Here is a 57,671-nt window from a genome sequence, read left to right on the forward strand (position 1 = left end):
GTGCCGACTGGCACTTGCCAGGCGATTTTCTGGGTATTCATGTCGATGGCCGTCAGCGTCCCGAAAGGCGGTGCCTGGCACGGAATGCCTGCCACCGACAGGAATCGGTTCTTGTTCACGGCATAAGGCGTGCCCTTGAGCGGTACTGCGCCCATCCCGGTGTTCAGTGCTTCACCGCCGGAAGAAGCCTTGGCGTCTTTTTGTTGCGGCACCATCTGAACCCACAAGCCCAGACGCATATCGTTGACGAAGATAAAGCCGTGTACCGGGTCAGTCGACAGGCTGCCCCAGTTCATGCCACCCAGTGACCCCGGGAAGCTCAGCGACACGTCAGTGCCTGGCGCGGTGTACAGGCCTTCGTAACGCATTTTCTTGAACGAGATACGGCACAGCATCTGGTCGAAGGGGGTGGCACCCCACATGTCAGATTCAGTCAGTGTCTGCGCGCCAATCTGCGGCATGCCCACGGACTTAGGTTGAGTCAGCGAGTAGGGCTCATCAGGGATGTTCGACGGCTTGACCGCAACTTCTTCGACTTTGGTCAGCGGCTGACCCGTGTGACGATCCAGCACAAAAATCTGACCGGCCTTGGTACCGATCACCAGGGCAGGCACCTTGCTGCCATCTGGTTTGGCAAAGTCGATCAAGCTTGGCTGCATCGGCAGATCGAAGTCCCACAGGTCATTGTGGACGGTCTGGTATACCCATTTTTCTTCACCGGTGGTCGCGTTAAGCGCCAATACGGATGCGCCGTACTTGTGATTCAGAGCGGTACGTTCCACGCCGTAGATGTCGGTGGACGAACTGCCCATCGGCAAAAACACGGTGTTCATCAGCGGGTCGTAGGACATCGGTGCCCAGCTGTTAGGCGTGCTGCGAACGTAGGTCTTGCCGTCGGCCGGGGCGTGTTTGTCTTCTGGATTGCCCGGATCAAAAGCCCAGCGCATGGCGCCCGTGATCACGTCGAAACCGCGGATAACGCCGCCTGGCATGTCGGTTTGCACGTTATCGGCAACACGGCCGCCCACCACCACTGTGGTGCCAGCCATCAACGGCGCTGACGACAGCTGGTAGTAGGAGTCAGGCACATTGCCCAGCCCGTTTTTGAGATCAACCTGGCCATTGGTGCCGAAGTCCGGGCAGAACTGGCCGGTATCCGCGTCCACAGCAATCAGGCGTGCATCGATGGTATTGGTCAACAGCCGACGCTGGCACGCAGCACCGGGGGCAACGCTGACGGCCGCTGCCGGAGTGCTGCCATCGGTAGGCTGGGTGACGGCGCCAGTGGCGTCAAAATAGGCCAGGCCACGGCAACGCTGCCAGACGGCTGCCTGTGCATTGATGTTGTTTTTCCACAGCTCTTTACCCGTGTCGGCGTCCAGGGCAATGAGGTTGTTGTGCGGTGTGCAGATGAAAACCTTGTCGCCCACTTGCAGCGGGGTCATTTGATCTTCCGCACCGTTACCGTTGCTGATGGCCACGTCGCCGGTCTGGTAAGTCCAGGCCGGAACCAGTTTGGACACGTTGCTGCGGTTGATCTGGTCCAGTGCCGCGAAGCGGCTGCCGCCCTCGTCGTTACCGTAATGTGCCCAGTCTTTCTGGGCCTTGTCCGGATCAACCTTGGTCAGGCCGGGACCGTTGCCGGTTGGTGCGACCGAAGCGTGTGGCTGAAACATCCCCCAGGCACCGGCAACGATGGCCACAGCCAGCACTGCGCCGAGCGCGTAGCCGGCGTTGCCGTTGAGTCCGTTGGCCTTGCGCAGAGTCGGGTAAACCAGCGCCACGACCAGGCTCAGTACCGCGAGGGCGAACAGCCGTGAAACCAGCGGCCAGAACACCAGTCCGGCGTCGACCACTGCCCAGATCACACTGGCAACCATGACGGCGGCGAACAGCCAGGCACCTGCAAGGCGCTTTTTGAACAGGAGAATGGACGAGGCAACCATCCCCAGGCCTGCGAGCAGGAAGTACAGGCTGCCACCCAGCGTGGCGAGGTAACCGCCGCCGGCTACATAGAGCAATCCGAAGACAAGCACACCGAGAGCGGCGACCCAGATGGGCCAACGGCTTACAGCTGCCGAAGGTTGGGAATTAATCATTTTTCATGACCCTATTGATGCATGAACGGTTGGGAGGAGGGTATAGCGTTTAACTGTAGCGACTTGCAGGGCAGGAGCAGGCGCGTTCGGAGTTTCTTCACGTCGTCGTGGCCCATGCAGGGCGAGTCAACAGAGCGAGGAAAGGTCGAAATAGTTATGTACTAAACAGTTAGTTTCCTAACTTTAACAAAAACACGGCCCTGCGACAAATTGTCAGTGCCCTCACGGGTAGGGGGTGCCATCTTTATGGGCGAAATGCCATTTACCATCAGCCATCCCCGGGGCCAGTTGCAGCGTGTCATCCCCTCGAAGCAGGGTGGGATGACCTTCCAGCACATAGATAAATTCATCCTGCTGCGAGTGCGAATGATGAAGCGCCGAATGGCTCCCCGGAGGAAGGTGGATGAGATTCACGCCAAAATTTTTCAGATTGAACAGATCTCCCAAGGGCCGCTTTGAACGGCCCAGCATCAGGGAAGCGAAGGGCTGCGGGTAATTGCTGGGGCGGGTTCGCTCTGGGGTATCGAGCGCATAGATCGGATCAGGCTCAGTGGGGCGAGTCATTTTGCATCCCTCACGCTCAGCGGGCAGTGGCAAAGCCAAAGCATAGTTGCTCCTGGCCTGTGCAATCAGTACAAGCGCCGGGTTTTTGGAGGCGCCTTGAACTGGACGGAGGTGAGGGAAAGAGGCATAAACAGGGGTTATTTATAACTATACTAAATAGTTCTTTAGTTTAGTTATTCTATTTGGTTATGTTTGGGGTAGTGGTGCCAGGGCTTGGCAGGCGGAAAATACATGGACTGGCCTCTTATGTGGCAGCCATGTTTACCGGGCTTGAAACGGTCTCCGGAGTGAATAAAACGGCGGGAAAACAGACCGCAGAGCCCATTTCAAGGTCCTCGGTTCAGGCTTTGTACGCCATCAGGTACTCACTACGGCCTGTTTGCTCGTCAATCTGCTCCTTGACCACCCCAAAGCCCTGGGGCTGATAAAAGGCGAAACTGGGCGAATTCTCCTTGTAAACAGCCAGTGTCAGCTCATCGCGCAGGCTTTTTACATGCCCGAGCAATTGCTTGCCCAGGCCTTTGCCTTGCTGGTCGGGATCGACAAACAGCGCTGCCAGTTGATTGCCCAGCAGACAACAAAACCCCAGAACCCGGGATTGGTCTTCAATCACATAGGTCTCAGAAACCGGGATCTAAACGTCACGCATCGCCTCTAAATGCGATTGCCAGTAGGAAGCGTCGATAAAGTCATGGGCCTTGATGGATGCGCTTAGCCAGATGTCCAGAACCCGTTCCATATCGCGATGTTCAAATGCTCGTATCATGTGTCCATTCCATTGGGGTTTGTGCGTAGACCAGTGCAGTGCAAAGCTGAGGATTATGCAGCAAACCAATGGCCATGCATTGATCCAGGCAACCTGCATGGCAAAGCTCGAGAGATGGTTGAAATGATCGATGGGACTGGATTGGCCCTGTGGCGTATTTTCAAGCTTGAAATCTGACCAGCGCCGACCCTGATACCCCCAATCATCATTACGCATAATGTATATTATGTTAAACCAGATGCTATGTTAGAAATGTTCATGAGGTTCATAAGGTACTGATTCGACAAACTCGCTTCTGACGTCCAATCTCTCAACGGGCCATGTCCTTCGTGTTCATGGCGAGACATGGAATAAGGTGGCTGCCGATGAAGCTGATTCAATGCCGTTTATCTTCAGGTCAACGTGTGCCGCTGCTCGTGCAGACTGGAGATGCGGCGCCGTTACCCATACTTGTCCCGTTCATCTACGTTCAACTCAAGCTAAGGTCTCGCGCTTACAGCACTGCTGCGGCACATCTGCGCGCGATCCAGGCTTTCTATATCTATGCCCAAAGCCGTGACCTCAACATTGATAACGCCATCTTGGCCTGCCACTTCGAGGCGATTTTGGCTTTGTTGGACGGTTACGCCATCTGGCTCCAAAGCGGCCGTCAAGCCGACAACTTGGTCGCCCGAATCGGCAAAGCTGAAACGGCACCTTTTCCGCAGATCGATCCGCGTACCCGTGACCAGTACCTGCGGTTGCTGAAGCAGTACCTGTCCTGGTGCGTCACCCGTTACATTCCGCGCGCCCGTCTGAACTCAACCACCCTGGCTAACATCGAATCGGTATTTGCAGATGTCGCCGACGTCATTGAGCGTCGCTTTGAGAGCCATATCATCAATGCCCGGCCAGACCGCACTCGTTACCGAAGCCTGACGGGTACTCAACTCCAGATCATTCGCACACTGATTCGCCCGGGCGACGCAGAGAATCCGTTTCCGGAACGACTGCAGTTGCGCAATTGGCTAATGATTGAATTGCTGCTGGAGACCGGTATCCGCCGCGGAGAGCTTCTGAAGCTCTACACCACGGACATCAATCACGGATCTCAGCATGCCTATGTCAGCATCAATGATCGCGAACATGATCCCGGAGACCCTCGTGCTGAAGAGCCCGCGCTGAAAACGCACGGACGGACCGTAGGTATCTCAGCGCAGTTGTATGAGGTCTACGAGCGTTATATCCAAGGCGAGCGACGCCCCCTGCGTGATGGCAAACCGATGAAATTGCTGTACCGCTATTTGTTCATCTCTGACCGAGGTCGACCGCTGTCGATCCGCGCGTTGTCGAACGTCCTTGATCGGCTGTTTCTGACCATTGAACTGGCTCATCCAGGGTTGTTGCCTACACTTTCTGCGCATGACTTTCGCCACACCTTTGCCGACCAGTTTTTGGCTTACCTGGTCAAGAAGCGTGGGTATGACCTCGAGCGGGCTACGGACGAACTCCGACGTGTCTGCGGTTGGTCTGACACTTCGACGATGCCACGCCGTTATGCAAGTCGTTATCTAGCCGAGTCGGCCAACCTCCACAACGCCCAGCGTGCCTCGGCAGCCTGGAGCCGACTTGACAGTTAAGGAGGTTCGCCGTGACCAAATCAGCCGATCAAGAACACGCTTCACCCTCCTCCTCTTTTCCGGCCTACGTGTTCGAGGGCCCGGCTCAGGTTGCGATTCGAACTCGCACTAATGACCAGCCAAAGTACGTCGATACTAGATTGAGCGTTTGGACGTGGTATGACGGCGGAACGGCTATGAAAATAGATTGGGCTGCGCTCCACCTGAATCCTAACCTCATGCAAATCGCCAAAGCGTTTGTGGCCTATGCACTGGAGAAGTACGCACCGGTAACGGCATTCAAAGCATCCGGGGTGTTCGGGCGACTATCTGAGAGCGATATTTCAGCTAAGTTTCCCTGGACGCGACAAGAGGTAGTCACGACCATAAGTACTTGGTCGAAATTTCGCGATAGCACTATTTTTTTTAGAACGTTTTATCGCTGGGCCCTTAATCGAGGAATATTGGGCTTTGACAAAGAAACATATCTAGCACTTAAAGAAATCAAGACGAGCCGTGTTGATCCGTACGAACGTATCTTTCTATCCCAGTCCGGTTTAGCCCTTGACGAAGAGATCCGGCTACTGCGGCGAATTGAGCGCGATATCCAGACCAAAGACTGGAGTGAAGCTCAGCTCAACATGATGCTCCACTTAAGTTTCGAATTAGGCCCGCGTTCAATTCAATTCCACTCGCTTGACATTGCGGATTTTGAGCTTATCGAAAGCGCTGATCATCAAAGGTACTACACCCTCTGGCTACCCATGGCCAAAAAGGTCGGTCAACGTAGACCTGAGCGACGGCCCCGCAAAATAACCACCCGGCTGGGGGAGAAAATCTCGCAGCATATTTCGGAAATGCGACGCCGCTTTGGCTGCGACTGCGAACCATTGTTTGTAAGTCCTAACGGAAGACGCATGTCTGTTACCGAAATCGGTGTGGGCCTCAAACACGAGCTGTGTGAAGCAGGAGTAGACAAGCCGAACCAGGTAACCATGTTGCTGCGTCATCACCTCGGGCAAGGTTTGGCGGACCAGGGAACTCCGGCAGACATGATTGCCGAACTGCTTGGCCACAACAGCACAGTTGCGGCTCGTGCTTACGTCACGGCAACCCCCAACATTGCCCGGATCAAAGAGAAAGCACTCGGCAAGAGTCCCGCCTATCAACGCATTATGCGCAGTCTTTTGACCGGGGATGTCGTACAACGCCGCGATACTGCTGCCGAAAGAGCGATACGGGGCGTGATCGACACACAGTACATCGGGGACATCGGTGCATGCGCCCTCCCGGTTCATACGCACTGCCCCTACAATCCCGTCTATGCCTGCTACACCTGCAAGAAGTTTCACCCCTTTGCTGACGGCCGTCATGAGCAGGTGAAAGAGGCGCTGCAACGAGAAGCCCAACGGTTCATAGACATTGCAGAACAAGCCGGAGATCTCATTCACAACCGGCCCCTCGCCCAGCATCAGACAACCATCCTGGCAGTAAGCGCTACGATCGAGCGCTGCCGGCAGCACACGGAGGATACCGAAGATGACGCCGTCTAGGGCAAGGCAGAGTCTGGAAAGCTTCATTAACCAGGAACAAGCGATTTTTCAGTCATTACCGATTACAACGTCGTGGGGGTCAACGCTGTGGTCGGTCGAGCGCTGGTTGCCTCAACGGCTAAAGCAACAGACCATAACCTTTGAAACACACCGACAATCTCTTGAAAAGTATGGCTATTCGGTTCCTCCTAAAGCTGCCCTACCCTTGGATTTCCAGGATTTTTGCAAGGCATTAATCGTATATCTGCAGCGCACCCGGGGCCTGAAATTTTCGATGGTCGCGGCATACAATATTGCCGTCCGGCGGCTGTACAACCCCTTATTTGAACGTGGCGTATCCGACCCTATACAGTTGGTGCGGGGCGATTTTGACCGCGTCGTAGGATTTCTCCGCGAGAGTGGCTACAAGAACCTTTACGACGCGATCTCTCATCTTCAGGTAATAGCGGAAACGATTGATAAACTGCAATTAACTGAGATCGCCATCCACTTTGAGCATGATGCAAAACCAGAAAACCGTCGCCACGACTACATTTCATTGCACGATCCTGATCGTGCGGTAAAACAGCGTAAATCCGATGACAGGTTGCCTTCTCGTGAGGCGATGGAGGCGTATGCCCTCTGCTCGAACAACCCGCTCAGTGAGGGCGAGGAAATTTTGCTGCGCGTGATTGATTTATTGATCGCGACTGGGCAACGAGGTAATGAAGTAGCAGTAATTCCCTATGATTGCTGGGTCGAAAGGCCGATAAAAGGGACCGCAGGAGAAATAGTTGTAGATGCCAATGGTAAGCCTCTGGTCGAATGTGGGATTAGGTACTTTGCGGAAAAGCAATTTCAGTCCCGTGTTCATTGGTTGGCCGAAAGCGATGTTCCTTTAGCTAGGCGCGCGGTAGAGCGATTAATAACGCTAACAGAAGAGCAGCGAGAGATTGCCGCTTGGCAAGAACTGCATCCAGGACGTATTTGGAGATACCCTCCTCAGTCGATAATCTCCGATGCAATGGTCTTGGGTTGGCTAGGTTTTAGCGAAGCAAGGAGTGCAAGCAGAAACCTTTATATTTTCCTCACGCGCAATGGCGTCCATCCCTTCGACGAGGAGTCAGGTGAGAAACGAGGAAAGTCGTTAAAACGGCGCTACGTGGCGGGTGAGATTGAAAAGCTGATCGTCCCGAAGCTCCATGGGCATGCTGCACTAATAGAAAATGTCGGGGGGGAGGCGCGAATCCTGCTTAGAACCAGCGAAACCCTTGCGATCGCTTTCGACGGACAATTTCGTTTCGGTGGGCGCGAGGCAAATGTGTTTCGTGCAGTCCCCCGTCGGGTAACCATTGTGGATATCAATCACGCGTTAGGTAACGATGAAAAATATGCTTCTATTTTTTCGCGTCGTTCATTAACCGAATCCGACGGCACGCCGATTCGGCTAACAAGCCACCAACCTCGACACTGGCGGAACACCATTTACCACTTGACCGGTATGAGCGATGTTCAGCAAGCGCTGGCCCTGGGGCGAAAACGTCTCGACCAGAATGTCTATTACCAGCACACAAGCATTGAAGAAAACACCGCAGCCCATCAAGAGTTCTTGGCGTTCAATAGCCATCACGAGCGTATCGACTTTCTACATACGGGCATAAGAGATAAGCGCATTCAGGGCGCTTTGACCGACAGTTACCATGCTTTGCTGTCAGATAAAGGCACGTCCACAGCAGAAGCATTCCTTGCCGTACACGCCACGGCGCTGCATGTGACACCCTTCGGAGGTTGCATTCACGATTTCTCCCAAGCGCCCTGCCCTAAACATCTTCAGTGCTGGAACGGCTGCTCGCATCTCCATCTGATGGGCACTCCATCCGAGCGCGCCAACCTTGAGAGACAAGCCGAGAATTTGACTACCGCAATTACCATCATGCGCTATGCCGGCGCCGGAGAGGCAGGTAGCGATGTGTGGCTGGCGGACCAGGAGGACAAACTCAACAATTTAAAATCCGTCCTCGCACGCGACACCAATGCAGGTGTGCAACGCGTGTTTCCAAATGGGCATCCAATGACGGTTGCGGACACGGACAAACGACACAGTTCGGTTTCAGACGATTAGAGGCGACTATGGCGCAACGACAGATCTTGAGGGGCGGCACGTTGGACGAGGCGATCGACGCCCTCCTCGCCCAAATGGTTAGCTTAGGATTGGAGCTCGCGCCTATTTCGCGCCCCGAAGTGCAGCGTAGATTGGGCCTGACGAGCCGCGCGACTTTAGTGGGAGATCGTGGTCGGCGGATCGAGTCCGCCCGTATCGCACAACTGAAGGAAAGCGGAAGAGATCCAGACGGTGCCCGCCGGCGAAGAAGCTTCGAAGAGCGCATTGCTCATCTACAGGCGGAAAATGCCGCCTTGATTACACAGCGCGATAGGCTCTACGAAGCGCTGTCCGTGATTTTGCATCGGTGCCTATTGAAAGGGTTGGATGTCGAAGACGTAATGGAGCCGTTACGAAAACGATGAGCAGATGATTACTCATGTTTGCTCTGCACGGGCTTGACTGACCAGGCCATCCAGGTTCGACCGAGTATTTGAATGTGTCAGACAGCTATGGGCACCACTGGAGGTGAGGAAAAATCTTCCAATTCCGGACTGGCTGCTTTATAGCACTTGCCGTACAGCCGCTTCCCCGTAACGCGGACCATGAGATCTGCAACTCGATCACGTCGAAGACCTCGGCACGGCGCACCGGCCTCAGTAAGTCAAAGCCCCACATGCGAGTTGCGTACTACCTGAGATCGCTGCGGACCTGCTCAAGGAGATCTTCCAGCTTAATGTCTGGGTCTTTCTTGAGGTAGCAGGCAACGATGACGGATACCGGATGCACCCCAATTGTGCCCGCCAGCTCGTCGACCTTCTCTATGGTCGCACCTTTGATGCCTCTCTCCAGCGAGCTCAAGAATGTACGGCTGCTGACTAAAGCAAAATCCTCCTGTGTTAATCCTCTGCTGATACGCAAGGCGCGAAGCGCTAACCCGAACGCTTGTTTGACTTCCATTTGCTTTACTCGCAAATGGAAAGATAAGGCCTTTTATGCACTCTATAGGGCTACAATCTATAGTGTTCATTTTGGAGATTTTTATGTTTAGAACCTATCGGCGAGACGTAATGATCTTTTCTTCCCAGTTGGAGCCGGATCTCCAGCTGTGGTCGTGCGTTGAGCAGATCATCCCGTTGCCTTGGTTTTATGTCACGGCCCTCAAATGCGGTGCCGATTCCACATCACGACACATGCTCATGGTTTCCGACGTTCAAACGCTGGAGGATCTGAGCTTATCCAAGTCAGCTAGTGTGGCAATCGAGTCAATTCTCCTTGCTACACCGCCTGCCATGAATGGCAAAGAGAGGTGGCTAATGGAGCAGCTCATAGAAATAGCATATGTTCCGAAGTCTAAGGGCTCGATTCATCACTACCGATTTAGTGTAAAAGACGGCCCGGTTTACACCAACTCATGTGACCCTGGACTGGAAGTAGAGCAAGGTAACATCGGCAGGGTCGTGATCTCACTGTGCACTTGATTTACCCCTTGCAGGCCTGAGGACATCAGCCCGCCCGATTGACCAGACGGTTCACACCTTGGGTCGATTTCTCGTAGCAGCGTATAAGAAGGAGTTTGAGTGATCTGTCTGGGGGAGGTCTGGAAAAGCCGAATGTTTTCAATAGAGTCAGCCGATAGCAGCCTGTCACGAACGGGTGCTAACGGCCAAAAGCGAACCACCAGGAGTGCCTACGAAATTCGGGGCGATTCAAATCGAAGCACCGAGGCGATTCAGCATTTGGCTGCTGAAGACCCTTCTAGGCAATATTTTGAACGCTGCAATCACTGTAGATTTAGAAGGAAATGGCATGAGTTGTGATCAAAAAATTTACTTGAAGCGCTCCCAAGCCCTGATAGGACTGTCCCCGAGTCCGATGACTGAAGCTTCAGGTTCCAGCAGAGGCAAGGCCTCAGAAATTGATCGCTGCAATGGAAATCTAGATAATCCTCGCCAACGGCGAACAGAATTAAGGCTCACTGAATGGATAAGGTCGATGGTAATTTTGATTTCAAAAGCTCGACCTACTCAGAAGTCGCCCAGCTAGTGGATGTGGCGGAACGCGCTATTCTTGAGAGAGGTATCCGGTTCACCCCCCAAAGCGTCCTGCACAAGCTGTTTGCCGATGCTCGAAAGTTAGATAGGGATTGGCGCGACACAAGCAGATCCCCAAGTCTCGTTACCGGCATAAACTCCGTTTATGCAGAGAAAATTGCCAGGATTGTCACTGATCTGATTGACGCACCCGGGGTTGAGGAAGCGCTGCAGCGCATCGCAGGTAGCGACATAAATCTATCCCACCGCCTCAAGTCACAGGGCAAGGATGCCCTCTGGGAACTCAGCTTGCTGACGACCCTTCTGCGAAAGCAGATCAGTGCAGAACTTGTGGATCCACCAGATATCGTTGTTGAACTCCAAATGGGTTCGTACGCGATTGCCTGCAAGAAAATCTATGAGCTCAAAAGCCTGTTTTCTAGACTGCGGGACGGCGCCAAGCAGATCAGAAAATCAGGCTACCCTGGCGTCATTGCCTTGAATATTGACGACCTCCTGCCTGGCGACCACATACTAACTTCCCAAAGTCCAAAGGTCGCTCTCGATATCTTGTCGCGCGAGACCAAGAGTTTCTTCCTGGAAAACTTCGCCGCTTTTGACAGGATCAGAGAGAAGAGCTGCCTTGACGGGGTGCTTATCTCTGCCTCAACGATCTCCGACATAACCGAGACAAGTACGCGCTTGAATCTGACAACGTCATATAATTTTTACCCGTTCCGCAATGAGGGACTGGGGCGCGCTCGGTTCTTGGGGCTTGTAAGAGAACTCTCGCCCGCAGGAGTCATTGATGCGTATCCCAGCCGATTCATCCTTCATCAGTGACACGGGCTAAGAGTAAACGCGCTTCGTGACGAAAGCGGGGATCGACTGGCACAGAACCATCTCTCGGCGCGGACCACCTACGATAGAGTCTTCCGCGTCTGCAGTATCTTCGCGCTATTGGCGGTCGCGGCCTTTTTAGGCCGCGCTGTCTTCTTGGGCTTGGGCTTGGGCTCGACCATCTGCTCTCCCCGACGTTTTGTAAGATCAATGCTCATCACACGTACATCTTCTACGTGAGAGTAACGGCTTGATAGTACTGACCAGTGAGCCTGCAGCGCTTCTGTAAGCTTTGAGAGTCACGACCATGACACTTGCAGCTCTGGCCAATCAGCGTGTAGTACTTGGAGATGCGGCAGTAGCTTTTGTCCCTTACAGGGGCTGCAAGAGTTCGTCGAAGCGGGCCGCCAGGTTGCTTGGGCGATCGAGAGGAATCTGGGAAAGGTAATCCGGAAGCAGTCTAGTGAGTCGATCGGACGAAATTCGTTTGGGATTGGCCTATGCATGGCGTCAATTTCTTTGAGTACCTTGCCTACTCTTTCACACTGGCGCATCATGGCATACTGCCACTATTCCTGCCAACACAGCAGGATTGAGAACGTCATATGGAATACGACGAAGGCCGAGAAACCATTAGGCTAATAGCTTAGGAGATGCTAAGCGTCGGAACTAGCTTCCCCAAGATATCTCCAGAAAGAATCCGTCTTCTAGCGGCGCTTCACCTTACAAAAGGCCTTGCTGAATCGCCCCGGTACAGCAGATCCAGTCACCACGTCACCACGTCACCATTTCTGGCTTCGGCCCGCATTGCGCGAGCACCTAGGACCGTCCGGCATTCGTGGACCGGGCGGCCTCGAGGTTGCCTTGCGACAACGCTGTAAGACCAGGGATCAACCGACTCCCCATTTTGCGCCATGCACCCCGTCCCCGGGGAACTTTGATCTATTTCAGACACCCACCTAGCTGATGAACTTGGTCGTAAGATAGCCATCCAGGCCTTCAATCCCACCCTCGCTGCCGTGACCACTGTCCTTAATACCGCCGAATGGCGTTTCCGGCAGTGCCAGACCAAAGTGGGTGATCGAGACCATCCCGGCTTACAGCCGATTACCCCGACGATCTCAAGGCCTGACGACGCCTTCGGCTGCCGATTAGTTAGCCCATCCTAGGCCCGCTAAACCCGCCTGACTTGGACTTTGGCGTGAGTTTGGGGGGCTCATAGTTGGTCGAATCCAGCCATGTTTTGAGATCGCCTACCGAGGAGAACTCCATCAAGAGTAATTCTCCCCGGTCGGGGTGGTCAACAATCAGCTCGATCCCCGCCTCGCCACTTCCCTCCAGACTCATCAGCCAATCGGTGTAACGTTCAAAGTTCACAAAGTCCGTTCCTAGGCCTCCCGAAAGAAAATCCTCCACTAAGTGCTGCGCCTTGAGCATCAAGCCATCATGCGCACGCTCTCTCATCAAACCGGAACTTTTGCCGAAAATGGCTTGATTGCAAACTTCGGCGTAATAAGCGTTGAAATTCACTCCTCGTTTCTTAGCCAAATCGATCTCAATTACTTCAGACCAAGCTACGTAGTGACATTGCAAGCTCAATTTTCTCCTGATATCTTCTGCATCGAGTATTCGACAGAGCTTAAGTCGCCTTGGCTTCTTAGCTTCATGTTCTATATCCGACTTTTCGTATTTGAACTCAACCATAAGTATTTTGGTATGGTTGGTGAAGATGTAGTCTGCGCCGAGGACAGTATCTTGCCCGTCCAGAGAGCAGCGGGTGACCTGCCGACCTGAGTCCGACGCACTTCGTTCCATGTATCTGGAAAAGCTGTCAATAACGGATTGTTCGTGTTTTCTTTTCACTATGTTCCTGCTTTTATCATCAATGAACTCTACGCAATCACGGGTGTCCACTTGCTAAGCTCGGGGCAACGGCCTCCTGGCGTACCTACAAATAGCCAACGATCGCAAACGCATCGGCCAGTCCCCAACGCTTTTCAGGTTGCCATTCCAGGTTCATCCGGATTGGGTGCGGCGGTGGTGTCCACGTTGCCACTCTCCTCATGCAGCTCCAACGCTCGCCAGTAAGGCATCGCCACCCACTTGAGGATGAACCACCAGGCGTACACCACACTAGGCGAGTAGAAATCGCCATCATTCATTAGCCCATGGGCGAATTCGTTTCTTAGATTTGGGCCGAACGGGCTGCAGAACAGGGCCTTGAGCTCGAAAAGAAGATTTGGCCCAAATACATCTTCAACACCTTCGACGTCGAGCAAGGTACTCAGCCCGTTCTCGTTCACAATGTCGTTACGGTCAGTATTGGAGGTGTTCATCCCTGCCTCCTTCATGTGGTGGCGAACTATGTTCTCCAGTTGCGGGATGAGAAAATGCGCGGCCATGGCGAACTCGCCGACCATCCCCCAGTACAGCCCTTTGCCAACCATGAGTGCTCGCTCTGGCGGCACGAGGGCCGAAACTTTCGCTAGGTTGATGAGATCTTGTTCCCTGAAACAATGCTCGCGTTGAATGACTTGGAGTACAGGAAAAATCCACCCCTCAACGGCAACGTTTCGAGTGAGTTCGTGGCCTTGCACCATCTGAGCCCAGATGCGTTCCTCGTCTGACGGCGTCGGCAGGGTGCTCATCGACATCCCTGGTGCTTTGGCGATCACGCGTCCGTTTTGATCGACAAGGGTGAACTCCGTCAATGCGCTGATCAAACCGACCTGCAGGGTGCGAAGTGCCCTCGTTCTGGCCTCTTGCCAGCTAGCGAAAGGAAGTTTTGTGGTTAAGGCCCGCAGGGCGGTGAGAGCCGATTTTCCGGTTGTCTCTTCAAGCGCCATGGTTGCCAGGTTAGTAATGTCAATGGGCCCAGTAGAGATCGTGTACATCGTCTGCACAGTCAGGCTTCCAGCTTCTGCAATTTGTGAGCGCAGCTGCTCATATACTTGCGTGATGCCCAACTGGTCGCGGAATGCTTGGGGCACCTTCCGGAAGATCTGGAGGGCCTTTGCCAGGTGATTCATTGCGATGAGAGGCTGGGCGACGCTGCCCCCTTCCCTGAGCCTCGCTTCCGTGATCCAAGTTTGGGCCTCGGCCACCACCATGCGTGCTGACGCCAGCCTATCTTTGGCCATACTGTAGGCTTGTGCGCCCAATTCGAAGCAGTGGCGCGCTCTGATCAACTGACCGTCCCGCTCGTATCCGCGACCCGCAGTTTCCAGCTTTTCAGGAAGGTCTGCTGCTTGGCTGTGAACGAGGCGGTGCTCCAGTACGCTATCGGCAAGGTGCGGAAACAATTCAGATAGCGACTTGAACTCCAGGGCTAGCGCATCGAAAAGCAAGTCGGTTAGCTGAACAAGAATCACCCTGCCGCTTTTACCCAAGCCTCTAGCGAGCGAGATAGCGCGATCCCAGCACTCCTTGCCGCCCCCCCACCAGCTGTCGCCGTTCAGCAATACAACTTGGTACCCCTCTATCGCCGCTAGCGCGTAGTCGACACGCTTATGATCGGGATTCAACCAGAGGATTTCTGCTAGACGAGCTTTGATCAGCCCAGGCTCGAACGAGTCGATCAGGATTTTCACAAAGTCGTATTCTTCGATCGCCAGATCGGAAACGTCCAGCGAGCGTCTATCCTCAAAAACCGCAAATGGCTTCAAGGGCTCCTGAGGATTCGAGGGGTTAAGCATGAGGGAGCAGAGGTCAGACAGGAGCCAGAGTACGCGGGCTTCGGGGAAGCGAGCATTGCGAGTTACTGCCCGGGCGCCGTTTGCTAACGCACTACATATGTCTTGGTAATTAATCGGAATGTCTCGCAAGATCGAAGCCAAGTCACTCGAGCTGAATGCTTCAAACGTCAGTGGCGTATCGTCTGGGTAGCGGGTGTACTGCTCTGACACTGCTGTTCCTTAGGTCATTTATGGCTCGTGATGGCGAACTGACAACGCAGGTGATATTACCCGAACTTTGCGTTTAGAAGCCCAGGCGGTGGACATGCCAGCAGAAACGCGTACCAGCGGATTTTTGAGTTACGACCTACTACCTAGGTGGCATAAGAATGGGCGTCTCGGAACAAACGACCAGTTTCTTCGCTCCCCGGGTCATTGCCACATAGAGGTTATTGGCATCCATCTGGCTGGGATTTAGGATCACAACGATATCCGATTCCAGACCTTTGAGCAGCAGTGTGCTACCCACAGCGCGACGGGCCAAGGGCCTCCCTAGATGCCTGTTCCGTTCTCGTATCTGCAGGGCTGCATCTCTCAGTGAGTGCGTGCCGGCTGCAGCCATCCGTAGGGCACTCAGGCAAGCCCGGAAGATCTCAGGCCTGTAAACATGCGTACCAGGTTGGGCTCCGAAGCTCTCAAGTAAATGTGCTGCGGCAGCAAGGCCTGGCGCCTGTTGGAAATCTACTGCGCTACGTTCGATGGCGGTCGGCTCCGTGCGGTTACGACCACCAGTGATGATTGTCACGCGCCCCATAAGAGCTGCAGCCCCTACCCCAGTCATTACGTTTGCGGCGAGATCCACCAGTTCATTCAGCGCCTGGCCGGAAGCAGGATCAAAAGATCTGGCAAAACTAATGAGTTCGCTGAGTTCGACATTTTCAACCGCGGTGGCCCCGGGTGTTTGGCTAGACAGGCGGAAGCGGCTGGCGGGGTTCGTCGAATCTCCAATGATCAGGGCTGACTCGCCATCCCTGATCCGCACTAGGGCTGCATTGCGCCGCTGGGCCTCTGCGGTTTCGGGTCGGATCGCAATCCACTCGACTTCCTGTGGCGCACCGCGCAGGTCGATCCCCTCTCCAGCTGCCAAGGGGCGCCGGAGTTCGAGGAGCCATTGACCCAATTGCTCGGTATTGGCGCGACGCCAACGCCAAGGAGTATTTAGGGTTCCGATCGCGGGGAAATGCGGGGTGACGTCAGCCTGCCAGTTCACCAATGGGTTTCCGCGAAAACCGAAAATCGCCTGCATGGGGTCGCCAAGGACGTAGGTAGGAATAGACTGGGCAATCCAGGCGACGATCACGTGCTGGGAGGTATTGCAGTCCTGATACTCATCAACCAGGAGGCGTGAGTAGCTCGCCCGGATCACGGGGCTTATGTGGCCGCTCTGCAAAAGAAGGCCTGCCGCATTTCGGATGGCAGGGTAGTCATGCGCGCGGTTTTCGAGCAAAAGGATTGCAGGGTCGTGCCCGCTGCGTGCCGGGAATCTGCTGATCAACCTCATCGCGAAGCCGTCCAGCGTGGTGACCTGGTACTTCGAGGATTGGATGTGCGCTCGCTGAAGTCGCGTGCGCAGCGCGGCTACCCCTGCGTTGGTGTGGGTCAGAATCAGTATGGGCTTGGCATCGGTATGAGCAGCCAGAGTGTCAGCGATCAACTGGGTTTTTCCGCAGCCTGCGGGTGCCGTCACGGAACCCCGCGGGAAAGCTGAAAAATCTATCTCAGCCGGCATGCACCCACTCCTTGATACCGTTGATGACTCGCTGGAAGCCTTCTTCAGCCATGGGTAAGTGCGGGCCAATGATGTCTTTGGCAATAGCCTGGTAAGTCGTCACCGATTTGTACCAGCCCTTTGAGCGGATCCGCGAAGCGACTCCCAACAAAACACGGGTTTGCGCAGGATAGACATTTCCAGCAGCACGATGCTCCTGGATAGCCTGCAGGCTTGATCGACCTTCGGATTTCGACTGGATCTGCCCAACGACTCGCTCGAGTTCGTTTACTTCCAGCGCTTTTGCGATCAACGCATCAATGGCCAAGTCAGGCAGGCTGGCAAACAACTCATCTTCCAGGGCCCGCCTCTGCCCCCAGGTAATTGTTTGTCCGCCCCTCGCCAAGAAAGTTTGGGCGATTTCCGGCGTGGGCGGCTTGTCCGCGTCGACAAGAAGGAGCACGCGATAACCTAGGCCCAGTAATGCGAAACCCCGGTTATAGATGTTATCCGTGGTACCTCCTCCGGCGTTTACGTAGGCACATCCCCTAGCCAGAAATGAATCATGGTTGGCGGCGCTCCAGAACTGATCGAGTCCCCGAACCAGACCAACTTCACTGGCCCCTTCACACACGATGACTTGCTTCGCCAGAAAGGCCTCAGGGTCAGCTCGCAGGGTGCTCTGTACATCGTTATTGGTGCCGGCAAGAAATATCAGGTGTCGGTCGGCCACTTTGCGCACGACGTACAGCTGGTCACCTGAGAGCTCGCGCAGGGCCACTGGGGAATGTGTGGTGATGAAAGCTTGAAGCGGTTGCTTTGGATCCTTGGCGCCCATGGAATCTAGGAATCGTACTAAGCGGTGGGGCTCAAGGCCGTATTCCACCTCATCTACCAAGGCGATGGTTGCGGCGTCGGCGGCCATGCGCTGAAGGCCCGCAACCAGTAAGCGTGACGAACCTGTGCCAAGGGATCGAAGCGGTATGCCCGCACTGTCATGCAGTGCAATGGCGCCATCGCCGATTGAGACCGCGTGGGCATCCAGTAGGGCCTGTGCGCCCTCGCCCACGGGAACGCCTAGATCTCGTGATGTCTGGTTCACGATATCCAGGGGATGGCGGAGTTGAGCGGAGGCCTGAGCACCGAAGTTTTCCCGGGCCTGCCTTGCGGCGCCCGCCAAGGCACCACTCAGCTCCGGCCGCTCTTCGGTCAATCGGTTGAGGATCGAGTTTCGGCTCCAAGAGAGGTTCATGCTGGCGAAGCTGCCGATCCGCGCCGGCGCAATTCTGGATCGATCTTTCCATGCCAAGCTTCTCTCAGTACCCGCTTGAGCGGCGCGGTCTGAATGAAGCGTCCACGTTGGTTCGAGATCGCTAGTGACCTGCAGTCTCAGGGTTAAAACGGTTTCAAGCCCTGTCCCCGGCTCGTCCTCCACCACCCCCGTCTGGAGATTGATACCTCGGAGAAAATCACCATAAGCCTCCAGATTGATCATCTCATCAGGAAGGCAGCCCAGCGTTACGGAGATCGTGATGGGCACATCGACGTTCAGGTTGTAGAAGTCGGTGTCGCTGAACGACATGCTACGTCGGGCACCGAGGCATAAATCAATGGCATCCAGAACGCTTGATTTACCGCTGTCTCCTGGGCCAATCAGGCAGTTGACACCGTTGGACGGTGCCCAATCTAGGGCTTGAATGGCCCGGAAGTGACGGATCTCGAGCTTTCGTATTCTGACCATGCCTACTGCCTCCTTGCGCCAAGTCATCGCGGGCCTGATTGGCGATAGTAGCCTTATGGCAACATCTCCGCAAAGTAGCGTGCGCAGACATAGAAGCAAGTGAATCGCCCGGGATCCTCTAGACACCTTGCAAGCTCATTGCATGACGCTTTTCAAACTCTACCGGCGACAGCTAATTGTTGAAACCATGACGACGTTTCGCGTTGTAGAACATCTCGATGTAATCAAACACATCACTACGTGCATCTTCCCGTGTGGTGTAGATTTTCCGCTTGATCCGTTCCCAGCTTCAGAAGCTGAAAAAAGCTCTCGGCCACGACATTGTCATGACAGTTGCCACGACGACTCATGCTGGCAACTAAGTTGTTCGCCTTCAAAAAGCTGCGCCAATCGGAGCTACTGTATTGGCTGCCCTGGTCGCTGTGAACCATCACTTCCTGTTTCGGTTTTCGCCTCCAAACCGCCATCAACAACGCATCAATAGTCAAATCACTGGTCATTAGTCATGGGCTGAATGATCTTTGCCCACCGGTGAATTATCAACTTGGGCTGCTGTCTGCCTCTGCGCTGAGCGCCTTGCGATCTAGCTCCGAAGATAAAACAGATGGGAATCCACGGCTCTCGTAGTCAATCCGTTCCCCCGTGTAACCTATAATCGCGAAGAGGATTTCATAGAACAGTTTGATGTTAGCGAACGTGAGATCTGCCATTCGTTGCCAGTCCTCACGCGCTTCGCCAGCGACGACAGCGTGGGCGGTCTCGCTTCTTAGCTTGTTCCACTTTCCTCCCACCTCAGGGCTGATTTTGCCGGCCTCCGTGAGGGCGTGAAGGGCGGTTTTGGGCTTAAAGTTACCGGATCCGCCCAGGCAGGAGCGGAGGAGGCTTTTCACCCGTTCATCAATTTCCAGCTGCATGACTCCAGGAACAGCGAGATTGGCCAGCTCGGCAAAATGTTTATCCTTCCCCAGCGGCTCGAAATAGGTCTTGAGCACGCCCTCGATGCACACGCTCACGTTGAGTGCGGCGGACTCGATGCCTGCTTGCCAAGCTCTATTCAGCTTGTTCCAGTTGTCGTAATACACCGCTCCGTCGTGCTCAAAAAAATCGACCAGAAGGGTAAAGACCGACCCGAAAAAGTCCGAGGCGCATCTGAAGGGAATTTCAACCGGTGGAGAAAGCTGTTTGTTGCTTAGCTGGATATCCCTCGAATAAAGCTGGACGGTGGACACTCCCTCGTAAATCTTTTCAGTAACACCAAGCTGCAGGCGAACCCCGCTCAGCACGTTTAGTGTCTTACTAATCGCCCTGGCGAACTCGTCACTCAGATGGCCGTCCTGCACCGCGACGTCGCATCCCGACTCATCCTTTGTGATGGTCACAGTAGACTCGCCGCAAAGAAACTCCAGTCCAGGCGCTACTGTGAGGCGAGGTGCTGGGAAATGATGGTCGTCGAAATAAATCTGGTGAAGCGTATTCTGTCGGCTCCCGCGGAGCGGGTGCTCGGAGCTGAGAAGCTCTATGGATCCCTCGACCACGCAAAACTCATGGCGGTAGCTACCGCCAGAGGTATCAACACCCTCTGCCGACCAGACCTTTCCACTGGTATCTTGCCCCTCAAAATCGAAAAGCGAGTCCTGATTGATCAGCTCACCCGCTTGGCCTGAGAAACTCATGGCCATGTGTCGCGTTGCTTCATCACTGATGCAGGCGTGATAGACAACGTACCTAAGTTGTCCCTTTTCAAGGTGGACGTGGCCAGGCCCGGTGAAAACTATGGGATTGGCAGAATGCCGTTGAGTCAACGTGATACGGCTGAAATGCAGAACCAGTTCCCCATGGATGTATGCACCGACGTCGACGCCATGAGCGTTGATCATTCAGGATCCTTCCTCTTCAAGATAACGACGACACACTCAAGTGTGCACGACTGTGGCCAAGGTTACTTTAGCGTAGACTGAATCACTTCTATGAAGCCAGTTTGCTCCTTGAGGGAGCCCGAAGCCGTCCCCCCTCCGAACATGTCGAGCTAACATCAGTGGCCATTCAATTCTCACAAAACAGCCAATTAATCCGGCTTGACGCCCATGCTATCGACCCGTCCCCGCGAATACGATCGTCAGCTGTGAACTGCACAGCAATGCGCCGAGCCCCTTAGTGGCCTATAGCGATAGCAATTTGGTATCGTATACCTCGAATATTTGAAATTTCTCACCTGCGTGAAGTAAGGGATTGAACCATGGGGTATAAGTTCTTAATTAGGAAGCAAAAAGGAGCCTGGCCTAAGGAGGGGTTACCAGCATTTGTGCTCGAACAGGACAATTGGGACGACTATGGGTTCAGGACACAATATCATCTATCTTACGTCACATTGGACGAAGCAGGCCAGCGCGTAGTTGACCATATAGGGCCGGTAAAAATTATCCGTTTGGGGCAAGTAGATGACAAGAAGTCGCACGTTAATGAAAGCTTCAACGAACTAGATGATGACTTTTGCTCAGTGGGAGAATCTTTAGACTACTATGAAAGGCTGGGGCAACTTTCAAAGCTCAAAAGAAAACAGGCATTGACTGGTCTGCGGGATGTTGTTTTTGATCCGGCACTAGAAGAGATCTTTCGAAACGAACCAGGTTGGGCCACATCCTTATTCCGGGACGGAAAAGACGACAAGTATTTAAAAATCGCATACGGCTTAGTTACCGGGGACTACACGGAGCTTCCTGGGGAAGAACTAGCCTTTTCAGTCAAGTTCGATAACTGGCTGAATAGCCTGGACTTCAAATTTATCAATCGCAGGCCTTACCGGCGACGGCGGTCGATCCTACCCGCTCGCATTGCTGTTCTCGTAGGCGCCAATGGCTCAGGAAAAAGCACCGTACTGGCCCGCATCGCGCGACTAGCGTTCGCTACCATCACAGAAAGAAAAGAGATGATATCCCTCGGCACATTAAAGCCTGCTGGAATTGGGTTTCCGCGCATTGTTACTATCTCATTCAGCGCTTTTGATAGCTTTCATCTGCCGGGATCAAATACGCGAAATCGCAGAAAAATACTTGATGAGATGGCTTCTGGTACTGGTAGGTTTGCATATGTTGGCCTGAGAGACCTCAAAGCTGAAGGTTCCAGGATTGCAAGAGGTGCGGAAAGTGAAGTCGGTCCTTTCGGGGATGCCGATAGGCTAGGTGCCACCCGACTTAAATCCATTGAAAAAATCGCAGAAGAATTTTACCTATACCTATCCCAAATCACCGACCCCACAAAGGTCACCATCCTAAATTCGTTACTCGCAGGGCTCCTCGAAGGTTCAGCATTCGATGAATTATTAGATCACGATCTGAATGAATGGGATAAAGAAATTCTCCTTTCAACCTTTCTTAAGTGTAGTACCGGTCATAAGATTGCCGCACTTGTCGTCACTAGTTTGATCGCTGTCACAGTACCCTCCTCTCTGGTATTGTTTGATGAGCCCGAAACACATCTACACCCACCTTTGCTCGCAGCCCTCATGCATGCCGTAAGGGCAATCATGGAGAACAATAATTCGTTCTGCATCATAGCCAGCCATTCGCCAGTTGTTATTCAAGAAACGCTGGGGGCAGACGTAAGAGTACTTAAGCGTGATGGTGACTGGGCCTTTGTAGAGGGCGTAGGCAGCGAAACCTTTGGGGAAAGTATCGGCTTTATAACTTCCGAAGTCTTTGGGCTCAACCCCGAGGCAACTGATTACCATCGGGTTTTGGACGATCTAGTGGATCGAGTGGATGACCAAGAGGATCTAGAGGGCTTGTTCTTACAAGGTCAAATGAGCCATCAGGCCAGATCATATAGTATGAGCAAGCGCTTATTTCTGAAAAGGGCTAAGAAATAGTGTGGAACTTAAAAAGACCTAGCTTAACGTCTATTCGCTCCGACCTGGACGCACTATTCCCCGAAGGCACCGGGGCAGGTATTTCCGACGATGATAAGCTCAAAGTTTTAGAACTTTACGATGAATACAAAGAAGCGATGGGTGAGCCCAACCCAGTGTGGAAGACAAAGTTACTGTCTAATGAATCTAGAGATTTACTGTTAACAGCTTACGGAGAGGTGTCGGATAAGGGTGAGCTATCCTTGCTTCGGGCAGCATTGAAGAAAGGTGCAAAAAAATGCCCCTACTGTGGGTTCGGCGAAATACGCGACCTAGATCATCATTTGCCCAAAAAACACTATAAATGTTTCAGCGTGTTCGCATTGAATCTAGTACCTTCATGCTCGAAGTGCAATGGCCACAAACCACGAACGCCACCTTCTGCAAGGGAAAAATATCATATTCATGCGTATCTCGACGACGTCTCAGATTTCAACTTTTTGGTAGCAGATATTGAGATTTCAGACGGCGCTTTATCCGTCATATTCAGTATTGAAAAGCGTAAGGGGATGAGCAACGAGTTGACAAATCGTCTGAGGCAGCACCTTACCGATTTCAAGCTAAACGAAAGATATATTGCACAGATAACAAATTACCTAGAATCACAAGAGACTGGATTGGATGACAACTTCAGATTGGGCGGCGCTTCTGAAGTCAGAGCGTATTTGCTTCGCACGGCCGACTCCATCGCACGTACGAACGGCGCCAATGACTGGCGAGGTGCTTTAGTGGTGGCGCTTGCAGAATCGGATGAGTTTTGCGACGGAGGTTTCTATGAAGTGCTTGGTTTTACCTAGCCGCATGTCTGGTAGGAACCGGTAGTGGATCTATCTAGCCCTCCAGTGCGCCGCAGTTGGGCCTGAAGCTGGACAAGGACAATTCTTCAAGCCTGACGACTGAAAGGTACATAACGAATAGCGCTGGGCACTACCCATCAGGCCCGATACGCCCCCCCTCAATCTTCTGAGGGCGCGCATCGCATAACCGGGCCTCGTTGGCCCACAGCCACAGGAGCGACCATTATCGTGTTTCACATTTCCCCACAACTTAGCCGGGCAGACAGCATTGAAACCGATGGCCTCGACAGCCGAGCTGAGTGATGGCCAATACTTCAAATCATACTGATACTGCAGAGTATTCAACTCGGCTTTCACATAAGACTCGAGCAGGTAATTATGTTCTGAGGCATCGCCGACGACATCGAGGATATGGTAGTAAGTATCGCAACTGAAGCTGGTTCTTTCCTTCAGCTCGTCACGCCGTGCCAAGAGGTGCGCAAGCTCATTCGCAACCATCGCGATTTGCTCATTTACATCTATAAGCGCCTTCCGGGCACTCCGCGCCTCTTGGATCTTTTCCGGGTCCCATGCCACGGGCGTATGAACGAACACATCAAAAAATGCGACCAGTGCGCGAGGACGATTGGCAAACGACTGGTAGATCTCTTCGTAGGTCTCCTGCAGTTCAAAGCTTCGAGTCAGCATGCGCTCGATGAATCTGTTTACGCTTGGCCAAATATTGCGCGCTCGGTTGTACTCCATATCCTAGCGAAGGATGGCTTCAAAGCTTTGCACAGCGTCAGAAGAAACAATTGTCACTCGGTGTCACACAGGCTTGTAAGAATGCTGGAAGATTACTGAGGAAAAGAGGCGTCGTCGGTACCTATATAAAAATTGTGTGACTTATAGGTACCACGCTGACACCACCTCCAGGCTAGATAGCCACGGCCCGTAAAACCAGTCGGAATACCCGGTCTGTGTCACTTACGTGCGCACCTGTCAATTGCGACGGCAAAAGCGCCTCCCACATGGATGAGTGTTAATCCCAGTTTCCTTTAGCCTCGCGTCACGCACTCCCAAAAACTGTTGGCAAACTCTGCTTAGCAGCCCTCCTGCAAAGTATGATTTATACTGAGACCAGCCTGAATACCAACTGGGCCTCCCCCCAGTGTAAAACCAATCAACGCCAAGGAGTGCGTCATGCCGGCCAGTTACCCACCAGAGTGGTTTCAGATGGCAGACGTCAGGCGGCGTCGACTATCAGCAGCCATCTGGATTCCCTTGCGTCAATCCGAGTTGCTCCACAAAGGCGGTGTTGATAGAGAGCCTGGCGCATTTGAAGAAACGCTTTGCGTCGGCTCACTGGCGGTATACGCAGATCAGCGTGAGATAGGCGAAACGCTGGGTTGGGGCTCCATTGGGTTGATGCATACCCCCGGCCCCTACGCATTTGGCAACGGCCGCTACAAGCCAGCAGATCAGTATCTCCATGACGAAGAAGAGCCGCCGGTGGGTGTGGAGCTCGTTCTTCTGAATCATCTCAACAGTGATCACGATACGGAATGGCTGATAAACCAGGATTTGATCCTTGCACTGCAACTGATGCAAGAAGGTGATTCTTGGGTAAGCCCCAACGAGGGGTACATAGAGGTTGTCCGGCAGCGTAGAAATGAAGATGACCGGGTCATTGCCATTGAAATTCGTGCAGAGCATTTGCGCGATTATTTGTGCGCTCGCGGCCTCGCCCTCAGGCTGGTGCAATACCGGGAGCGCAAACAATATGTCACCGATGCTTCTCATATTCCGTGGCACGGGGCTCCTGTAGAGGAGCATAAGGCCAATGAGCTCTTCAAACTGCATACCGTTAGTATTAGGGCTGATGGGGGGCTACTAGGTCGCACGTCGGTCATGAGAGTCTGGCGCACAGATGTCGACCCCGAAGAAGACGTACCGGAATTCGCAGCCGAAAGCAACAGCAATATGGACTACGAGCATTATGAAGTCGAACACTCCGGGCTCACCTATCAGCAAGTAGACGGTCGCCTCTGGCGTGAAGAGTGGGTAGAGCCCGCAGCGAAAAGCGAACGAGTTCGTGGAGATCGGCCCGAGGAAGAGCTGTATTACACGACAGGAGCCGCTGGCGAAAAGCTGCCGGCCAGCGCGCTCAACGATGAGGACATCGGGCTGTATCTATGGTTCAAGGCAGATGTAATTGCAAACCTGTTGGCGATTAAGGGTTCGGCGTTGGAGTGGTACACATCGGAAACTGGCTCGGTCAAGTGCTCGCCGGACTACGATATTCATTTTGGGGTAAACGAGCAGAACCATATCAATGCTCACGCCTACGACATCGTCAAGCTACCACTTTGGCAGCAAAAGATATGGCATGGGTTCAACACCTCGCCAAACGGTCGCCCCTCACGCGAACTGGTTGCATCCCAATTCCAAAGCGATCCCGCAGATACCATCGCGCCGGAAGCGATGTTCAAGATGGTGATAGTCAAACTGAACTCGCTCTTCTCCGAACACTTCGAGGCTCCGTTGTTTAAACCCCATGACCATTCGGCTGATATCCTGCGTAACTGTCACCGCTTCCGCGCGTTAGACAAAAATGGGGTGTTGGCGTTGGCCAAAGACATTTCCAGATTGACTGTGGACTCTATCGACATCGAGCTTCTGAAGCAGACTGTGGATGTTGACCCTAAGGAAAAACCGGGAAGCCTGAAGCTCCTGGAGCGCCTGCTGTTAAAATATTGCGACAAGGACGCAGCACGTCAGATGATGACACCGCTTCATATCGCTTACGGGCTGCGCCTTGGCGACGCTCACCTGCCTTCCAAAACAGATTTGGAGGACGCGCTACGCGATCTGAATATAGCTGACGACGCTCATCCAATCACAATCGGAGCAACCTTGCTGGGCCGGGTGGGGATCAGCCTCATTGAGATAGGGAATACCATTCATACTGGGCTGAAAGCCGCCAATTCACCTCTCCGTGAACCCATTCCTTGATGTCGTTACGAAACTCTTGGATCTCGACCGGCGAGTATTTGAGCTTTTCAAAGGTCTGGCCCAGCTGCAGATCTATTCGGTTGCAGACCTCATTGCCAATCGTTAACCCGATGACCGCTGTGATTTGCTGCTCATTGAGCTGGAAAATATCCACGTTGGGGTCTTGCTCGTGCAACTGCGCTAACGCATCGGCTGCTGCATTTCTCATCGGCTTGTAAGGCCACCGCGGCTGCGACCGCACAGCTGAAAGCGCGTGCAGATCAATGCCCCTCTGCCCTAGGCGACGGCACAGTCAACTTGCCGCCGCCCTGTTGAGCTGGAGCTGTGCCAGTCAGATGAGGAAGTTTAGATACCCGCGTTTTCCCGCTGTGGAGTTGTGATACTTGCGGAGCCAGAAGTATTTCTTGAGCACGCCTCGGTAGACATGTCTGAGTTTCTTGTCGGAATAGTTTATTCGGTAGGCTGCCCAAAATTCCTGGATCGATTCGATCACCAGCTTCTTTTGAGCGGTGAGGTACTCCTCACACTGTTTACGCGCTCGGACAGCCGTTCCAATACCAGCAAAGCTCCCCAAAGAGCGTGCTACAGAAGGCGACTTGGGGTCCGCAGCTGCCAACATGAGATCGAGAGTGTTGACATAGGTGACGTCTTTCTCCTGCACCAAAAACTCTGAGTCGCCATACATGGTTTTGAAGAGCCAGCGCACCATTTTCATCAGCTCCTCGTTGCGCAGCACATCATCGGCTAAAGCGAGACGGGCCGACTTAGCCTTCCCTTCTGCCTCGCTCGCCGCGCTGAGGCCTGCACCAACGGCAAAACTGTCGTTGATGTCACAGTACTCGGTAGAGATGCCGCCCCGAAAAGTGATCTGTTTCTCCAGCAGGCACTTATTCATCAAGAGGCCCAATCGAATGCTCAAGAGCATCAGTGTGTTGGCCGAATGCATCAACACACGCTGAGCATTGGTCTCCCCGGCCACCTCCTTCGGTTTGAACGTCACCACGATGGAGTCGGAGATGCAGGCGCTTTTGACGTCATACCACTCGTACGGGTTAAAACCACTCTTGTCCTGGTACCCTTGCACCATAGCCTTTTCATACTCGACGAGAAGGTCTCGGTTGGTGACCATTAACTCCAGGAGCTCTTGCGCCGACTCATCGCTGGTCACTGCTGTATTCAGCTTCTTGAATCCCAGCATGTCGATAAAAACTGTCCACTGCACTGCTTTCATTGCTTAGAAATCACTTATCCAAAAGAGGTGGTCAGGAGGGTACGTGGAACACCACAGCAGTGATGATCAGCTCGCGGTTCGCGTCACCAGGCTGGTGGAAAACGTAGCGGAAGCCGCTTTCATGCGGATATTTCTCCTTTCGTTTGAAGTTTACGTGAGCCTGGGTTGTGGCATCCACGCCCGCGAGCACCCGGCTCGTTTCGACGGTGGCCAGTTGCATCAGGTAAGCAATCAAATTCTCAGGCGTAGTGTTGAGGAATCGATTCGCCTCCAGCCGCTCAACTTCAGTGGGAAGTTTCCCATTGGCCTCAACGAGCAACTGGTCGAGTTTGTTGCTGGAGAACAGATAGCCGTCAGATGTTGGCGAAAAGAACATCCTGAGTACCTCGATGAAGGATGATGGCAGATCATACTGGCTTTCTGCCCACACGAACCACTGTCACGCGCCAGTGCTCGCTGCAGTCTCCCCAGGCAAGACTCCTGCCAGGCGCGCCTGCGTGATGAAACAAATGGACACCAAAAATCCAGGATGACCGCACACTGTAGTGCGAGCATGACCACGCCTTAAACCGCTCTATCTCAAGGGACTCCATATGCGTAAGAGAAGTGACCCGCCGACCCGAATGACCTACTTGGGCATGATCATCTCGATGCCGTTCATCTTCGGGCTAGCGCTCTGGATGCAAGGTGATCTGACGCCCCAGACAGCCACCCTCACCCTCACCGTGACCGGGCTTCTCTATCTGAACCTTCGCTGGATCCAAGACTTCTTCCGCGCCGGCTGGCAGCAAGACTTCGAGCATAAGCTCGCTCACACCCACGCAGAGCTCGCCCGCAAAGATCTCACCGCGAAAGAACGTCGTCGGCTGGAGCATTACCGGGACCAGTTGCCCAATCGCTTTCACCTGGTCACCTCTCCGGACGAAACGTACCGCACGGTCAAGGTTATCGGCGTCGCGCTCAAAGCTGCCGCTACTGTCCTGAAGAATTTCTCGCGTTAAGCCTGCTCAGTGAGCCCCCTTCGGACGCCCGCTCCAGGGCGTCCACCAATTCGTCCGACGCATCCCGTAGCCTACGATTCTCCCTCCCGTCATCCGAGTCGAGCTGAAACTCGCGAGCATGGCGAAGAGATGACGCGTAAATCCAAGCCTGGATTACCCCGCCTGTTTGATCGCCCCAAGTACCGCCAACGTAATGTGATCGAGCGTATGTTCGGTTGGCTGAAAGAGAACCGCCGACTTGTGACACGCGTCGACAAGCTCGCAAAAAGTTATGGTGCGATGGTTTAGCTGGCTTGTGTCATGCGGTGTCTGCGAAACCTTTTTTCAGACAGAGCTTAGGAGTGTCCTGGAAACTAGCTCTATGAACACAAATCGATGAACAGGCGAGTTAATTCCGAGAATATTGAATCTGTAATGTCGGGCCCGCGAGCCACTTATGAACATCTGACATCGCCCACATGTTAAATAACATTGGCTATCTGCCAAGGACGCATGTTGGTCTAGATTTAATCGTTCAAAGCGCCGCATTCGAACCCAGTTCGAGGACATGCTTTAGGCATCTCCACTCGAGAGCCATACCACTGAAGTTTTTTTGATTTTAATTTGCCATCACTGAATTGCTAGCCTAGGGTTCCTCATTACACTGGGCATACTTGGTCACAGACGGCACGCAGGCCTCTCACGAGGAATACCAAATTAGTGTGCTTCGCCAACCTTGAGCTCTTTAGTGTCCAAGTTGCGGTTGATTTCAATCAGTTTTTTGGCAAGCGGACTGCCAATCAGGCCCGCTTATTAACGCAAGGAGCATCTCATGGTAGGCAAGGTCACTGTTTTCAACAGCTACAACGAAACTATCTCAAAACTGCTAATCGCCAACAACGACGCAGGCCCCATCGCAGGCTGGTCAACTGGCACCAACCCGCCGCTATACACTCCATCGGCACTGAGCGTGAAGCGCTCGAAGTATCCCTCGACGGATAACACGGCCGTATTCTCTTACGGCGACAACGTGCTAGTTTTCCCATGGGCCAGCCGAACCGGTAATACCACGGTCAATATCCCAGTCGATACGAGCCTCGATGACGACCTGATTCTGTATCTCACGCAGAACCAAGCGATCCTGCTTACGGCGCGTGGAGTCGTGCTCAAAATCACCTCGATCACCACCAGTTTGAGCGCTCAAGCCGCTCAACACTGACGGCCCAGATAACCGTGCGCCGCGATCACCTAATCGCGGTTCACTGCCCACGGCAGGGTGATTGAAGACGCCATTTGCTCATGCAGATCGAAAGCGATGCCGTTTCAGGCAACCGCTTCGCTTTAGCACACAGGGTTTGATGCGGTATCAGCTCGACGGAGATCGTGTATCCGATGGAACGGAAAACTGACCTGATCTTCACGAAAATTGCGTACGTCGACGGCTTCGCGCTGTATTCGACAGTATGTCCATCTGCTGTCCGGATGGGCTTCCTGCTGTTGCCGGGCGGTCCTGACCTTGCTCCTTCCGAGTTAACGCTGTTGCAGGCTTGGCAGCAGTCGGGGTACTTCCTGTTTTATTCCGCGTCACAATCAGAGCCGCTTAACCCGTCCTCTATCGTGGTGGCGCTCGGGATCAATGAGCCTTACCACACCGTACGAGGCGTGGCGTGGCTGATCCAAACCCCGCCACAGCAATGGGCCTACGTTAAGGTACCTCTGCTGCAGATGTCACCAGACAGCGGAAAAGTCGGAAGCTCCAACGGCGTTCTTCCGTTCGGTCATGTCGAATTGTTCCTGCCGAGCGGTACGCCATTGAAGCTGCTCCCGGACGTTGGAAAAGCCAGTTTCGCCGGCAGCGGTATTGGACTGCGTCGTCATGGCGATCAGGGTACGCCACTGGTACCAGACAACTTCACGGTATCCCTATCGTTTGACCCGGCCTCTCCTGGACTGTTGAGTTATACATCACTTTGGGATGCATACGATTTATTCGGGGTGTTCGCGGATGACCCACAAGCCGATGGTTTTCCGGGGGGAGAGTTGCGCTATTTTTACGTGGATCCGCAGACGCAAGGATTCAAGCAACTGCGCTATCCTGTCTTGCCCCCCCTGCCCCAAAGCGACTGGCCGTTGCTCGCCTTCGACTGTGAGATGGACCCGCTCGCCCCGCTTGATGGTGCGCGAACTCGCTTCCTGTTTCAGTCGCAACCACTTGACGAGCTGGTGTCGACAGTCGCCCGAACCGTAACGGGCGAACTCGTTACGATGGTCCCGATTGCTCCGAAGACCGGGGCGCGGGCAGGGCTCTATCCAGCGGCACGGCCCGGCAGTGGCAACTCACCTGCGGCCTATCTCGCGCCATTGGGGCCGTTCCTGCTGACAGTGCCGCGCGGCATGGCAAAGCTATCGTGCGGCATGCTCGGTACCGAGTATCTGCGTGTTGCAAGTGGTGATGTCATCGAGTTCCTTCCTTCGATGCCGGCGTGTTCGAGATCGTTTGGCACAACCCACCTCAGCCGGCAACCGTTGACCTTGGGGGACGAGACCAGACCGGTTCTCGAAGGACCTTATTCGACATCCTGGGTACGCATTCGCCCGGGGTCGACACCAGCAACGCGCGGTTATTATGCGCAACCGGGCGCTTCGGTGAGTTTTGGCCGCGGAGCGGTGGCCATAGATATGTACTACCCATCGGCCGTGTCATCTCTGGTCTCGACGCTTGAGTCACCAACGGCCGACGATAATAGCTCTGAAGCATTTCCGATGGTGTTCTACGGTGGCGTTTTCGCGCTGGCCGATTGCGACGTTCAAGATGGCGCATGCTTGACCAGCTACGAAAAACAGGTGATTGCCTGCCTCCGTGGCTCTCTGATTCGTGGCAGCGCACCTGCCTCTCCCCTTTTCATCAGCGAACAGGGCACGCAATTGCCAGGTGCCCGCACCGCAACACCGCAGGGAATGTTGGTTCAAACCAACACGGCCGCGTTCTTGTCGGAGCTCAAGGGCACTGCAATTCCAGAGATCGGCACATGGCGTTCGCTGGTACTTGCACGCTACGGCGAGCAGACGCTGTCGTTCGACGCAGATCAGGCAACCGGTGTGGTGGACGCGCATCTGGCAAGCACGCTAATGCGCGAACAACTGTTTCTTGTCGTCAACGATTGGGAGCGATTCCCGTACATCAGTCGCTTGATCGAGGTCGCCGGCTTTAACTTCGAAATTGCGCGCGCGCCAGGCGCAACCACCGGCCGAGACACTGTTCTGGTATTCAAGTATGCAACCACGCAGAGCCTCGCCGATCTGATCAGTGCACCAGAAGGTTGGGCAGATACCGACTATTTTATCGGCAACCCCGCAAGCGTGAGGTACGCACAGCTCAAGCTGCAAGAGGCCCTGAACATTGCGCAAAGTGCGCGTCGCGATACCGACGATCCGTTCTCCGACTTCCGCATCCGGGCTATGGACCCTTCCTGGACCGGTATGCTTGCATTCAACGCACCGATTAACGGCAACGGTATGCCGGAAGATCTGCAGATGCTGTTGGCCGGCATCGATGGACAGTTAACCGCCCACCACTTCGGCGTACAAACCAACCGAATTGGCGACGGCGCGGACCACGAACCAGAGATACTCGAAAGCTCCTTGTTCGGCGTAATCTACCACCACACGAAAGACACCCAATCATCGCCCTCTGGGGATAACCAAACAGACTACGCATTCGTTGTTCAGGAACTTGCAGTCGCGATCAACAAGTCGATCGTCACCCAGTTCCACTGCCGGGTCGGCATGACAATCCAAAGGCTGTTCGGCCGTGAGGTAAGGCTTGGGGGATCAACTCCCAACCGAGGGATGGTACCGAACACAGTGGTAGTGGCGGGCCGTTATCAGAAGCGTGGCGACGTCGGCACAGTAACGTTCAACGACGGGGAGCATGGCAGATTCGAGTTCAATCCTGACGGCTCACACATCCGCGTGATCGATAGCCTACTGATCAACGGCGCAACGCTTGTACCGGTCTCAACGCACGACACATCCCGGGACACGTCCGTGAATACCGACACCGTGATTGCCTCGCGTTTTGCCTTAAGCGGTACGCTCACCTTCGCAGCAAATCCCTTTCCCGGTGTGGAGGGGCTCGACCTGTACTCGTACGGTGCGGGAAACGCTGGTGTTGAGCTGAGCAACCTCGCGTTCAAAATCACCTGCAGCCTCAATGCGGAAGGCGCGCGTATCGGCCCACCTCAAATCGCGCCTGACCTATCCGAGCTCATGGCCGCTGACGATCGCAACGGACTACGCACGGGTGCACTGGCGCGCATGCTGCCGCTTAAGCTCCAGGCCATCCTGCATAACGAGGCCGGACTCGACATTAGTGCGCTCGGAGCGCTGCCTGTTCAGGTGCCGATGCTGACTGGAGTCGAGACGAGTGTGCCAGTAGTGGCCATACCCAATGCGGGTTCATCCGTCGCCGGTGGCGTCAATACGATCAAGACCCAGGTGGCGTATATCGCTTCGAAGCCGCAATACGCACTGCAATTTTCACTGCCGCTGGGCTCCCTTGGAGCGTTGGCGGATGCGCACGCCACGCTCGACGCGTCCCTCATCGTCGCCTGGGGACCTAGCACCTACACGCCCGACGACGATGGCGCTGCGCTGTTTGTACTGCTTCCGCAGGTCACCGCAGGCGCATTCGGATTCAATCTGCAGGGCCTACTGAAAACCACATTCTCAGCGGCCAACCTTGGGCTGGTGAAAACAAATGAAGGGCCCGCTTATGTGCTGATGTTCAACAACGTGGCACTGAGTGTGTTTGGTATCACGCTTCCGCCGAAGGTTCTCACCGATTTCATCCTGTTTGCGGACGCCAGAAATCCTGGCGGCGGCAATCTGGGTTGGAGTCTTGCAGCCACGCAGACGTCATGAAACTCGACGATCCCATACTCGCCGCACGCAGTATCCGTGCCCTGATGAGGGCACTCAACGACTTCTACGGCTGGAGCCTACCGATCAAGGTGCCGGTTGACTCGCCTCTCGCCGGGCTGTGGGCGGTTGCCATCACTGTGCAGAAGGACCCGGTATCCGGCGTGCTTTACATCGCGAACGGCAGCACGGCCTATCCGCTAACAGAGATCCTGGAAGGAGCCGTCGACGCGCAGGTTCTCACCAGCGACGCCCAGGCGTTGCCCATCGGTTACATCACCCACCGTAGCGTTAAGGCAAGGAGAAACAAGCATGAGCAAGCCGTCAGCAAAATCACCACAAACAAAAGCGCCCGCAAGCAAACCGCCAGCAAACCGCCCGGTCGCCCTGGTAAAGGATGATCCACCCGCTACGAAACTAGTCTTTGGCCTCAACTTTGATCTCCACGGGACGATGGTGCCGGTGTCAACAGACGACATCTCCAAGATGAAGACTGAAGGCATCGACTTCACGCTACCGGAGCCCGTCGACCTCGGTACGCTCAACGACTTCACGGCCTGGTTTAACAAGCAGTTCGGAGTGAATATTCCAAGTGCCGATCAACTGCCAGCACCGCTCGACAAGATAATCGGAAAGCTTGCAACGCTAGACGTTGCGGTTGAACAGTTCCATATAAAGGTGCCGGGTACAGCATCCAAAGATCAGAACAAATTGTTCACCCTGGCCATGTCGGCAATCTGGCCGGACGGTGAGGGGATTGATCTGATTCCCGGCGTATTGTCCATCCAAGGCGCGGTATTCGGTGCAACCAACGAATCACCGAAATCGAAATCAAACGGCTGACACGAGCCCTGCCCATGACGCGATTCACGCTAGACGTACAAGCCACCCTCCAGTTGCCTTCATCATTCGATGTTGCGGCTGCTGGTGCCAATGCGGCAGGTTATGGCCTGCAGTTCGGCTTTGCAGTCGGCGACGGCCCCACACAATTCGTGTTGGGGCCGCAATCGACGCAGCAGCCTATCAGCCTGCGCACGCTCATTGAGCGAATTGCAAAGATGTTGGGCATCGATGCCTTGAAGCAGATCGCACATCTGAGCTCTTCGCTGCCCTGGAGCAAGATCTTTGCTGTAGAGATCGCTCCTTATCTGACGGTTTCAATCGGCGAAGAAACGGCGGTACAACTGGTTGTGAAGCTCTTCGAAAAGGGCGATTACGGCATTAAACTTGGTGGCAACTATGGCCCTATCACCGTTGAGCCCAACTTCACGGTCTACGACCTGATCGTTGGTTACGACAAGTCGAAAGGTGGTCTTGACGTGAGCGCCCGGGTTCAGTTCTCCGAACAGGAGTCGTTCAAAAAGCTGCAACGCCTTGAGGCTGGCCAATTACACCGCGGGTTTCCTGGCAGAGTGTTGGCCGGCCTGCAGGAAGATGAAGACAAGAAGACGTCTGTAGTTAGTTATCCGTTTCCAATTCCCTCACAGGGCACCAGCAACTTCCAGGTGAAATATCTCGGCCTCGGACAGCGATTTGGGCCGACCGCGGACTTGACGAAGGATGATCCAATCAAAGAGATGTTCAACGAACTTGAATCGGTGTTCATCACCAACGACCCCCGCAAACTGCTCGAAGGATTCGGTAAGTATTACGACCCGTCGCGTGACTGGTTCGTTGCTGCGCACCTGCTCGTGCGCGGCTGGGAAATCCGGGCTGTCTTCAATGATCCCGTACTCTATGGGTTGGAGATTACATGCTCGCTCGATCAGTTTGAGGGGCTGCTTTTCGAGATCTTGTACCAGAAACTCGGTCCGCATCTAGGCGTCTATTATGGCGCACTGACGATGCCCACCAAGTACCGTCAAATCAACCTCGGCGCTGTGGCGCTCACCCTGCCCTCGTTCAAAATTTGGATATACACGAACGGAGACTTCAAGGTCAGCGTTGGCTGGCCGCTTGGTTCGGAGTCAATCGGCTTGCAGGTTTACATCTTCACCGGTGGCTGCGGTTTCTACTTCGGAAAACTTCGAAGCGGCGACAACCCGACAAGCGCAACAATGGCTCTCAAGGCAATCGGTTCGGCGGCGGTCAAGGACGTTGTAGCCTACAACCCTATCGTGACATTCGGCCTCGCGATGTGGTTCGGGGTTGGACGATCAATAAACGCGGGGCCTTTTTCGGCTTCGCTGTCGCTGACTGCGCAGGGTACATTCCAGGGTATTCTCGCGTGGCGGGATGCCGCAGGCAGCTCTGTCTCAAGAACTCCCGATTATTATTGGTTTGCCGCCACAGTCGGCATCGTCGGTCAATTGCAGGGCGAGGTCGACCTCGCCGTCGTCAAGCTATCGGTACTTGTGAGATTGTCAGTCGTGGCCGGCATCGCGTTCGAAACCGAATACGGCACGATCATCAACATAACCGCGCGCGTGGATGCCGAAGCACGCATCAAAATCTTCTTTATTACCATCTCGGTGGGCTTCCACACCACGATATCAACTAGCTTCGAAATCTCTGGCGGCAAAGCCACCGCAAGTCTAAATGGCCCGCTCAACCCGGCCTTCCATGGCATGAACGACTGGGCACATCGCGGAATCGAACACCACGAGCGCAGCTTGCTTGAACATCGCGCCCGCCTGGTCAGCGACGCCGCTTCGGCTGGCCAGCCAACATGGAGTCCCACCGCCACTGCCGGACCTGCCGAAGTGGCGCTATCATTCCTGCTTCAACCATCGGTGGTCTACGCCGGAGACGCTGGCAGTGCAGTTGGCATTGCCACGCTGATCATCGGCGCACCTGGGGCCGACGCGCCGAATACTACAACTGCACTCGATACACTGCTGACCACGCTGGCGACCTGGCTTCTGCGCACCTGGTCAAACAACAAAGGCAGTTGGATCGATGTGGTGTCAAACCTTGGCCAGGGTCGTGGTCTGACGCCCGCAGATTGGGACACGAAACTGGAGCACTGCCTGTGCACTGAGGTGAATTTCACGCTTAACCCAGTCGATCTAGGCACGGCTGTAGGGGATTGGGCGCTGTTCCCCATGTTCGATTGCCTACAAATGACCTGGGCCGGGAACGATACGCCCGTCGTGTTCGCTGATCATGCTCGTACCTACGCGGATTACCGCCAGGTCGTCGAAGCATACTTCGCACAGCTTTCGCTCAGCATGCTTACCGATAACCCGGACAGCCGTGGCGCGCTTCGCTTTGGTACCGCGAATGCAGATTCGCCGAAGGGTCCGTCGCTGACACACTACATCTTCGGAGACTACTTTCTGTTGATATGCCGTCAAATGGCGAGCAGCCTCGCGGATAGCGAACGGTCTGGCGGTTCCCCAAGCGCACTACCAGACGACGCGTTGGTACGAACATTAGGTGGACTGAGCTCACGCTACCTGATGAACGGGATGCGTATCCCTGACCCCGCTACCACCCCGGCCGATTTTACAAAGGTTGACCTGGCGACGCTTGACATCGGCGCAGGCTATGCACTCAACGGGCAACAGTTCACCGTTACCACGACAAACGGCGCGCAGCCCGCCTCCCTCACGGCGACCCTCTCACTCGCACCAGCCTCGCAGGGCCCGGTTTTTAAGGTTCCGGTTAAGTTCGCCAATGGTGACAGCAGTGTCACCTCCACCCTGCCGGTGGAGGCCGTACCCCCGGTGCCACGGCCGATCTGGCATCGCCGCAGCAAACTCCTCGCCGCATCGCCTGATATCAGTATTGCGCCGATTCCAGCGGTGCGCAGCGAAGCAATCTGGTACGCCATTCGGGAGCGCCTTCCGTGGCAGTGCCAGGAGGAAGCGCGCTTCTTGGTGCCGCTCCCTCCTGCCCTGCTTCGGCAGTATGCCGGTGCGCCGCTCACACTTACGGTCCAGACCGGTCGTCCGCAAACCCGCGACTCGGCCGGAACCCAAAAAATTATACCGGCCCTGATGATTCAGGTGCCAATCTCCGTGGTTAACCGTGCTGAAGCCGGGAGCGTTGACTCTGGCGGCGGCCCGGTAAACCCCTACTACACCGATATTTACCGTGTCGGCGGTTCAGACAACGAGACCCGTGAACGCATCCACGCGCTGCTCAGCGCAAACTCGCTGGTGGGGGCGACCGTCTCTGTGCTGTATAACGCCGACACCACGGGCTTTCAGTCTGGCGTGCTTTCGTTGGCCACACAGCCTGTACTGCTCGCAAAAACCAACCTGTCGACCAGCAGCGAACCTTCCCTGGCCAACCTGCAGATGCGGGAGAGTATGCTGCGCGTGAGCGACGACACGTTGGGCCCGGTTTCCACGTTATTCCCTGATCCTGATCACCCCGACACATCGGAAAACTTAAAACGCATAGAAGCCCTGCTTCAGATGATTTGGGAAGTCAGTGTTACCCAATCTGGCGGCTATTTTATGCGGTACGCCGATGCAACCGGCCAGCCACTTCCCGTACGTATCTTCACGCCCAAGGGGCAGCCGGCTCCGATTGATGGGATTCCGAACGGTGACACAGCCACCCTCACACTGCTCGTGAGTTTCCCAGAGTCAAACACGTTCCAACCTTGGCACAATGCATTCGCGTTCACGCCGCAAGCCAGCGTGGACGGTACGCTCTACATCGGCCTCGCTGACGCAGCAGGCAATCCGCTCCTGCAGTACCAGCCATCCTATCCGCCTGGCTGCATAGGCTTCGAGGCCGGCTGGTCGTTCGCGAATACGATGCTCACACGCGAGTCCGGCACGCTGTATGACGCCGACTGGATCGCCGCGCTCTACCATTTGATGCAATTTCGAGTCGATGGCGCAGCTGCCGGCAGTGCGGTGCCATTTGACACCTCGTTGTGGAGTGTCGCACTGAGCCCCTCGACTGACAGCGCCGACCCCGATGCATACGGAAACACGAGACCCGCGGGCTTCGACGCCAGCAGCCAGACTTACCGGCAGGTAGTGCCTGCCTATCGCTTCGTAGCCAAGGGCGCAAAAGTCGGAGACACGGCGCTCCCCTACGCGGCCGTCGGCGGAGAGCCAGCACTGACGTTGCGGGTCAACGATGTGTTCGGTAACGCACTTAATAGTGCAGCCGACACATTCACAATCAGTTTCCCGGTGCGTTACAACGATGCGCTAATTGCTCCGATGGAATGGCCAGGCGTGCGCTGCGCCTATCGATTTGAAAAAGACCAGCTGGAGTTATCGGTACATTTCGACTCGGCGCTTGTGATCCGCACCGATCCAGCATTGGCTCACGTGCGCGTGTATGGGTTGAGCCCCGGCGCCGTGGCAACCGCTGAAGACCGTGCCAAGCAGCAGATCAGTACCGCGTTGGGCCGCTATGCAACCGTGGCCGCCCAACTGGCGGACCCGCATACGACAGTGACCATTACGCAAACGGTCCTGCCCTCGAACGGCGGGAAGATCGGTGATGGGGATGTCATCAAGAACGCGCTCGCTATGTTCGCAAATAGGGTAATCGAGGAACTCAATACCGCACTTGCCGGAGGCGCCGCAGAGTCTGTGCCCCTGGTATTGCAACTGCCATTCGACAAGACCGACCTCGCAAACCGCAGCGACGACCTGTTTGCTGTGACGGTCACGCTCACTTTCGAGCGGCCCGCCGATCTGGTGGACGAGATGGCACGCACCGGCATGCCTGGCGCAGTAATGGTGGCAATGCCCGTCGCTGCCGATCTTGACCCTCCGGCTGGAGGGACCGTTCGTGCGCAAAAGCGCGCAACGGCTGATGGTGGAACGCCTGTCGAGGACGTCGGTCTCGACTGGTTCGCCAAACAGTTCGAGGCCTGTTTCATAGGATTCGACGGCGCCAACGGTATGGCTAGGCTCGCAGTGCGCACTGACTCGCAGAGCTCGGCGACCGGCAATGGCGGCGCATCGCTGTGGTGCATGCGCTGGAGTAAAACTCACGGTATAGACGTAGATTTTCGGCAAAACCAGGCGAGCTACTTCACACTGCTACCACTCAATAACAAGCTTATGGATGGCCCCGCGCAGGTGCCGGTCTATGATCTCGATACTCTAACGCCCACTTACACCCGACAGACGTTCAGCGGTGTCGATATTGACGCATGGGCGCAGAGCTTCTTATCCGCCGTCGATGAAATTCTCGCCCCGGCCAACTGCATCGTAATAGCCGCTCTTGACGGTAGCGACTACCAGACACTTATGGGGTACAAAGCAACACTGGCCAAGGCCTTGGCAAAGGGAGTCGGACCGGTATTCCCGTTATTACCGAGCGGTGACCTCAGCGCTGCCCAGGATCAATACGAACAAAGCGTGTTGACCGCCCTTTCCACTGCCTACTCGGTTTCTGCTGTCGTACAGATGCCGGCTGACGTGACGGTGGTAAATACTGCGGGGGTCGGATCTGTGCCCCCGCGCTTCTTTGGCAGCCTAACAGCCGGCGAGCCCGCCGCCACACCTGCATCCGCCTGCAGCATTACCAGCGCCAAGCTACCGATCGTGACAAGTACTGCGTCGCAACCCAGTCTTCTCAACTTCCTGTTGACTGCGGCGCATGCTGGTGAAGATGCCAACCTGCATCTGGACCTCACGTACTCTGCGCGCTTTGTCGAGCATCTAATCGAGGAAGCGGAGTCAGCCTATGGGTATACCCCATCCGAGTGGCTACGCTTCGTTCTCGATTTAACGCAAGACCCATTGGCCTTGCCGCTGGGGATAATCGATGCGCCAGTACCAGTTCGCAAGTTTCCCGCCTCTCCAGTCCTACTGACACAACGTGCCGAGCAGACGAAACCAGTCACCGTCCTTCACTCGGGCGCTGCAGTGCTGCAATGGAACTACTCCACGAGCCTGGTGTTGGCTGAAAAGGAGGCGCAGGACGAATTATGGATGAAGTTGACCTACAACCAGCCGCTCAGTAACCAGCAGCTTTTTTCGTCTGCATCGGAGCTCGGCACAATAGAAGCGGTGTACGAAGCGCTGGCATCATTCATGGCAGCCTGGCCGGTTTTGAGGCCCGCCGTAGTCGCCCTGCAACAAGTGGGCATTGGTACGCAGCCAGGCAAGCCAACACCACGACAGGTAATCAGTGCACTGCTCGATCAAATCTCAGTCGTCACTTGTTCATGGGCGGCTTTGCGAGGTCTATCAGGCAAGGGACCTCACTCCGCAATCAGCGACGAAACACCGCTGGCACAGTCAAGCACGGACTATGTGCTTAATTTCATTCACGCGTTCGACGAACAGAAATCCTTGCAATTGTTCGCCAGCGGGACGTGGGTTGGCGATCAATGCGGCGGTGCGTCCATCATGTGGCCGACCATTAATGGCCAGGCTCATGGCGCAGTTTCGCCTGCAGGAAATGACGCGCCCGATGGTACAACTTGCTGGTTCGTCACGAGCTACCCATACACGGAGCTATCCGATACGGCTCCAGGCTCCCTCGAATTAGTATGGGAGGACCTCGACATTGCAACGCGGCAAACCGCACTGTCGAAGTGGTGGATCGTGCGCAACGCGAATCTTGCCGGTGCTGGTGGTGCCCAGACCAACCGAGCTCTGGTCTACCAAACTCCACACGTTTCATTCGCCTCGCCGGTGGTTCCAATCATCACGATGCCAAGCGCTACATTCGACTCAGGTCCGTCGCTGGTGGGAGCGATCGTCAGCGCGCTGACGCCGCTTGCCGAGGCCACCAGAGCCGCTGCCAAGGATCGTCTGCTGAAAATCACCATCACGCACAGCTACCAGGTTGCGGCAGCCCCCGAGGGGAAAACCGGGCTATGGAGCGACCTGCCGATCCTTTTAGCCAACGATCTTCAACTCACGACCGAAGCGGCTGATGGGTTATCTGAAGGCTCCATCACGTTGGAGGTGTTGGCCAGAAAACTAGCAGATGACTGTGCCCGATGGTTTGAGATCATGCAGCCATGCACCGCAAATGCCCTACTGCGTTTCGACGTGACACTCTTCGCCAACGTGGACGGCACTCAGGTACCGATCGTATTCGCACCGTCGCTGGACATCCAGGTGCCGAATGGCTGGTGGCCGAAACCGTGATTTGGACAAGTTAGTGGAGGCTCCAATGACAGGACAAGTTTACATAGCGAACATCAGCAGTTCTGTGGCGAAATATTTCGTCAACGGCGCACTAATCGACATGCCGGCCCGCAAGATGAACCCGATTACTAGCACACCCTATTTCGTGCTCGTGGGACGCTCACTCTATCCGGACCCACCTAGTTCGTTTGCATTTGGAGACAATCCTTTTTGCGCAAGTTTCGCTGACTACATTCCACCCGAAACAGGGGAAATGAATTGCACTATCACCATCTCTCCTGACATCTCGATCAACGACGATCTGATCCTGTATGTGTTTAGAAACATGGCGGTACTGCTAACAACACGAGGTGAAGTTGTATCAACTTTTACAAGCTAGTCCTGGAGGGCTTCAGCGACGCCAGACAGTATTTTGGAGGCAACTCACTAAATCGCCAGTAACTCAGTTATGTAATAGTTTGCGCTATGTGAGTAGCCCCCATACCAGGCAACACAGTGACACCTATGAAAAGTTAGACTCATTGCACTCACACAACATGAGGGATCGTATATGTTGAAAATCTCAAGCGTCTTGGCTACCGCAATAATCATGGCTGGATTAATCTCTACAAGCCACGCTGCCGAAACCGATACAGCCAAGGCTCGCGGCAAGAGTATCGGGACAGCTATCGTATCGTCGCAAGCTACAGGCGACTGTCCTTCCAGTGACCGCGGAGCTAGCGCCACTGGGTCGGCTCCCGGAACAGACCACGCCGCGTGCACGGCAGCAAAGAACGCCGCGAGGGAGACACTTCGTGGCAAGGTGAATAAGGCTTGTGCGAAGTACATCACATCGACAAAACCTTGTGAGGTCATTAACTGAATATCTTTGGCTGAACACCTTAAATTCCGCCGCATGACCTGCGGCGGCAACTGTAACAGGGCGCGCTCGACGCGCCGGGTGCTTCTAGGTTGAGATCCAGCTGGTCGATGGGCCCAAAGTTTTTGATCTCAAGCCGCGTAACGTATTGGGCTTTCGTCAGGTAGGAGTCCATGCCCTCCTTGGTCTCGGTATCAATCCGCTCGGTAGGTGCAGCAGCCTCATAAGTTGCAGGTTCATCCTCACGCTCATCCACGATGGGTCTCGGGAATTCCCATGAAGTCCTGCTGAGCTCAGCCGAGAGCTGACGCCATAGAGCGGCATGTGCGCGATGGTCGCTTTCCTCATGCCAGCTAGGGGCGGAAGCGTTCGATGGCGCCGCTGCCTCGATGCACATAGCTCTCGCAGTCTAAAGAACACTTTCTCGGCGATTGTCACGTTGGCTTGCTGGCGGCGGTGTTTAAGACACTACTTTTCGTACAGTGCCTAGTAGATACGAGCCCAGCGAAGCAAATTTCTCGCGGTAAGCCTGCAGCCTATTTTGGATTTATCTAACCTCCAAAGCGGAAGCCGTAGTGCGACACGTCGGAAGTCTTGTGAACATAAATCGATGAACAGCTTCCTCATCTATTGTCCCGTACGCCCGTTCACTGTTCAACAGCCACCGCTGCATCTCTCCTTACTGAAACTTATCTAAACCTGCCAATTCTTGCTAGAATCTCTCAGTCCATAAGCACGCTATTTAAGTCGATCACTAAGGATTGGGATTGCATGATCAAAACCCTGCCAAAAATTATAATTTCAGCTGCTGCACTTTTCGGTATGTTTATTAATTTGCACTTGATCCACACACTTAGCGATCACTCTGCTGTCTCTGGCGTCGAGGAGTTGCTCAGTCTAAGGATGTATGACTGGAGCCAGTCAGTGTCCAAGAAATCAGACTTGGGTGGCTTTGTAACCTTTTCGATTCTTGGCGCTGTGATTGCCGCCTATGTAGCGTCTAAATTAAGGTTTAATTTGGAAAAGACCCTGTATTCAATAATCGCTACTGCCATAATATCTGGATTTGTTTTGGGGAACGTCCAGAACGCTGTGGTATCTCATATTGGCACTTCTTTAGTTGATAAGTACCCCGCCGCCGCCAAGCGCGCTATTTCCACCTATTATGTGCAACGTCTTGCGTGGCGCGACAATGACTATAAGAACGTACTCATCCCTGAATATTCCGGCGATAACATTCGAACAATTGAGTCGAGGCTATTCAGTGTCAATATGTTTTATTTGGTTGAAGATCCCCTTTTCGTGACAGGGGACAAGGCCAGAGGCAAAGACCTTATGGCTCTGTACTTCAATGATGCAGTTGATGCGCAAGTCAAGCAGCAGCCATGGGGGCTGCCCAAAGACAACTGGATATATGAAGGCTTTGTAAGGAAATTTGATACTGCCCACTACGATTTGCGAAGAATAAAGAATACTGTCGTTGTGCCTATTGTGTTGGCCACGACTATTTTTAGTCTGATCTTAAGCGTCTTGGTGTTCATAGGTGAAGTATTTGGGTTGGCGGGTGGAAGCTGGATAAAGATAAGGGCTTATGCAGTGGCTGGTGTTGCTATTGCTTTGCTTGTCACTCCCTTATTCGTACAAACCCACTATCACTTGACGCCAGCAATACAGCAATTTAACTGTAGCTACAGCTATTGCAATTTGGCACAACCCGTCATTGATTGGCTTTTCAGATTCGAACTGGGAGTCGTCAAATTAATCTCATACGTCACCTGAGAATCTAGAAACGGTCTCATCAGTTGAATGTCGAAGAAAACCGCCCCCCTCCGGGCGGTTTTTTTATACCGATGCAACTCAGTTTGTGTCGTGTTTGGGAGCGATCACCTTCACGGCATCTGTGCGCCCGCCACCGCCACATGGATCATGTAGAGCGACGTATTGGCGGTGATAAACAAGCGGTTGCGACGTGGACCGCCGAACGTGAGGTTGGCGACTTTCTCCGGCAGCAGGATCTTGCCCAGTAATGTGCCGTCAGGAGCAAAGCATTGAATCCCGTCACCCGCGCTCGTCCACACGTTCCCTTGTACATCGACGCGCAAGCCGTCGGGGATCCCGGGTTCGATCTCGGCGAACACCCGCGAACGACCCAAACGACAGTGGTCTATCACCTCCAGCGCTCGAATGTGATGTGGGGCTGCAAGGTCATGTGTGCGCGCCGAGTCGGCAATGTACAGAGTCTTGCCATCGGCCGAAAACGCCAGGCCATTGGGCTGAACGAAATCATCCGCCACGCATTGGACTTCACCCGTCACCGGATCGACCCGATAGACATTCTGGCCCTGCTGTTCCTGCTCAGCCTTGAAGCCTTCGTAATCAGTGAGGATTCCGTAGGTCGGGTCAGTAAACCAGATGGCGCCGTCACGGTGAACCACCACGTCGTTCGGTGAGTTCAGGCGTTTGCCCTGGTAACGATCCGCGATCACCGTGATCGACCCGTCCGGCTCAGTGCGGGTCACGCGGCGTGGGCCGTGTTCACAGGTGACCAGTCGGCCCTGAAGATCTCGGGTATTGCCGTTGGCGAAGTTGGAGTCTTGACGAAACACCGACACGCCCTGCTCTGGCGTCCAGCGCAAAATACGCTGGTTGGGAATGTCACTCCACAAGAGGTAACCACCGTCGTTAAACCAGACCGGCCCCTCGGCCCAGCGGCATTGGTTATAGAGCTGCTCGAGTTGAGTGTTGGGCAGTGTCAATGCGCGGAAGCGTTCATCGATGTATTCATAGTGAGGTTCAAACATGGAAATACCCTCTATTCAGGCAGTGCGTGCCGACTTGCGGCCACTGACGGCGGTGATGACCGCAATGATGATCAGGCCGGTAAGGATCAAGCGCACCCCGGCACTGGCGCCAAAGGTGTTAAGCATGCTTACCAGCAGATAAAGAAACAGCGCCGCTCCCCAGATGCCGGGCACGTTGGAAAATCCACCCGCCACTGAGGTCCCGCCGATCACCACGACTGCAATCGAGGCCAGCAGGTACTCCTCGCCCATGCTCAACGAAGCCCCTCCGGAAAAACCGGCCAGCAGAAGGCCGCAGAGGCTGGCAAAGACCGCACAGAGTACGTAGGTCGCGAAGCGGATCAGGTTGACATGGCCACCGGCAAGCTCCGCAGCACGGGCGTTCTGGCCAATGGCGATCGTCCAGCGGCCGTAGATGCTGCGTGTCAGCACGTAGCCCATGACGACTGCCAGCAGCACGACGCTGATCGCCAGGTACGGAACGCCCAAGATGTTTCCGGTGCAGAACTGGTAGAACATTTCCGGTGGCTGGATCCGAATGCTTCGACCGTAGGCAATCGCCATTGACTGCAACAGGAAACTGGCTGACAGCGTGGCAATGATCGGTGGTATGCGAAGCACTCGGATCAAGGCGTAGTTGGCACAACCGATCAACATACCGGCCCCCAGTACACCTAGAACGCCCAACCAGATCAGACCTGGCTGGCCGTCCATCAACTTCATGCCAATGGCCCCGCTGAGTGCGATATTGGCCGGAATCGACAAATCTATGTTGCCCGGGCCCGTGGTAATCACAAACATCTGGCCGATGCCGACTATCACGAAGAACGCCGAGAAGCTCAGTGAGCCTGACAACAGCGAACCTGCACCCTGGCCCCCGGTGAAGGCAATGGTCGCGATCCAAATCAGCAAGGCGGCGAGGAACGACCATACCCAGGGCTTGCCCATGACCGTGGTGAGTAACGGAACACGCTTCATAGTGGGCGAGCCTCAAGACGGTTGACGGACGTACGCAAGGCGAGGACGAGAATCAGAATCGCGCCCTGGGCACCCATCTGCCAGTCTGGCGAAATGCGCATAAAGGACAGCAGCGAGCCTGCCAGCACCAGTGTCAGGGCTCCCAGCACTGCACCGGTGGGCGAGACGCGGCCGCCGACAAACTCACCGCCACCGAGGATCACGCCCGCGATGGACAACAAGGTGTAACGCAGCGCGATGCTTGCGTCTGCAGAGGTGGTCAGGCCGACTAAAAACAGGCCGGCGAAGACCCCGAACGTACCGGCCAGCGCATACATGGTTATCTTGATGCGCAGCAGCGACCACCCTGCCTTCGCAATGGCCAGCGGATTTCCCCCCGCCCCCCGCAACACAACACCCAGCGTCGAACGCATCAAAAACACATGTACGGCAATCGCCAGCACCACACAGACAATGATCGCGAAAGGCAGCAAAGGTGTCTTGATACGAACCAGGCTCTGCAGCCATTCAGGCGAACTGCCTCCCGGCGCAGGCAACAACAGCACAGCAGCGCCCATCCACACGAACGACATGCCGAGAGTTACGACGATGGAAGGCAAGTTGCGTATATGAATCAGCGCGCCCAGCAACGCGTACACCGCAATGCATCCGAGCAACGCCAGGCAGCCAAGTACGGGGTGCTGGTCCAGCAACGTTGCCGCCACGCAGGCGACGAAGCTGATAAAACTGCCCAGCGACAGGTCAAGATCGTTGACAGTGATGATCAGCATCTGGGCGATGGTCGCCAAGGCGATCGGCACCGCCAGGTTAAGCATCAGGTTCATGCCCATGTAACTCATGGCCCTGGGCTGCATGATGAAAATTGTGATCAGCAGCGCCGCGAGTGAAACCCCGGGCAACGCACTGCGCAGCAGGCGTGCATAGTTCAACCCGGGCGATTTGACCGCAGCGCCTTTCAGCGGTAGCGAGGTAGATGCATTCATGCCGTTTGCTCCACAAAGGAGCAGCGAAGAATCTGCTCCTCGCTTAGTTGGCTGCGTGGCAGGTCAAGGACTGCCTGGCCATCACGAAACACATAGATGTGGTCACAGTAATCGAGCTCTTCCAGCTCTGTGGTGTACCAGATGAAGGTGCGCCCTTGGGCCGCCTCCTGAGCGATGATCGAGTACACCTCACGCTTGGTGCCGACATCAACGCCACGCATGGGATCATCCATCAGGATCAGATCGCTGCGCGATGCCAATGCGCGGGCGAACAGTGCTTTTTGTTGATTACCGCCCGACAGTGAAAGGATGGGGTTTCCCATATCCGGGGTGCGGATTCCCATGCGTTTTTGCCATTCTTCAGCCATGGCATGCTCTGCGTCCGGATCGATCAGGGCACCGCGCTTCAGATGGGCCAACGAACTGATCGTGATGTTCTCGGCGATAGACCACATCGCAAACACACCGTCATTTTGTCGATCCCCGGCCACTAGCGCGGCGCCCTGCCCCCTGGCAATACGGTGACGCAGTATTTGAATGAGTAACTGGCTTTGGCCATGTCCTGCCAACCCGGTGAGACCGACGATTTCGCCAGGATGCGCATTGACTGTCATTGCATTGGCTTGACGGGCCGGACGTTGAGCCACCACGGGAGAACCATGAGCCCGTCGCGAGACAAAAACGTGCTGTTCGCAAGCCGCCTTTGCGGCGCTCCCCATGCACTCCACCAGGGACGCGTGGGTAAAATTCGTCGCGGGGCGAATCTCTACCACTCGCCCGTCACGCATTACGGTAATGCGGTCACAGGTGTCCAGCATCTCCCCAAGAATGTGGCTAATCAGCACGATGCTGCCGCCAGCGCCGACAAAGCGCCGGACAAACTGCAGGAGTTGTTCGGCAACCCGCGAATCCAGAGAGGACGTGGGTTCATCGAGAATCACCAAGTCCAGGCGTTCATCGACACGCACGAATGCACGGGCAATTTCAACCATCTGGCGTTTGCCGATCGGCAACTCGGCAACGATGTCGTCGCCACGAATATCATGGCCCGGAAAAATCTGATCAAGACTGGCTTCGATCAGCGCCCTGGCTTTACGTCGCCAGCCCCAGCCACGAATAGCCGGTGACATCAGCCGGGTATTTTCGGCCACGCTGAGGTTTGGGCATAAAGACAGTTCCTGAAACACACAGCGGATCCCGTGCTGGCGTGCCACCTGCACGCCATAGCTGGAGCGTACTTCCTGATCGCCGACCAGCAGCGCACCGCAGTCGGCAGAAAGAGTGCCGGCCAAGACTTGCATCAGGGTGGATTTACCCGCGCCGTTATGGCCGATCAACCCCAGGCACTCTCCGCCCTGAACACTCAGGTTGACCTCACACAGGGCGCGAACAGCGCCAAACGATTTGCCGATACCTTGGAAGGTTACCAGCGCTCGTTGAAAGTCAGACATGACATTCTCCTCGGCATTGCCGCGCACTCAGGCGCGGCAATGCTGGTCAATGAGCGGATGGGCTTGTCAGCGTGGCGACGTCCTCGACGCTGTAGACCTGACTGACAATCCCGCCCTTCTCAAGGCCCTTGAGTGCAGGCTCCAGTGAGTCCTGAGTCACGCTGACTGCTGGCGACAGCAAGTCATGGGGCATTTTCTTGCCATCCAGCAATTGCTGGGCTACCCAGAACGCCAGGCTGGAGATGCTCGGAGCGCTGGAAATCGAAAAGCTTTGGTAGCCGTTGGCGTCTTTCTGTTTCTTCCACCACGACAGCTCTTCCTCGCGATTACCGAAGATAATCGTCGGCGTCGGCCGTCCAGCGGACATGAACGCCTGGGCCGCGCCGTAACCGTCATCCCCTTGAGTCACCAGGGCATCTATAGGTGGCAGGCTAGGTAAAATGCCCGCCACCGCTTTCTGCGCGGCAGTCTGTGACCAGTTGCCGTTGACCGAGCCAACGATTTTCAGGTTGGGATACTTTTGCGCGCCCGCAACGATCCCGGAATGGATCTGCTCATCCACCGAGACGCCTGCCAGCCCGCGAATCTCCAGTATGTTTGCGCCATTTGGGAAGCGTTTGGCCAGGTAATCCATCTGGTCAAGACCGCTTTGTTTAAAGTCCATGGAGATGCGATAGGCACAGGGTTCGGTGACGATGCCATCGAAGGACACGACGATAATGCCCGCATCGCAGGCCTGCTTGACGGCGCCATTTAGAGCGGTCGGCGACGCTGCGTTGATGACGATGGCGCTGTAACCCTGAAGGATGAGGTTCTGGATTTGTGCCGCTTGCTCGGTAGCCTGATTTTCACCGGTTGTGAAGGCGTCTGCGGAAGCGATAACGCCTTTTTTCACAGCGTCGTCGGTGGTCTGCTTCCAGCTGCCAAGCATATTCTGACGCCAGGAATTACCCGCGTAGTTATTGGACAAGGCGATGGTCTTGTCGGCCGTATCGGCCTGCACTTGCATGAAGGGAGAAAGCAACAGCGCGCTTGATAGAAACAGGCATCGCAACGGACGAATTTTCATGGATTGACCTTTGTTATTATTTTTGGGGTTCGGGCGGTCCAATGGATGGATGCTCACCGTTTTACACAAGTTCGATTTCAGTCTGCGCCGTCTCACAGCCAGCGTCTGCGCACATCAATGCAGATATGCGGCGCGACACCGCACCAAATATGCGGGATCACGCAATCTGCCTGCGAGCATTCGCAATTTTTCAATCAGGTCACCTGATCGCCCGCGCAGAGGGATGCCCGCGTTCAGTGATAGCGGGTATGGTAGGGCTACAAAAATAAAAGGTGCATGACCGTGAAACGACCCAGCATCCATGCCGAGGATGTCCTCCATCACTTTCTCGGCATCTCCAGGGCCCTCGCGGGTCAGTTGGACTTCCAGTCGATGATTGACGCAATTTCCGAGGAAATTCGCATCATCCTGCCCCATGATCACCTGGACATCAGCTTGCTGTTGCTGGATGGAGAAAACCATCTGCATGCTTATGAAACGGGGTTACACACCGCATGGAGCAACTTTGCCAATCACCCGCTGCCGATCGTGGAAAGTCCGATCCGTGCCCTGCTGTTGGGAGAGGAACCTTACATCCTCAGTCAAGACGCTACGACTGACCCCCGCTATCAGTTTGTCGGCGCGTTCAACACGCCCATTTTCGATGCGGGGCTGCGCAGCAGACTTCACGTGCCGTTGCGGGCGCGAGGTGAAATTATCGGTGCATTGAGCTGTTCCAAACATGCAGCCGATTACTACACCCTGGAAGACGTGCACCATACCCAGCATGTCGCCGATCTGCTGGCGTCCTACCTCTACGCACTACGCCAGACCGATCAAGCAAAAAGACTGGCGATCGCCGAAACCCAGATTCGCGCCCGAGAAGAGGGCTTGCGCCTGGGGGCCCTGCGCTTGACCGAGGAGCTGGAAAACGAACGGCAGCGCATTGGCATGGATTTACACGACCAGACGCTGGCCGACATGACGCGCCTGCACCGCCGGATCGCCCGCCTGATGACCGTGGATACGCTGTCGGGGAATGACCTGAAACCCGTCAGTGACGCGTTGCAAGAGAGCATGCAGGAGCTGCGCCTTATCATTGATGCGGTCAAACCCACAGTGCTCCAGCTTTTCGGCCTGGAAGAAGGCGTAGAGGATTTGTTGTTGCGCAGTGTGCGCAACAGTGGCCTGAGCATTGCCACTCGCCTGCGTGACACCACAGGCGGGTTAGCAAACAAGCTTGCAGAGCCGCAGAAAATTGCCCTGTTTCGCATCATCCAGGAAGCGGTTAACAACGCTATCAAACATGCTTATCCGGACTCCATTGACATCGAGATCAGCCGGGCCGCGAACCGCCTGCAGCTTTCCATCGTCGATGATGGCCTCGGACTTGACCGGGATAATCTGCTGAACTGCGGCGGAATACAGAACATGAAAATCCGCGCTCGCTTGCTCGACGCCCAACTGCAGATCGAGACCGGTCCGCAAGGCAAGGGAACACACGTCTGTATAAGTCTGCCCCTGCCCGTCCCTCACATTGAACCGGAGCAAACCGTTTGATGGATGTCTTGTTGATTGAAGATGACCCCGTTCATCGCGCATTTCTCAAGGAAGTTATAGAACTGGCGCTTCCTGAATGCACCCGGTTGCTGGAAGCCGAGGACGGGCTGGCAGGAGAGCGACTGGCCCATGAGTATGGGATCACGGCGGTAGTCATGGATTTGCAGATGCCCAGACGCACCGGGGTGGAGGCTGCCAAGACGATCTGGCGAGACCGGCCCGATACATCGATTCTGTTCTGGTCTAATTATGCTGATGAAGCCTATGTGCGAGGCATTTCGCGAATCGTTCCAGAGGGCGCTGCTTACGGCTATGTGCTCAAGACCGCCTCGGAGGAGCGCTTGCGCCTGGCGCTGCGCAGTCTTTTCATTGAGCAACAATGCGTCATAGATCGTGAGATACGCGGCGTGCAGCAGAAGTCCCAAGACCAGGTACTTGGCCTGACGGACACCGAGTATGAAGTGCTGCAAGACATCGCACTGGGACTTACAGACCGTGCCATAGCCAGTCGACGCTGCCTTTCATTGCGCAGCGTACAAAATCGATTGCAGCAGTTGTACGAAAAGCTCGGTGCCTATCAACCAACCGATGGCCATCTGGGTAGCTATACATACAATCTCAGAGCTCGTGCGGTCAGCATCGCATTGATGCGAAAATTGCTTAACCGCAATGCCATGGAGCAAGCCGAAACGGAATTGCAGCAATGGCTTCGCGACCCCCGACACGTCCCCCGCCAATCATCTTGAGGGGTTTTCCAGCTGGGTCCTGAGACCGGATTGCACATCGGATCAGGGACTCAGCCGCGAGACGCCCATCCCGTCTTTTAAGCGAGTGCCGCAGCCTTGGCCGTGACCGCCTCGCGCTCCAGCTCACGCACCAACGGCAACACCTTTCTGCCGAAGTACTCCACTTCTTCATGAAAGTGCAGGAAGCCACTGAGGATCAGGTCCACGCCCACGGCCTTGAGGGCTACGATGCGTTCAGCAATCTGCTGCGCAGTACCGATCAGGTTGGTCTTGAAGCCGTCGTTGTACTGCACCAGGTCTTCGAAAGTGGACTTGGCCCAGTTCCCTTCTCCTTCAGGACTGGAGGCACCGGCGTTCCTCACCTCGCTGCCGAAACCGTTGACGGCCTCTGGATCGGCCTTCGCGATGATCTCCTCCAGTACCGCTTGAGCCTCAGCTTCGGTTTCTCTGGCGATGACAAAAGCGTTCACCCCGACTTTCACCGAATGGCCATTGAGCGCAGCCTTGGCCCGAATGTCGTCGATCTGGGCCTTGATGCCTTCGACGCTGTTGCCGTTGGTGAAGTACCAATCGGAAACCCGCGAAGCCATCTCCCGCGCGGCGCGTGAGCTGCCACCCTGGAAGATTTCCGGGTGCGGTTGCTGCAGTGGCTTGGGTTTGAGCGTGAAGTCATGGAAACGGTAGAAGTCGCCATGAAAACTGAAGTTGTCCTGGGTCCAGATGCCCTTGAGCGCCTGGATGAATTCTTCCGAGCGACGATAGCGTTCATCGTGGTCCAGCCACGGCTCGCCAATGGCCCGAAACTCGCCCTTGAACCAGCCCGACACGATATTGACCGCAACCCGACCGTTGGTGAACTGGTCGATGGTGGCCAGCTGTTTGGCAGCCAGTACCGGAGTCCAGGGCCCAGGCAGGATGGCAGCAATCACTTTGAGCTTCTCGGTGGCGGCCAACAATGCGTGGCTGATGGTCACCGACTCATGCTGGTTTTCGGCGCCATAACCGGCGGTAAAGCGGATCTGTGACAAGGCGTACTCGAAACCGGCCTTTTCGGCGATTTGCGCCAGCTTGCGGTTGTAATCGATGTCCCAGCTGGTGCGTTGTTCGATCTTGCTGATTACAAGTCCCCCGCTGACGTTGGGAACCCAGTAGGCAAACTTGATGTTGTCCTGGCTCATTGCGTGTACTCCAGTGATACGTTGAAGTGAGGTTTACCGGTAACTTCAGGCCGCGCTGGCGTCCGGTTGCACAGTCGAAGTGAGGTTCCGGACCGCGGACTCGACAGCGCGCTCGATGCGCTCTAGCACCTGCGGGCTGGTGATCTGGTAATCGGTAAAGTCGGCTTCTGTGGCATACACCCCGATGGGCAAACTCAGGGCCTGAAAGAAACCAAACAGCGGGCGCAACTGGTGTTCGATGACCAGAGCGTGGCGGTCCGAGCCACCGGTGGCGGCCAGCAACACCGGCACGTTGTTCAATGCCTGGTGATGGACGAAATCGAACAGGTGCTTGAACAGTCCAGTGTATGAGGCGCGGTACACCGGACTGGCAGCAATCAGCAGGTCGGCCGTTTCAATGGCTTGCAGATGGGCCTCTACCCTTGCGGGCAAGTCTTCGCGGCGCAGCACCCCGGCAAACTGCGGGCCGATCTCGGACAACTCGATCAAGTGCAGCGCGATCGGCAACTGTTGCTCAAGACCGGCGACCAGGGCCTTGAGCAGCACCAGGGTGCGAGTTGGGCGCTGCACGCTCCCGGATACCGCGACCACTTTCAGAGTGTTGTTCATTGCCCGTCCTCGTGATGGCAGAGGCCGCCGCGGCACCTGCACAAGGACTGGAGCAGAAACCGTGCCATTTCAATATCTTTATAAAATCAATGAGTTATGACTTTTCGTGAAGCGCCATAGTGTCGCCTGCCGGACAGATTGTTGATCCACTGTTCCGCCTGCAACAGCTGCCTCTCTGTCCGTTCCCTACGGCGACCCGAGCTGATGTTTCCACCCGGCATTCGCAGGGTATTTGCATAACCCGTTCAGGTGTTCAGCCTTCAATTGCGCACCACCGGTTATTACCTGTCCAGACACCCTGCTCGCTCACCCAAAGAGCTGCAAATGAATTGTCTCGCTCAGGTGGACAGTCAATCGTATTTCAGGTGCTTTTTCGTCGCTGATGAGAACATTAATCTGAGCTCATCGCTGAACGACAGCCACCCGCCACTTCGAAAAGGATTCCACCATGACTAACGCAACTTACAACCGCCTGAACAAAGACGACGCCGTAGTTCTGCTGGTCGACCACCAGACAGGCTTGATTTCTCTGGTGCAGGACTTCACACCCAACGAGTTCAAGAACAACGTGCTGGCCCTGGCTGACGTCGCGAAATTTTTTGAGCTGCCTACCATCCTCACTACCAGTTTTGAACAAGGCCCCAACGGCCCGCTGGTTCCCGAACTCAAGGAAATGTTCCCGCACGCGCCGTACATCGCTCGACCAGGCCAGATCAACGCCTGGGACAACGAGGACTTCGTCAAGGCGATCAAGGCAACGGGCCGCAAGCAATTGATCATCGCCGGCGTGGTGACAGATGTCTGCGTAGCGTTCCCAACGTTGTCGGCACTGGCTGAAGGGTTTGACGTGTTCGTGGTAACTGACTCTTCGGGGACGTTCAACACCACCGTACAACAAGCGTCCTGGAACCGCATGAGCCAGGCTGGCGCCCAGATGATGAACTGGTTCTCCGTAGCGTGTGAGCTGCAACGCGATTGGCGCAACGACATTGAAGGCCTGGGCAACCTGCTGTCTCAGCGTATTCCCAACTACCGGAACCTGATGAACAGTTACTCCGCGCTGACTGCTCGCTGAAAACCGGCATAGCGTTCACGGCAATGTTGTTCACTTAAGTGATTTCTGCCTCTGTGGGAACGGGCTTGCTCGCGATGGTCGTTAACGGTGACGCGTATTTACCAAGTAAATGCTGCGCACTGAAGACCCTCGCGAGCAAGCCCGCTCCCACACTTGAGCCGCGTTGCTCTTGAGTGAACATTATTGCTGCTCTGCGGGTCCTTTTGCTTTGGTGGGCAATCACATCTTGTCATCGCTGCATCAAACGTCCGGATCAACAGTTTCTGCTGGGCCAAGCAGTAACTCCGTTAACTGCTTCATGGCTGGTGTAGCCTGACCGCCCCTGCGGGTGACCAGTTCGTAGGGATCGCTGACCGACTTTATCGAGTGGGGCAAGATCCGTATTCGGTGGTGTTGCGCACATTGGTTCGCCACATCTATTGAAACCAGGGCCACAAAATCGGACTGGTTTTGCAGGAGCGACAAAGTCGCCAGGATTGAAGTGGTCTCGACCAGGTGGAGCGGGAAGCGAATGCCTGCATCGTGAAACTCACGCTCCAGTTGCACCCGCATCGGCATGTTCGCCCTGTACACAATCCATCGGCTTGAAGCCAGCTGCTCAAGGCTAAGCGTCTGCGCTTCCTTGAGCGGATGATCGATATTGCCGATGACGGCCAGCGTCTCATCCTGAACAAGCGAACTCGAGAACAGATGCGGCGAGTTGCTCACACACGTTCTACACAGCGCCATGTCCAGTCGGCCGCTCTCGATTTGCGCCAGCAGAGATTGACTGGTGTCTTCAATGATCTCGAACGACATCTCGGGCTGGATGGCAATGAGCTGCGAAATCGCCCCCATCAACAGGGGGACAGCGCCCATGATTGCGCCTACTGCGAGTCGCCCTCCTACACCTCTCAAGATCGCATCAAGGTCGTGCCGAAGGTTTGAGATATCTGTTTGAACCACCCGAGCATATCGGATCGCACAGTAGCCAGCCGCCGTAGGCTCCAGCCCCCGGTTGGTTCGTGTGAACAGCGCCGTGCCAAAGGTCGTCTCGATCTCTTGCAGCGCTTTGCTCGCGCCCGGTTGAGTGAGGCCAACGCTATTCGCGGCCCCGAGGAGAGAGCCATGCTCGTCCAATTCGATAAGTAAGCGCAGGTGTCTGGCATGGAGTCTGGACATGATCGAGTTGAGCGACGGGGTCATCTGATATTACTCCAAGCTATGCCTGTATGGATTGTTCTCAATACCGAGGTCAGAAATTGATTCATATACTGGCGCGGCACCCTGTCGCGCCTGAAGCGGCAGACTGGCCTAATTCAAGCCGATAATAACAATACTGAAGGCTCAAGGAGACCCATGTCCCTGATCAATTACATCACCCAAATTCAGTTCGACGCAGGAGCCATTTCGCTTTTGCCCGCCGAGTGCCAACGTGTTGGTATAACCAGGCCTTTGATCGTCACTGACCTTGGGGTCCGGGCTGCCGGCATCATCGATGTTGCCCTCGGCACATTCACCGATGCTAGCGTCAAACTGCCAATCTATGACGGCACGCCTTCCAACCCGAACGAAAGAGCCGTTCGCGAAGCCGTGGCCATATTCAAAGAGTTCAGATGCGACGGAATCATCGCCATCGGGGGTGGTTCCGCCATCGACCTGGCCAAAGGTGTGGCCGTCTGCGCTACCCACGAAGGCTCGCTGAAGAGCTTTGCCGTCATTGAAGGTGGCCTGGCCCGTATCACTTCAGCGACCGCTCCCGTTATCGCGGTCCCGACCACTGCCGGTACTGGTAGCGAGGTTGGCCGTGGCGCCATCCTGATTCTGGATGACGGTCGCAAGGTCGGAGTGATCTCTCCCTATGTCGTACCCAAATCTGCGATCTGCGACCCGGAGTTGACTCTGGGCCTGCCACACGCACTGACCGCCGCCACCGGTATGGATGCAATTGCCCACTGCCTGGAAACCTTCATGGCCCCTGCGTTCAATCCGCCTGCTGACGGTATTGCTCTGGATGGTCTGTGGCGTGCCTGGCGCTTCATCGAAACCGCAACCCGGGATCCGAAGAACCTGGAAGGCCGTATCAACATGATGAGTGCCTCACTGCAGGGCGCCCTGGCCTTCCAGAAGGGCTTGGGTTGCGTTCACAGCCTCAGTCACTCCCTGGGCGGCATTGATCCTCGCCTGCACCACGGCACGCTCAATGCGATTTTTCTTCCCGCTGTCATCGCATTCAACCGCCAGGCCCAGACGGTTGTGGCCGAGCACAAGATGGCTCGAATCGCTCAAGCCATTGGCCTGGCTGATGAGAACGCAATCGAAGAGGCGATTCGCAACATGACCCGTGCGCTGGGGCTGCCGACCGGTCTGCGTGAGCTTGGCGTTACCGAGGACATGTTTTCGAACATCATCCAGGGCGCCCTGGCTGACCACAGTCATCGCACAAACCCGCGTGAGGCTTCTGCTGACGATTATCGGTGGATTCTTGAAGCCTCGATGTAACCAACGACCTGCTTTCAAATAAACAATAAGAAAAGTGAACGCCCATGAATAATAAATATGCGCAAGCAGAGCTTGGCCGCAAGCCTGACACGGTCGTTAGCTCCACCCCTTACAAGAAGTACCAGGTCATCACCGTGAGCCTGCTCCTGGTGATTGGCATCATCAACTACGTCGACCGCAGTGCGTTGTCGATTGCCAACACTTCGATCCAGCGGGACATGGGGATCACGCCTACACAGATGGGTATCCTGTTGTCGGCGTTTTCTCTGGCCTACGCGCTCGCCCAGTTGCCTTTGGGAGTGATCATCGACCGCCTTGGTAGCAAGATTT

The 57,671-nt window shown here is 55.1% G+C and carries 42 protein-coding genes and 3 pseudogenes (2 of these 45 only partly in view); 23 read left to right on the plus strand and 22 right to left on the minus strand.

Annotated features, from left to right (window positions below; genetic code table 11):
• The 3 genes and pseudogenes from KO536_RS10610 to KO536_RS10620 form a co-directional block, all read right to left on the minus strand.
• Window positions 1-2,099, minus strand: the 5' portion of a protein-coding gene (locus tag KO536_RS10610) for a glucose/quinate/shikimate family membrane-bound PQQ-dependent dehydrogenase (RefSeq protein WP_219261883.1). Its footprint begins 322 nt before the window's first position; only the first 2,099 of its 2,421 coding nucleotides appear in the window; its start codon is at window positions 2,097-2,099; the stop codon falls past the left edge of the window.
• 222 nt (window positions 2,100-2,321) lie between these two features.
• Window positions 2,322-2,663, minus strand: a complete 342-nt coding sequence (locus KO536_RS10615) for a cupin domain-containing protein (protein WP_219261884.1) — start codon at window positions 2,661-2,663, stop codon at window positions 2,322-2,324.
• A gap of 340 nt (window positions 2,664-3,003) precedes the next feature.
• Window positions 3,004-3,429 (minus strand): annotated as a pseudogene (locus KO536_RS10620) (N-acetyltransferase).
• A 365-nt stretch (window positions 3,430-3,794) separates the two neighbouring features.
• On the opposite strand from KO536_RS10620, the gene KO536_RS10625 reads away from it, so the two are divergent.
• The 4 genes from KO536_RS10625 to KO536_RS10640 are packed head-to-tail and all read left to right on the plus strand — an operon-like array spanning window position 3,795 to window position 9,085.
• Window positions 3,795-5,048, plus strand: coding sequence for a site-specific integrase (locus KO536_RS10625; RefSeq protein WP_219261885.1), 1,254 nt, complete (start codon window positions 3,795-3,797; stop codon window positions 5,046-5,048).
• Between the two features lie 11 nt (window positions 5,049-5,059).
• The gene (locus KO536_RS10630) at window positions 5,060-6,580 is read left to right on the plus strand and encodes a site-specific recombinase (RefSeq protein ID WP_219261886.1); all 1,521 of its coding nucleotides are present in this window, start codon (window positions 5,060-5,062) and stop codon (window positions 6,578-6,580) included.
• On the plus strand, window positions 6,567-8,681 hold the full coding sequence (locus KO536_RS10635) for a hypothetical protein (RefSeq protein WP_219261887.1): 2,115 nt from the start codon (window positions 6,567-6,569) through the stop codon (window positions 8,679-8,681). The genes KO536_RS10630 and KO536_RS10635 overlap by 14 nt, the downstream gene beginning before the upstream one ends.
• Before the next feature lie 8 nt (window positions 8,682-8,689).
• The gene (locus tag KO536_RS10640) at window positions 8,690-9,085 is read left to right on the plus strand and encodes a hypothetical protein (RefSeq protein WP_219261888.1); all 396 of its coding nucleotides are present in this window, start codon (window positions 8,690-8,692) and stop codon (window positions 9,083-9,085) included.
• 265 nt (window positions 9,086-9,350) lie between these two features.
• On the opposite strand, the gene KO536_RS10645 is transcribed toward KO536_RS10640, so the two are convergent.
• Complete coding sequence (locus tag KO536_RS10645) at window positions 9,351-9,620, minus strand: helix-turn-helix domain-containing protein (RefSeq protein WP_110750062.1); 270 nt, start codon at window positions 9,618-9,620, stop codon at window positions 9,351-9,353.
• An 83-nt stretch (window positions 9,621-9,703) separates the two neighbouring features.
• Between KO536_RS10645 and KO536_RS10650 the strand changes: the two genes are divergently transcribed.
• Together KO536_RS10650 and KO536_RS10655 are read left to right on the plus strand one after the other, a co-directional pair.
• Window positions 9,704-10,141 carry a hypothetical protein gene (locus KO536_RS10650; RefSeq protein ID WP_219261889.1) on the plus strand — a complete coding sequence of 146 codons (438 nt, stop codon included), beginning with the start codon at window positions 9,704-9,706 and terminating at the stop codon, window positions 10,139-10,141.
• Between the two features lie 501 nt (window positions 10,142-10,642).
• Complete coding sequence (locus KO536_RS10655; protein WP_219261890.1) at window positions 10,643-11,536, plus strand: hypothetical protein; 894 nt, start codon at window positions 10,643-10,645, stop codon at window positions 11,534-11,536.
• A gap of 956 nt (window positions 11,537-12,492) precedes the next feature.
• On the opposite strand, the pseudogene KO536_RS10660 reads toward KO536_RS10655, so the two are convergent.
• The 7 genes and pseudogenes from KO536_RS10660 to KO536_RS10690 all read right to left on the minus strand — a co-directional run.
• A pseudogene (locus KO536_RS10660) lies at window positions 12,493-12,630 on the minus strand (aldehyde dehydrogenase family protein); the annotation flags it as partial.
• Between the two features lie 58 nt (window positions 12,631-12,688).
• A complete protein-coding gene (locus KO536_RS10665; protein ID WP_219261891.1) occupies window positions 12,689-13,447 on the minus strand; it encodes a hypothetical protein in 759 nt (252 codons plus the stop codon).
• Window positions 13,448-13,530: 83 nt separating this feature from the next.
• Entirely contained in the window at window positions 13,531-15,198 is a 1,668-nt protein-coding gene (locus tag KO536_RS10670) for a DUF4209 domain-containing protein (protein ID WP_219261892.1), read from the minus strand.
• Window positions 15,199-15,577: 379 nt separating this feature from the next.
• Complete coding sequence (locus KO536_RS10675) at window positions 15,578-16,996, minus strand: UvrD-helicase domain-containing protein (RefSeq protein ID WP_219261893.1); 1,419 nt, start codon at window positions 16,994-16,996, stop codon at window positions 15,578-15,580.
• Window positions 16,986-18,716: an ATP-dependent endonuclease gene (locus KO536_RS10680; RefSeq protein ID WP_219261894.1), complete on the minus strand. Its 1,731-nt coding sequence runs from the start codon at window positions 18,714-18,716 to the stop codon at window positions 16,986-16,988. Before KO536_RS10680 ends, KO536_RS10675 begins: the two co-directional genes overlap by 11 nt.
• Before the next feature lie 172 nt (window positions 18,717-18,888).
• A pseudogene (locus KO536_RS10685) lies at window positions 18,889-19,216 on the minus strand (DDE-type integrase/transposase/recombinase); the annotation flags it as partial.
• Between the two features lie 39 nt (window positions 19,217-19,255).
• The gene (locus KO536_RS10690; protein WP_219261895.1) at window positions 19,256-20,593 is read right to left on the minus strand and encodes a hypothetical protein; all 1,338 of its coding nucleotides are present in this window, start codon (window positions 20,591-20,593) and stop codon (window positions 19,256-19,258) included.
• A 359-nt stretch (window positions 20,594-20,952) separates the two neighbouring features.
• On the opposite strand from KO536_RS10690, the gene KO536_RS24290 reads away from it, so the two are divergent.
• Both KO536_RS24290 and KO536_RS10700 read left to right on the plus strand, forming a co-directional pair.
• Complete coding sequence (locus KO536_RS24290; protein ID WP_257622880.1) at window positions 20,953-22,581, plus strand: ATP-binding protein; 1,629 nt, start codon at window positions 20,953-20,955, stop codon at window positions 22,579-22,581.
• A complete protein-coding gene (locus KO536_RS10700; protein ID WP_219261896.1) occupies window positions 22,581-23,417 on the plus strand; it encodes an HNH endonuclease signature motif containing protein in 837 nt (278 codons plus the stop codon). Before KO536_RS24290 ends, KO536_RS10700 begins: the two co-directional genes overlap by 1 nt.
• Before the next feature lie 30 nt (window positions 23,418-23,447).
• On the opposite strand, the gene KO536_RS10705 is transcribed toward KO536_RS10700, so the two are convergent.
• Window positions 23,448-24,104, minus strand: coding sequence for a hypothetical protein (locus tag KO536_RS10705; RefSeq protein WP_219261897.1), 657 nt, complete (start codon window positions 24,102-24,104; stop codon window positions 23,448-23,450).
• A gap of 495 nt (window positions 24,105-24,599) precedes the next feature.
• Between KO536_RS10705 and KO536_RS10710 the strand changes: the two genes are divergently transcribed.
• Complete coding sequence (locus KO536_RS10710) at window positions 24,600-26,411, plus strand: hypothetical protein (protein WP_219261898.1); 1,812 nt, start codon at window positions 24,600-24,602, stop codon at window positions 26,409-26,411.
• A 331-nt stretch (window positions 26,412-26,742) separates the two neighbouring features.
• On the opposite strand, the gene KO536_RS10715 is transcribed toward KO536_RS10710, so the two are convergent.
• Both KO536_RS10715 and KO536_RS10720 read right to left on the minus strand, forming a co-directional pair.
• Window positions 26,743-27,642 (minus strand): hypothetical protein, encoded by a 900-nt coding sequence (locus KO536_RS10715; protein WP_219261899.1) that lies wholly within the window; start codon window positions 27,640-27,642, stop codon window positions 26,743-26,745.
• Window positions 27,643-27,673: 31 nt separating this feature from the next.
• Window positions 27,674-28,018, minus strand: coding sequence for a hypothetical protein (locus KO536_RS10720; protein ID WP_219261900.1), 345 nt, complete (start codon window positions 28,016-28,018; stop codon window positions 27,674-27,676).
• Window positions 28,019-28,235: 217 nt separating this feature from the next.
• Here KO536_RS10720 and KO536_RS10725 point away from each other — a divergent pair, with 217 nt between their 5' ends.
• The 9 genes from KO536_RS10725 (at window position 28,236) to KO536_RS10765 (ending at window position 44,210) form a co-directional block, all read left to right on the plus strand.
• Entirely contained in the window at window positions 28,236-28,643 is a 408-nt protein-coding gene (locus KO536_RS10725) for a hypothetical protein (protein ID WP_219261901.1), read from the plus strand.
• 9 nt (window positions 28,644-28,652) lie between these two features.
• On the plus strand, window positions 28,653-28,931 hold the full coding sequence (locus KO536_RS24540) for a transposase (protein WP_374105702.1): 279 nt from the start codon (window positions 28,653-28,655) through the stop codon (window positions 28,929-28,931).
• A gap of 523 nt (window positions 28,932-29,454) precedes the next feature.
• Window positions 29,455-29,841, plus strand: coding sequence for a hypothetical protein (locus KO536_RS10735; protein WP_219261902.1), 387 nt, complete (start codon window positions 29,455-29,457; stop codon window positions 29,839-29,841).
• A 173-nt stretch (window positions 29,842-30,014) separates the two neighbouring features.
• Window positions 30,015-33,545: a hypothetical protein gene (locus tag KO536_RS10740; protein ID WP_219261903.1), complete on the plus strand. Its 3,531-nt coding sequence runs from the start codon at window positions 30,015-30,017 to the stop codon at window positions 33,543-33,545.
• A complete protein-coding gene (locus KO536_RS10745) occupies window positions 33,542-33,943 on the plus strand; it encodes a hypothetical protein (RefSeq protein ID WP_219261904.1) in 402 nt (133 codons plus the stop codon). The genes KO536_RS10740 and KO536_RS10745 overlap by 4 nt, the downstream gene beginning before the upstream one ends.
• Window positions 33,855-34,385 (plus strand): hypothetical protein, encoded by a 531-nt coding sequence (locus KO536_RS10750; RefSeq protein ID WP_219261905.1) that lies wholly within the window; start codon window positions 33,855-33,857, stop codon window positions 34,383-34,385. Before KO536_RS10745 ends, KO536_RS10750 begins: the two co-directional genes overlap by 89 nt.
• 14 nt (window positions 34,386-34,399) lie before the next feature.
• Window positions 34,400-41,572, plus strand: coding sequence for a hypothetical protein (locus KO536_RS10755; protein ID WP_219261906.1), 7,173 nt, complete (start codon window positions 34,400-34,402; stop codon window positions 41,570-41,572).
• Window positions 41,573-41,597: 25 nt separating this feature from the next.
• Window positions 41,598-41,951: a hypothetical protein gene (locus KO536_RS10760; protein ID WP_219261907.1), complete on the plus strand. Its 354-nt coding sequence runs from the start codon at window positions 41,598-41,600 to the stop codon at window positions 41,949-41,951.
• Window positions 41,952-43,202: 1,251 nt separating this feature from the next.
• The gene (locus KO536_RS10765) at window positions 43,203-44,210 is read left to right on the plus strand and encodes a hypothetical protein (RefSeq protein WP_133079490.1); all 1,008 of its coding nucleotides are present in this window, start codon (window positions 43,203-43,205) and stop codon (window positions 44,208-44,210) included.
• Between the two features lie 110 nt (window positions 44,211-44,320).
• Here KO536_RS10765 and KO536_RS10770 read toward each other — a convergent pair whose 3' ends face one another.
• The 5 genes from KO536_RS10770 to KO536_RS10790 are packed head-to-tail and all read right to left on the minus strand — an operon-like array spanning window position 44,321 to window position 49,713.
• A complete protein-coding gene (locus KO536_RS10770) occupies window positions 44,321-45,232 on the minus strand; it encodes an SMP-30/gluconolactonase/LRE family protein (protein WP_133079489.1) in 912 nt (303 codons plus the stop codon).
• Window positions 45,233-45,247: 15 nt separating this feature from the next.
• Window positions 45,248-46,210, minus strand: a complete 963-nt coding sequence (locus KO536_RS10775; RefSeq protein WP_133079488.1) for an ABC transporter permease — start codon at window positions 46,208-46,210, stop codon at window positions 45,248-45,250.
• Entirely contained in the window at window positions 46,207-47,193 is a 987-nt protein-coding gene (locus KO536_RS10780; protein ID WP_219261908.1) for an ABC transporter permease, read from the minus strand. Before KO536_RS10780 ends, KO536_RS10775 begins: the two co-directional genes overlap by 4 nt.
• Entirely contained in the window at window positions 47,190-48,644 is a 1,455-nt protein-coding gene (locus KO536_RS10785) for a sugar ABC transporter ATP-binding protein (RefSeq protein WP_133079487.1), read from the minus strand. The genes KO536_RS10780 and KO536_RS10785 overlap by 4 nt, the downstream gene beginning before the upstream one ends.
• A gap of 46 nt (window positions 48,645-48,690) precedes the next feature.
• Window positions 48,691-49,713 (minus strand): ABC transporter substrate-binding protein, encoded by a 1,023-nt coding sequence (locus KO536_RS10790; RefSeq protein WP_133079486.1) that lies wholly within the window; start codon window positions 49,711-49,713, stop codon window positions 48,691-48,693.
• A gap of 276 nt (window positions 49,714-49,989) precedes the next feature.
• On the opposite strand from KO536_RS10790, the gene KO536_RS10795 reads away from it, so the two are divergent.
• Window positions 49,990-51,252 carry a GAF domain-containing sensor histidine kinase gene (locus KO536_RS10795; protein ID WP_133079485.1) on the plus strand — a complete coding sequence of 421 codons (1,263 nt, stop codon included), beginning with the start codon at window positions 49,990-49,992 and terminating at the stop codon, window positions 51,250-51,252.
• Complete coding sequence (locus KO536_RS10800) at window positions 51,252-51,998, plus strand: response regulator transcription factor (RefSeq protein WP_133079484.1); 747 nt, start codon at window positions 51,252-51,254, stop codon at window positions 51,996-51,998. The genes KO536_RS10795 and KO536_RS10800 overlap by 1 nt, the downstream gene beginning before the upstream one ends.
• Window positions 51,999-52,075: 77 nt before the next feature.
• Here the strand turns inward: KO536_RS10800 and sfnG are convergent, their stop codons facing one another.
• Both sfnG and msuE read right to left on the minus strand, forming a co-directional pair.
• A complete protein-coding gene (gene sfnG / locus KO536_RS10805; protein ID WP_219261909.1) occupies window positions 52,076-53,176 on the minus strand; it encodes a dimethylsulfone monooxygenase SfnG in 1,101 nt (366 codons plus the stop codon).
• A 45-nt stretch (window positions 53,177-53,221) separates the two neighbouring features.
• Complete coding sequence (gene msuE / locus KO536_RS10810) at window positions 53,222-53,785, minus strand: FMN reductase (protein ID WP_133079482.1); 564 nt, start codon at window positions 53,783-53,785, stop codon at window positions 53,222-53,224.
• A 448-nt stretch (window positions 53,786-54,233) separates the two neighbouring features.
• Between msuE and ycaC the strand changes: the two genes are divergently transcribed.
• Window positions 54,234-54,860 (plus strand): isochorismate family cysteine hydrolase YcaC, encoded by a 627-nt coding sequence (gene ycaC / locus KO536_RS10815; protein WP_219261910.1) that lies wholly within the window; start codon window positions 54,234-54,236, stop codon window positions 54,858-54,860.
• A gap of 240 nt (window positions 54,861-55,100) precedes the next feature.
• On the opposite strand, the gene KO536_RS10820 is transcribed toward ycaC, so the two are convergent.
• Window positions 55,101-56,045: a LysR family transcriptional regulator gene (locus KO536_RS10820; protein WP_133079481.1), complete on the minus strand. Its 945-nt coding sequence runs from the start codon at window positions 56,043-56,045 to the stop codon at window positions 55,101-55,103.
• Between the two features lie 153 nt (window positions 56,046-56,198).
• Here KO536_RS10820 and KO536_RS10825 point away from each other — a divergent pair, with 153 nt between their 5' ends.
• Window positions 56,199-57,341, plus strand: a complete 1,143-nt coding sequence (locus KO536_RS10825; RefSeq protein ID WP_219261911.1) for an iron-containing alcohol dehydrogenase — start codon at window positions 56,199-56,201, stop codon at window positions 57,339-57,341.
• 44 nt (window positions 57,342-57,385) lie between these two features.
• A protein-coding gene (locus tag KO536_RS10830; protein ID WP_219261912.1) for an MFS transporter crosses the window boundary here: on the plus strand, window positions 57,386-57,671 show its 5' end (the start). 1,052 nt of this gene lie beyond the right edge of the window; 286 of the gene's 1,338 nt are visible here — the first part of the coding sequence; it begins with the start codon at window positions 57,386-57,388; the stop codon falls past the right edge of the window.

The sequence above is a fragment of the Pseudomonas sp. NKUCC02_KPG genome, assembly GCF_019345465.1.
In the GTDB taxonomy this organism is placed as follows: Bacteria; Pseudomonadota; Gammaproteobacteria; order Pseudomonadales; family Pseudomonadaceae; genus Aquipseudomonas.

Coding starts and splice junctions, on each gene's coding strand:
- KO536_RS10615 (WP_219261884.1), bottom strand. CDS start 2,663: ATGACTCGCCCCACTGAGCCTGATCCGATCTATGCGCTCGATACCCCA.
- KO536_RS10625 (WP_219261885.1), top strand. CDS start 3,795: ATGAAGCTGATTCAATGCCGTTTATCTTCAGGTCAACGTGTGCCGCTG.
- KO536_RS10635 (WP_219261887.1), top strand. CDS start 6,567: ATGACGCCGTCTAGGGCAAGGCAGAGTCTGGAAAGCTTCATTAACCAG.
- KO536_RS10640 (WP_219261888.1), top strand. CDS start 8,690: ATGGCGCAACGACAGATCTTGAGGGGCGGCACGTTGGACGAGGCGATC.
- KO536_RS10645 (WP_110750062.1), bottom strand. CDS start 9,620: ATGGAAGTCAAACAAGCGTTCGGGTTAGCGCTTCGCGCCTTGCGTATC.
- KO536_RS10650 (WP_219261889.1), top strand. CDS start 9,704: ATGTTTAGAACCTATCGGCGAGACGTAATGATCTTTTCTTCCCAGTTG.
- KO536_RS10655 (WP_219261890.1), top strand. CDS start 10,643: ATGGATAAGGTCGATGGTAATTTTGATTTCAAAAGCTCGACCTACTCA.
- KO536_RS10675 (WP_219261893.1), bottom strand. CDS start 16,996: ATGCCGGCTGAGATAGATTTTTCAGCTTTCCCGCGGGGTTCCGTGACG.
- KO536_RS10680 (WP_219261894.1), bottom strand. CDS start 18,716: ATGGTCAGAATACGAAAGCTCGAGATCCGTCACTTCCGGGCCATTCAA.
- KO536_RS10690 (WP_219261895.1), bottom strand. CDS start 20,593: ATGATCAACGCTCATGGCGTCGACGTCGGTGCATACATCCATGGGGAA.
- KO536_RS24290 (WP_257622880.1), top strand. CDS start 20,953: ATGGGGTATAAGTTCTTAATTAGGAAGCAAAAAGGAGCCTGGCCTAAG.
- KO536_RS10705 (WP_219261897.1), bottom strand. CDS start 24,104: ATGCTGACTCGAAGCTTTGAACTGCAGGAGACCTACGAAGAGATCTAC.
- KO536_RS10710 (WP_219261898.1), top strand. CDS start 24,600: ATGCCGGCCAGTTACCCACCAGAGTGGTTTCAGATGGCAGACGTCAGG.
- KO536_RS10715 (WP_219261899.1), bottom strand. CDS start 27,642: ATGAAAGCAGTGCAGTGGACAGTTTTTATCGACATGCTGGGATTCAAG.
- KO536_RS10720 (WP_219261900.1), bottom strand. CDS start 28,018: ATGTTCTTTTCGCCAACATCTGACGGCTATCTGTTCTCCAGCAACAAA.
- KO536_RS10725 (WP_219261901.1), top strand. CDS start 28,236: ATGCGTAAGAGAAGTGACCCGCCGACCCGAATGACCTACTTGGGCATG.
- KO536_RS10735 (WP_219261902.1), top strand. CDS start 29,455: ATGGTAGGCAAGGTCACTGTTTTCAACAGCTACAACGAAACTATCTCA.
- KO536_RS10740 (WP_219261903.1), top strand. CDS start 30,015: ATGGAACGGAAAACTGACCTGATCTTCACGAAAATTGCGTACGTCGAC.
- KO536_RS10745 (WP_219261904.1), top strand. CDS start 33,542: ATGAAACTCGACGATCCCATACTCGCCGCACGCAGTATCCGTGCCCTG.
- KO536_RS10750 (WP_219261905.1), top strand. CDS start 33,855: ATGAGCAAGCCGTCAGCAAAATCACCACAAACAAAAGCGCCCGCAAGC.
- KO536_RS10755 (WP_219261906.1), top strand. CDS start 34,400: ATGACGCGATTCACGCTAGACGTACAAGCCACCCTCCAGTTGCCTTCA.
- KO536_RS10760 (WP_219261907.1), top strand. CDS start 41,598: ATGACAGGACAAGTTTACATAGCGAACATCAGCAGTTCTGTGGCGAAA.
- KO536_RS10765 (WP_133079490.1), top strand. CDS start 43,203: ATGATCAAAACCCTGCCAAAAATTATAATTTCAGCTGCTGCACTTTTC.
- KO536_RS10770 (WP_133079489.1), bottom strand. CDS start 45,232: ATGTTTGAACCTCACTATGAATACATCGATGAACGCTTCCGCGCATTG.
- KO536_RS10775 (WP_133079488.1), bottom strand. CDS start 46,210: ATGAAGCGTGTTCCGTTACTCACCACGGTCATGGGCAAGCCCTGGGTA.
- KO536_RS10780 (WP_219261908.1), bottom strand. CDS start 47,193: ATGAATGCATCTACCTCGCTACCGCTGAAAGGCGCTGCGGTCAAATCG.
- KO536_RS10785 (WP_133079487.1), bottom strand. CDS start 48,644: ATGTCTGACTTTCAACGAGCGCTGGTAACCTTCCAAGGTATCGGCAAA.
- KO536_RS10790 (WP_133079486.1), bottom strand. CDS start 49,713: ATGAAAATTCGTCCGTTGCGATGCCTGTTTCTATCAAGCGCGCTGTTG.
- KO536_RS10795 (WP_133079485.1), top strand. CDS start 49,990: ATGACCGTGAAACGACCCAGCATCCATGCCGAGGATGTCCTCCATCAC.
- KO536_RS10800 (WP_133079484.1), top strand. CDS start 51,252: ATGGATGTCTTGTTGATTGAAGATGACCCCGTTCATCGCGCATTTCTC.
- sfnG (WP_219261909.1), bottom strand. CDS start 53,176: ATGAGCCAGGACAACATCAAGTTTGCCTACTGGGTTCCCAACGTCAGC.
- msuE (WP_133079482.1), bottom strand. CDS start 53,785: ATGAACAACACTCTGAAAGTGGTCGCGGTATCCGGGAGCGTGCAGCGC.
- ycaC (WP_219261910.1), top strand. CDS start 54,234: ATGACTAACGCAACTTACAACCGCCTGAACAAAGACGACGCCGTAGTT.
- KO536_RS10820 (WP_133079481.1), bottom strand. CDS start 56,045: ATGACCCCGTCGCTCAACTCGATCATGTCCAGACTCCATGCCAGACAC.
- KO536_RS10825 (WP_219261911.1), top strand. CDS start 56,199: ATGTCCCTGATCAATTACATCACCCAAATTCAGTTCGACGCAGGAGCC.